The 57,671-nt window shown below is 69.2% G+C and carries 38 protein-coding genes and 2 pseudogenes; 18 read left to right on the top strand and 22 right to left on the bottom strand.

Annotated features, from left to right (window positions below):
* Positions 1–78: 78 nt before the first annotated feature.
* Positions 79–1,830 (bottom strand): CocE/NonD family hydrolase, encoded by a 1,752-nt coding sequence (locus tag ACH4S7_RS14105; protein ID WP_398521420.1) that lies wholly within the window; start codon positions 1,828–1,830, stop codon positions 79–81.
* Between the two features lie 55 nt (positions 1,831–1,885).
* The gene (locus ACH4S7_RS14100) at positions 1,886–2,593 is read right to left on the bottom strand and encodes an SDR family NAD(P)-dependent oxidoreductase (protein ID WP_398521419.1); all 708 of its coding nucleotides are present in this window, start codon (positions 2,591–2,593) and stop codon (positions 1,886–1,888) included.
* Between the two features lie 99 nt (positions 2,594–2,692).
* On the opposite strand from ACH4S7_RS14100, the gene ACH4S7_RS14095 reads away from it, so the two are divergent.
* Complete coding sequence (locus ACH4S7_RS14095) at positions 2,693–3,352, top strand: TetR/AcrR family transcriptional regulator (RefSeq protein ID WP_398521418.1); 660 nt, start codon at positions 2,693–2,695, stop codon at positions 3,350–3,352.
* Between the two features lie 20 nt (positions 3,353–3,372).
* On the opposite strand, the gene ACH4S7_RS14090 is transcribed toward ACH4S7_RS14095, so the two are convergent.
* The 3 genes from ACH4S7_RS14090 to ACH4S7_RS14080 form a co-directional block, all read right to left on the bottom strand.
* On the bottom strand, positions 3,373–4,716 hold the full coding sequence (locus ACH4S7_RS14090) for a cytochrome P450 (protein WP_398521417.1): 1,344 nt from the start codon (positions 4,714–4,716) through the stop codon (positions 3,373–3,375).
* A gap of 66 nt (positions 4,717–4,782) precedes the next feature.
* Positions 4,783–6,156 carry a cytochrome P450 gene (locus tag ACH4S7_RS14085; protein WP_398521416.1) on the bottom strand — a complete coding sequence of 458 codons (1,374 nt, stop codon included), beginning with the start codon at positions 6,154–6,156 and terminating at the stop codon, positions 4,783–4,785.
* A complete protein-coding gene (locus tag ACH4S7_RS14080) occupies positions 6,153–7,133 on the bottom strand; it encodes a pentalenene synthase (RefSeq protein ID WP_398521415.1) in 981 nt (326 codons plus the stop codon). The genes ACH4S7_RS14085 and ACH4S7_RS14080 overlap by 4 nt, the downstream gene beginning before the upstream one ends.
* Positions 7,134–7,530: 397 nt before the next feature.
* On the opposite strand from ACH4S7_RS14080, the gene ACH4S7_RS14075 reads away from it, so the two are divergent.
* Entirely contained in the window at positions 7,531–8,568 is a 1,038-nt protein-coding gene (locus ACH4S7_RS14075; RefSeq protein WP_398521414.1) for an AraC family transcriptional regulator, read from the top strand.
* Between the two features lie 265 nt (positions 8,569–8,833).
* Here the strand turns inward: ACH4S7_RS14075 and ACH4S7_RS14070 are convergent, their stop codons facing one another.
* Complete coding sequence (locus ACH4S7_RS14070) at positions 8,834–10,267, bottom strand: aldehyde dehydrogenase family protein (RefSeq protein WP_398521413.1); 1,434 nt, start codon at positions 10,265–10,267, stop codon at positions 8,834–8,836.
* A gap of 110 nt (positions 10,268–10,377) precedes the next feature.
* On the opposite strand from ACH4S7_RS14070, the gene ACH4S7_RS14065 reads away from it, so the two are divergent.
* On the top strand, positions 10,378–11,298 hold the full coding sequence (locus tag ACH4S7_RS14065) for a helix-turn-helix transcriptional regulator (RefSeq protein WP_398521412.1): 921 nt from the start codon (positions 10,378–10,380) through the stop codon (positions 11,296–11,298).
* 792 nt (positions 11,299–12,090) lie between these two features.
* Here the strand turns inward: ACH4S7_RS14065 and ACH4S7_RS14060 are convergent.
* Entirely contained in the window at positions 12,091–13,011 is a 921-nt protein-coding gene (locus tag ACH4S7_RS14060) for a hypothetical protein (RefSeq protein ID WP_398521411.1), read from the bottom strand.
* A gap of 1,525 nt (positions 13,012–14,536) precedes the next feature.
* On the opposite strand from ACH4S7_RS14060, the gene ACH4S7_RS14055 reads away from it, so the two are divergent.
* Complete coding sequence (locus ACH4S7_RS14055) at positions 14,537–14,791, top strand: hypothetical protein (RefSeq protein WP_398521410.1); 255 nt, start codon at positions 14,537–14,539, stop codon at positions 14,789–14,791.
* Positions 14,792–14,976: 185 nt separating this feature from the next.
* On the opposite strand, the gene ACH4S7_RS14050 is transcribed toward ACH4S7_RS14055, so the two are convergent.
* Positions 14,977–15,813, bottom strand: coding sequence for an alpha/beta fold hydrolase (locus tag ACH4S7_RS14050; RefSeq protein WP_398521409.1), 837 nt, complete (start codon positions 15,811–15,813; stop codon positions 14,977–14,979).
* Positions 15,814–16,945: 1,132 nt separating this feature from the next.
* Here ACH4S7_RS14050 and ACH4S7_RS14045 point away from each other — a divergent pair.
* Positions 16,946–17,572, top strand: coding sequence for a hypothetical protein (locus ACH4S7_RS14045; protein WP_398521408.1), 627 nt, complete (start codon positions 16,946–16,948; stop codon positions 17,570–17,572).
* Positions 17,573–18,729: 1,157 nt separating this feature from the next.
* Here ACH4S7_RS14045 and ACH4S7_RS14040 read toward each other — a convergent pair.
* The 4 genes and pseudogenes from ACH4S7_RS14040 to ACH4S7_RS14025 form a co-directional block, all read right to left on the bottom strand.
* Positions 18,730–19,277: pseudogene (locus ACH4S7_RS14040) on the bottom strand (DM13 domain-containing protein).
* Positions 19,278–19,799: 522 nt separating this feature from the next.
* Complete coding sequence (locus ACH4S7_RS14035; protein ID WP_398521407.1) at positions 19,800–20,060, bottom strand: hypothetical protein; 261 nt, start codon at positions 20,058–20,060, stop codon at positions 19,800–19,802.
* Entirely contained in the window at positions 20,057–21,385 is a 1,329-nt protein-coding gene (gene nhaA, locus ACH4S7_RS14030; protein ID WP_398521406.1) for a Na+/H+ antiporter NhaA, read from the bottom strand. Before nhaA ends, ACH4S7_RS14035 begins: the two co-directional genes overlap by 4 nt.
* A gap of 209 nt (positions 21,386–21,594) precedes the next feature.
* Positions 21,595–22,068, bottom strand: coding sequence for a GbsR/MarR family transcriptional regulator (locus tag ACH4S7_RS14025; protein WP_398521405.1), 474 nt, complete (start codon positions 22,066–22,068; stop codon positions 21,595–21,597).
* Between the two features lie 93 nt (positions 22,069–22,161).
* On the opposite strand from ACH4S7_RS14025, the gene ACH4S7_RS14020 reads away from it, so the two are divergent.
* The 4 genes from ACH4S7_RS14020 (at position 22,162) to ACH4S7_RS14005 (ending at position 26,221) form a co-directional block, all read left to right on the top strand.
* Positions 22,162–23,130, top strand: coding sequence for an ABC transporter ATP-binding protein (locus ACH4S7_RS14020; RefSeq protein WP_398521404.1), 969 nt, complete (start codon positions 22,162–22,164; stop codon positions 23,128–23,130).
* Positions 23,127–23,897 (top strand): ABC transporter permease subunit, encoded by a 771-nt coding sequence (locus tag ACH4S7_RS14015; RefSeq protein WP_398521403.1) that lies wholly within the window; start codon positions 23,127–23,129, stop codon positions 23,895–23,897. The genes ACH4S7_RS14020 and ACH4S7_RS14015 overlap by 4 nt, the downstream gene beginning before the upstream one ends.
* Positions 23,898–24,416: 519 nt before the next feature.
* Complete coding sequence (locus ACH4S7_RS14010) at positions 24,417–25,688, top strand: molybdopterin-dependent oxidoreductase (RefSeq protein ID WP_398521871.1); 1,272 nt, start codon at positions 24,417–24,419, stop codon at positions 25,686–25,688.
* Entirely contained in the window at positions 25,685–26,221 is a 537-nt protein-coding gene (locus tag ACH4S7_RS14005; protein WP_398521402.1) for a hypothetical protein, read from the top strand. The genes ACH4S7_RS14010 and ACH4S7_RS14005 overlap by 4 nt, the downstream gene beginning before the upstream one ends.
* 18 nt (positions 26,222–26,239) lie before the next feature.
* On the opposite strand, the gene ACH4S7_RS14000 is transcribed toward ACH4S7_RS14005, so the two are convergent.
* From ACH4S7_RS14000 to ACH4S7_RS13980, 5 genes are all read right to left on the bottom strand, one after another.
* Complete coding sequence (locus ACH4S7_RS14000; RefSeq protein WP_398521401.1) at positions 26,240–26,884, bottom strand: class I SAM-dependent methyltransferase; 645 nt, start codon at positions 26,882–26,884, stop codon at positions 26,240–26,242.
* Positions 26,885–27,037: 153 nt separating this feature from the next.
* A complete protein-coding gene (locus ACH4S7_RS13995) occupies positions 27,038–28,498 on the bottom strand; it encodes a glycosyltransferase 87 family protein (RefSeq protein WP_398521400.1) in 1,461 nt (486 codons plus the stop codon).
* Between the two features lie 94 nt (positions 28,499–28,592).
* Complete coding sequence (locus ACH4S7_RS13990) at positions 28,593–29,231, bottom strand: DUF2064 domain-containing protein (protein WP_398521399.1); 639 nt, start codon at positions 29,229–29,231, stop codon at positions 28,593–28,595.
* On the bottom strand, positions 29,228–29,929 hold the full coding sequence (locus ACH4S7_RS13985; RefSeq protein ID WP_398521398.1) for a glycosyltransferase family 2 protein: 702 nt from the start codon (positions 29,927–29,929) through the stop codon (positions 29,228–29,230). The genes ACH4S7_RS13990 and ACH4S7_RS13985 overlap by 4 nt, the downstream gene beginning before the upstream one ends.
* A 35-nt stretch (positions 29,930–29,964) precedes the next feature.
* On the bottom strand, positions 29,965–31,044 hold the full coding sequence (locus ACH4S7_RS13980) for an NAD-dependent epimerase/dehydratase family protein (RefSeq protein WP_398521397.1): 1,080 nt from the start codon (positions 31,042–31,044) through the stop codon (positions 29,965–29,967).
* A 419-nt stretch (positions 31,045–31,463) separates the two neighbouring features.
* Here ACH4S7_RS13980 and ACH4S7_RS13975 point away from each other — a divergent pair.
* The 3 genes and pseudogenes from ACH4S7_RS13975 to ACH4S7_RS13965 form a co-directional block, all read left to right on the top strand.
* A pseudogene (locus ACH4S7_RS13975) lies at positions 31,464–31,625 on the top strand (transporter); the annotation flags it as partial.
* Positions 31,626–32,772: 1,147 nt separating this feature from the next.
* Entirely contained in the window at positions 32,773–35,994 is a 3,222-nt protein-coding gene (locus tag ACH4S7_RS13970) for a hypothetical protein (RefSeq protein ID WP_398521396.1), read from the top strand.
* A gap of 344 nt (positions 35,995–36,338) precedes the next feature.
* On the top strand, positions 36,339–36,872 hold the full coding sequence (locus ACH4S7_RS13965) for a sortase domain-bontaining protein (RefSeq protein WP_398521395.1): 534 nt from the start codon (positions 36,339–36,341) through the stop codon (positions 36,870–36,872).
* A gap of 44 nt (positions 36,873–36,916) precedes the next feature.
* On the opposite strand, the gene ACH4S7_RS13960 is transcribed toward ACH4S7_RS13965, so the two are convergent.
* The 5 genes from ACH4S7_RS13960 to ACH4S7_RS13940 all read right to left on the bottom strand — a co-directional run bounded on the left by ACH4S7_RS13960 (position 36,917) and on the right by ACH4S7_RS13940 (position 43,372).
* On the bottom strand, positions 36,917–37,465 hold the full coding sequence (locus ACH4S7_RS13960) for a L,D-transpeptidase family protein (protein ID WP_398521394.1): 549 nt from the start codon (positions 37,463–37,465) through the stop codon (positions 36,917–36,919).
* 454 nt (positions 37,466–37,919) lie between these two features.
* A complete protein-coding gene (locus tag ACH4S7_RS13955; protein ID WP_398521393.1) occupies positions 37,920–38,654 on the bottom strand; it encodes a hypothetical protein in 735 nt (244 codons plus the stop codon).
* Between the two features lie 96 nt (positions 38,655–38,750).
* Complete coding sequence (locus ACH4S7_RS13950) at positions 38,751–39,200, bottom strand: hypothetical protein (RefSeq protein ID WP_398521392.1); 450 nt, start codon at positions 39,198–39,200, stop codon at positions 38,751–38,753.
* Positions 39,201–39,803: 603 nt separating this feature from the next.
* Positions 39,804–40,916 (bottom strand): Rieske 2Fe-2S domain-containing protein, encoded by a 1,113-nt coding sequence (locus ACH4S7_RS13945; RefSeq protein ID WP_398521391.1) that lies wholly within the window; start codon positions 40,914–40,916, stop codon positions 39,804–39,806.
* Between the two features lie 1,070 nt (positions 40,917–41,986).
* Positions 41,987–43,372: a tol-pal system YbgF family protein gene (locus tag ACH4S7_RS13940; RefSeq protein WP_398521390.1), complete on the bottom strand. Its 1,386-nt coding sequence runs from the start codon at positions 43,370–43,372 to the stop codon at positions 41,987–41,989.
* Between the two features lie 360 nt (positions 43,373–43,732).
* Here ACH4S7_RS13940 and ACH4S7_RS13935 point away from each other — a divergent pair, with 360 nt between their 5' ends.
* The 6 genes from ACH4S7_RS13935 to ACH4S7_RS13910 form a co-directional block, all read left to right on the top strand.
* A complete protein-coding gene (locus ACH4S7_RS13935; protein ID WP_398521389.1) occupies positions 43,733–44,191 on the top strand; it encodes a nuclear transport factor 2 family protein in 459 nt (152 codons plus the stop codon).
* Positions 44,192–44,579: 388 nt separating this feature from the next.
* On the top strand, positions 44,580–46,466 hold the full coding sequence (locus ACH4S7_RS13930; RefSeq protein ID WP_398521388.1) for a thiamine pyrophosphate-dependent enzyme: 1,887 nt from the start codon (positions 44,580–44,582) through the stop codon (positions 46,464–46,466).
* Between the two features lie 13 nt (positions 46,467–46,479).
* On the top strand, positions 46,480–54,051 hold the full coding sequence (locus tag ACH4S7_RS13925; protein ID WP_398521387.1) for an SDR family NAD(P)-dependent oxidoreductase: 7,572 nt from the start codon (positions 46,480–46,482) through the stop codon (positions 54,049–54,051).
* 82 nt (positions 54,052–54,133) lie between these two features.
* Positions 54,134–55,396, top strand: a complete 1,263-nt coding sequence (locus ACH4S7_RS13920) for a cytochrome P450 (protein WP_398521386.1) — start codon at positions 54,134–54,136, stop codon at positions 55,394–55,396.
* A gap of 113 nt (positions 55,397–55,509) precedes the next feature.
* Entirely contained in the window at positions 55,510–56,079 is a 570-nt protein-coding gene (locus tag ACH4S7_RS13915; protein WP_398521385.1) for a carboxymuconolactone decarboxylase family protein, read from the top strand.
* A partial coding sequence (locus ACH4S7_RS13910) for a type I polyketide synthase (protein ID WP_398521384.1) occupies positions 56,063–57,671 on the top strand: 1,609 nt, incomplete at its 3' end. The genes ACH4S7_RS13915 and ACH4S7_RS13910, both read left to right, overlap by 17 nt.

Here is a 57,671-nt window from a genome sequence, read left to right as displayed (position 1 = left end):
TTGAAGGAAACGGCCGCAGGTGAGCACGGGCGACGAGCACGGCCGACAAGCACCGGCCGCCGTCTTGATGGTGTGGCTTCACCGGGCCGTGGTCTCGCGGGTGATGACGGGAAGGGTGATTCTGCTGGGGTGTCCCGGCCCGCGGTGGATTCTGTTCACGGCGGTGGACATCTGCGTGTCGTTCTCCGTGGCGATGACGCCTCCGGTGTTGGAGTTGCGGTCGTAGCGGGGGAAGTTGCTGCTGGAGACTTCGACCAGGATGCGGTGGCCCGGCAGGAACACGTTCGCCGTAGCGATCAGGTCCACGGTGATCTCATGGACGGTGCCCGGTTCCATCGGCTCGGGGGTGTCGAGCGAGTCGCGGTAGCGCATGCGCTGGATGCCGTCGCAGAGGTTGATCGCCCGGCCGTCGGGATGGACGTCGACCAGTTTCACGGTGAAGTCCGTGTCGGGTGCCGAGGAGGAGACGAAGAGGGTCGCCGACACCGGTCCGGTCACTTCCATCGGGGTGTCCAGGGTGGCGCTGGTGAAGCAGAGGACGTCGTCCCGGTTCTCGACGGGGCGCTGGTCCACGGGCCCGGCGGAGCCGGTGGGCCGCATGAGCGAGCCGCCCAGGGTCGGGGCCGGTCTGCGGGGGTCGTAGAGGTAGGTGTCGGTGTAGTCGTCCGCAGGGGCTTTCAGGGTCAGTGTGCCGGTCCCGGAAGAGGTGTTGGCGGGTCCCGGGCCGTCGAGATGGTAGGGGGTGTACCGGGTGTCGGGCAGGGGCCAGTCCTCCTCGTCGCGCCATCGGTCCGTGCCCATGACGAAGATCCGGACTGGTGCCAGGTTGTCGAGTGCTTCCTGTCTGCCCCGGAGCCAGCGGTCGAAGAATGCGAGATGCGCGCCGGTCATGTCCGCCGCGTCGGCTGATGCTGTGAAGCCGAAGCTCCGGTCGGGGAAGACCCCGGTGGTGGAGGAGTGGGTCCATGGCCCCATGATCAGCCGTTGTCCGGTGCGGGCCTCGGGTGAGCCTCCGTGGCGTTTCATCTCCGTGTACGCCCGGAGGGTCTCCCCGGCGAAGGGGTCGTACCAGCCGCCGATGTTCAGGGCGGGGACGGTGATTGATCCGGCCTTGTCCAGGGCGGACAGCTCCCGCCAGGTCGCATCCCGGCCGGGGTGTCCCATCGCCTGGCCGAAGATCCACGGTTGGCGCGCGGCCAGGGCGGGATGGGCGGTCAGCGGGGTGATGGACGCTTGGGCGGTGAGGTCGTCGAACGCCGATCCGATTGCGGCAGGTTCGGCCGGATCGCCCGTGCCGCCGGCCAGGTCCCGCAGGGCGTCGTTCGCGCTCATGATCGTGGCGAACATCAGGACGGTGTCGAGGGAGAGGGCGCCGCCCGGTGAGTAGTACGGGGCGCGGTACAGATCCGCAGAGGCGATCGACGGTGCGATGGCCTTGAGGCCGGGAATGCCGGTCGCGGCGGTCTGCCACTGCGTCATCCCCAGGTAGGAGACGCCCCAGGTGCCGACCGTGCCGTCGCACCACTCCTGCCGGGCGAGCCAGGCCACCGCGTCCGCGCCGTCGCCGCCCTCGTGGACATGGGGTGTGTAGCGGCCCTCCGAGCCGAAGGTGCCCCGGCACTCCTGGAGCACCACCGCGTATCCCGCCTCCACCAGCCGGAAGATGTTCGGCGAGGTGAAGCCGTAGTTGGCGAGTTGGTGTTTGCCGTAGGGGTTGCGGACCAGCAGCGCCGGTACGGGGGTATCGGTCTCCGGCAGCCAGATGTCGGTGGCGAGCTGTGTGCCGTCGCGCATGGGTACGGGTGTGCCGACGGTGACGCGATACGTCATGACGTAACCCTTCGAAGTCGTCTGGTGCGGCCAGCGGTGGGCATGCCGTGGAGTGTCAGGGGGCCGGGTGGACGATCTCGATCCGGTCCCGCTGGGTGACGAGGTTCCAGACGAGGTCGGCCAGCTCGTCCGGGTCGACCGTCGGCAGGTCGATGGCGAGTCTCATGTCGCCCGAGTGCAGTGCCCGGTGGGCTTCGCTGCGCTCGATCACCGCACGGACGGCCAGGCCGCCGACGTGGACTCCGCGGTCCGCGACTTCGCCGTGGAGCGCATGGAGGTAGTTGCGGAGTGCGGCGAGGACGGGTACGGGGCCGGACAGGCCGGCCGCGGGGGTTACCACGGAGGATCCGTAGCCGAACAGGAGGGCGCCGTCGCCGCGCTCCAGCATGCCCGGGAGCAGCGTGTGCGCGAGTTCTACGGGGCTGAGCAGGTAGAGGTCGAGCCATGCGCGCAGGACGGCCGCGTCCACATCGGCGGCGGGGATCAGGGTCGCGGGGACGAACGGCGCGTACACGGCCACGTCGATGTGCCCGAAGCGGGCTTCGATGGCGGCGACCAGCTCCGGGATGTTCTCCGTGCGCCGTAGATCCGCCGGGAACGCCGCCGCCTCGACGCCGTCGGCCGCGAGGAGGGCGGCCAGCCCGTCGAGCGGATCACGGCGGCGGGCCACAAGCGCGACCCGGTATCCCTCCCGGCCGAAGCGACGGGCGACCGAGGCTCCCATTCCACTCCCCGCACCGAACACGGCCACGGTTGTGCGCATGACTCCGCCCTCCACCCATCACAGATTGAGGCAGTACCTCAAGTTGTGATTCCACCGTACCGCTAACCTGAGAGGTGTCGTCAAGTTAATGGAGGTGTCATGCCGGACCGCCCCGCCCCCGCCCTGCGCGCGGACGCCCGCCGCAACCTGGAGAAACTCAAGGCCGCCGCCGCCGAGGTGTTCCGGGAGCAGGGTCTGAGCGCGCCGCTGGAGGAGGTCGCCCAGCGCGCGGGGGTCAGCATCGGGACGCTCTACAACCGTTTCGGTGGCCGGCAGGAACTGATCGACGCGGTGGTGCCCGAGCTCGCCGGGGCCAAGCTCGGCGAAGCCATGCGGCGCGCGGGAGCACAGCCCACTCCGTGGTCGCGCTTCGCCGTCTACATCGAGGAGATGTGCGCGCTCCAGGCCGCCGACACCGCACTCAACGACATCATCGCCCGCTCCTACCAGGACGCCGCCGAACTCACCGCGATCTGCGCGGAGTCGGTGGTCTACGGCACCCGGCTCCTCGCCGAGGCCCAGGCCGACGGCTCACTGCGCCCCGACCTCACCGCCGACGACGTATTCGTGGTGTTCTGGCTCAACTCCCGGCTGACCCGCACCACCGCCGCGACAGCACCCGACGCCTGGCGCCGTCATATCGCCTTCCTGCTGGACGGCCTGCGCACCCCCGCCGCCACCTCACTGCCGGCCGGCCCCGAGACCGTGACAGCCTCCCTGCCCACACTGCTCGGAGGCGGCCCGCCACGGCGGAGGTGACGACTCGCCGCCGGTCCGGGTCATGCATGGACGGCCCGCTGAACGCGCATGCGGGTGGGTGGGGCCATGAGCAGGGTCCCGATCAGGGGGCGGTCGGTGACCGGGCCCGCGTGCTCCAGGTGCCAGCTGCTGAGGACGGCGGCCACGGCGATCGTGGCCTCGGTGATGCCGAAGACGTCGCCGATGCATTTGCGGCGGCCGGCTCCGAAACCGAAGAATGCCTGGCGCTGTGCGGGTGTGACCTGCTCGGGGCTCCAGCGGTCGGGGACGAAGGCTTCCGGGTCCGGGAAGAGTTCCGGGTCGCGGTGCAGCGCATAGGGGCTGTAGAACACATCGGAGCCGGCGGGGATGTGGCCTTCGCTCCAGTGGACGTCGGCGGTGGTGGATCTGCTGACGATCCAGCCGGCCGGGTACAGGCGCACGGTCTCGGTGATGACCTGCTGGGTGTAGGGCAGGTCGTGGAGGTCGCTGTGGCCGGGCGGGCGTCCGCCGAGTGTCCCGGTGATCTCCGCCAGGAGTTCCTGGCGGATGTGGGGGTGGCTGTCGAGCAGGCGCAGCAGCCAGACGAGGGTGGCGGCGGTGGTCTCCACCCCGCCCATGAGGATGGTGACGACCTGGTCGTAGATTGCCTGCTGGGGGTCGTCCTCCTCCTCGCAGGCGGTGATCACCATGGAGAGCAGATCCCCGTAGTCGCTCGTCGTCGCGCGGTAGTGGGAGACGACCTGGTCGAGGACGTGGCGGGTGAGCCGCATCTGCCGGTCGAACCGCCGGTTGACCGGCAGCGGGATCCGGGGGAAGAGGCTGCCCGGGATCACCATGCGCCAGTACAGGCCGCGCAGGATCTCGGGGAGGGCGCGGGCGATCTGTGCTGCCGCGGGTCTGGCCTCCACGGCCGAGATCAGGGTCCGTGAGGTGACCTTGGCGGTGATCCGGTGCATCTCCTCGTTGAGGCTGATGACCTGTCCGGGTTGCCAGGAGCCGGTGACCTCCGCGACGCACTCCTGCATGATCCCGGTGTACCGCGAGAGCTGGGTGGAGTGGAACGCGGGCTGCATCAGGGGACGCTGGCGGGCGTGGTCGGCGGCCGGGCAGGTGGCGAGGCCGTTGCCGAGGAAGAGGCGCGACTTCTCGATGAGCGGTCCGCCCTTGTCGAAGAGCCTCTGGTCGGCGAGGTGGAGCCGGCGCACCAGGTGCGGCCGTGTCACCACATATGCGGGCCGGTTCCCCAGCCGGATACGGACGACGGGGCCATGGTCGCGCAGGTGGTGGAAGAAGGCCAGCGGATCGGGTGCGAGCCGGGGCACGTGCCCCAGGAGCGGCCATGCCCCGGGGACGATGGGGGACGGGGATACGGACGTTTCCATGCGGTCCTCGCGGAGTGGTCGGACGGTACGCGGGCGTGACCACTGAGGCCGGCCCGCGGTACGGGCTCAGGCGGCACCGGGTCCGGTGGTTCGCGCGCGTGGGGTGATCGTCAGATGGTGGGGGCGGACGGTGGTGCTGGCGACGGGCTTCACCGGACGGATGCGGTGGGGGTGCAGGTCCCAGCGGGCGGCGATCTCGGCGACGGTGAGGAGCATCGCCGTCCAGGAGAAGTTCTCGCCGAGGCACTGCCGGCTGCCGAGGCCGAAGGGGAGATAGGACGAGCGGGAAACGGTGGGGGCGTCCGGGAGCCAGCGGTCGGGGTCGAAGCGCTGGGGGTCCGGGAAGACTGCCGGGTCGTGGTGGACGATGTACTGGCTGTAGGCGACATTGGCGTGCGCGGGAATCAGGTAACCGCCGAGGTCGACCGGTGCGGTGGTCCAGCGGGTGAAGAGATAGCCCGGCCCGTGGTGGCGCATCACCTCCGTCAGCACACAGCGGGTGTACTCCAGGGACGCCAGATCGGCGGGGCCGGGCGGCCGGCCGCCGCACACCGTGTCCACCTCGCTCCGCACCCGCCGCTGGATGTCCGGGTTCCGGCTGATCTCGTGCAGCGCCCACGCGAGGGCGGTTCCCGGCGCCTCGCCGGTGGTGCCCAGCATGGTGACGGCCTCGTCCGCGATCTGGGCGTCGGTCATCCCCGCACCCGTGTCGGGGTCCCGGGCCGCCAGCATGGCCCGGAAGACCCCGCCCGCCGCCTCCGGGCTCTGCCGTCCTTCGCGGATGAGAGAGTCGATGATCCCCCGCAGCCGGGCCAGGGCCCGGTCGAATTCACGGTTGGCGGTGACCATGACCCGGTTCGCCCAGGACGGTGCGACCGTCTTGCGCATGACCCCTTTCATCAGGGTCCGCAGCAGCCGGTAGAACTCCTCTTCCCTCGGCGCCGGGAGCGTGGGACCGAACAGGGTGGTTAGGAACGCGGCCACCATGACCCGGTCCATCTCGGCGGCGGCCTCGAACGGAATACCCTCCCGCCAGCCGGAGACCCGCCCCCGGACGGCATCCCGCATCACGTCGGTATGGGCCGCGATGTACGACCGGTTGAACAACGGCTGGAGAATGCGCCGTTGACGCCGGTGCCCGTCACCGTTGATGGTGCCGACTCCGCTCCCGAAGATCAGCGCGAGATTGTCGCCCATGCGGCCTCCGGTCTCGAAGTGCCGGGATTCGGAGGTGAGCACTCGGCGCGTCAGTTCGGGATCGGTGACCATATACATGGGCAACGTGCCGATGTTGATACGGACGACGCCTCCGTATGAACGGAGGGAGTCCAGGAATTCCAGGGTGTGACGCCACAGGTGATAGGCGTGCCCCAGGGCCGGGAGATTTCCCGGTGCCACGGGAATCAGACGCGTTGATTCCTGTGCGGTGGGCGACGTCATGATGCGGTCTCCTGCTCGCGGGGGGTGTACTCGGTCGCATAGCGGCCGGATCGTTCGGCCCAGTCGTAGTCGCCCCGCATGACGGATCGCAGAGCGTCGGCGTAGCGGTCGACCGATGCACGCTGCGCCCCGGCAAGGCGGTAGCTGTCGCACAGGCCGGGCAGTCCGGCTTCCAGAACCAGGAACCGCTCCGTGCGGGAGCGGATCATCCGGCGCATCTCCTCGACTGCCTCGGCACGCGTGCACCGTCGCCGCTGTTCCAGGATGAGCAGCAGATTGTGGATCTCCCCGCGGGCCTCCTCCTTCTCCACGGAGCAGAGGTCGTTGTGGATGGTGTCCACCTCGGCCGCGATGTGCCGCATGGCGGTCAGCCGACCGTCCGCGTACACATGCTCGGGCACCTCGAAGCGGCCGAGCCGTTCGGCCAGATCCACCGTCGGATAGACGCCGATGGTCTCCCGGCGCAGCAGCAGATGCTCCTCGACCGTGGGCATGAGGCCGCGCTGCCGGTGACGCGCCTCGATGACATATCCGGAGAGATAGGTGCGCCAGTGTTCTGTGGCGCGATGGCGCCACTGCGGGGACATGCCGTCGCAGCTCCGCCGCCACAGATCGGAGAACGCCCGAACCACGGGGGCGTCGGAGGGTGCCGCCGGGCGTCCAAGGACCCGGGCGACGCTCTCCACGAGTGCCCGCGCCCGGGTAGGGTCCTCACCCTCCGGACCATCGAACATGTCGTCGAACAGGAAGAACCAGCTCATCAGGTCGACACCGAGATCGAGGTCGTTGCCGACCGCGTCGGGATAGAACCGTGCCGCCAGCTCCGCGTAGCGGGCACCCGTATGCCTTCTGGCGGCCTCCTCGCTGTGCAGGAGGCCGTGCGACCGGGGCCAGTGAAGGTGCCGTTCCCGCGCGCGGTCGACATCACGACTGATCCGGCGCGGGAATGGAATATGAAGATCGATACCTCTGGGCACGGCCTCTTCCTCGCAGAATGATCAGGGTCGATGCGCTCCGGGCGGACTCCCCCGGACTCTCCCTCACGGAAGAGCCGTTTCGGACCCGCTTCCCGACGTCCGTACCAGAGGCCGGCTCTGTGCGATTCGGCCCGAAAGCCGGGGAGAGGGTTTCTCTCTGGAGGCTCGACCGCCAGGACCACTCCATGTTCCGGCGTATCCGTGCCATGGGGTCATGAGGTCCGGAATCAACAGGGCATGGGAATCGAATGCATGTGTGTTATGCGTACAAATGAGTGGGGAATTCTTCGTGCAATGCACCGCTTACTGGTTGCGGAACGGGACTTGTCCAGGATGCGCCGGACAGCGCCTGCGGTACATGCTTGCCCGTCCCACTAAGTTGCGCGAGAGTCCCTTCATGGGCGCACCGCCGTATCTGGGATCGACCAATCCCGACCCACTCACCCACACCCTCAATGTCACCAGTGCGCGCTGCGTACTCGCTCGTGGTCTCACCGCCGGCGGAGACTGGGCCCTGCGGTTTCCGGCCCCCGGCAGACTCAAGGTGCACGCCGTGCTGCGCGGCGTCACCTGGCTGACGGTCGATGGCGACGAGCGACCCGTGTTGCTGAAGTCGGGGGATGTGGTGGCCTTCGGCGGAGGTCTGCCCTACGTCCTGGCCGCCGATCCGTCCGTGCCCCCGCAGGACGCACTGGCACTGCTCGGAACCTCCCCCCACCTCTTCGCCCACGCCGGAGACGAGGGCATCACCGACATGGTGTCGATCGGAGCCCACTTCGAACTGAATACCGCAGGAGAGGACTTGTTGCTCCAGGTGCTGCCCCCGGTGATTCACCTGCCCCGGGACGGCGAGGAGGCACCGACGCTGTGCTGGCTCCTCGAACAGGTGCTGCGCGAGATGAGCTCCGACCGCCCGGGCAGCGGCCACGTGACCGAATACCTCTCCCACATGGTCTTCGCCCACGTCCTGCGCGCCTACCTCGCCCGGAACGAGTCCTGTCCCCCCGGCTGGCTCCGGGCCCTCGCCGACGAACGCATCGCCCCGGCCCTGCACCTGATGCACACCGATCCCGCCCGGCCCTGGCAGCTCTCCGAACTCGCCCGGGCAGCCGCCATGTCACGCAGCGCCTTCGCCAGAGCCTTCACCTCCGTGGCGGGTGTACCACCGCTCACCTACCTCCACCAATGGCGCATGCGCCTGGCCGAACACACCCTGCTCCATGAAGACACACCGGTCTCGGAGCTGGCACTCTCCCTCGGCTACGCCTCCGAGAGCGCCTTCAGCCACGCCTTCAAACGGGAGAACGGAGTCGCCCCCAAGCGCTACCGGGACACCGCCCGTGTGCCACGGGACCGCGACGAAGTCGAACGAGCGGTGGCCGCCGCCTTCAGAAAGGTGTGCCAACCCGGCGGGGAACACTCCGCCGGCCGATGAAACCCCCATCGGCCGCCGCAGGGCCGTACGGCCCTGCAGAGATGAGCGCTCCTCCCGGCACTTCGGGCAAGAGGCGTCCGGGCCCTTCCCGGCCGAAGGGGGCGGTGGCGACCCGCTGGAGGTGCGCGGGATCGCGGGGCTGCCATCGAGCGGGACCAGGACAACGAGACCTCAAGACCGGGTAATCGTCTCCACGCCTGCTGCTCGGTGTCCTGCCGAGACCGTGAGGGATGCCCGCGCCGGTTGTGTTCTCGCCGAAGTGGGACTACCGCCGCCGGATCGTGATGGTCTGCGGCAGCGTGTAATCCAGCAGCCCCTCCTGGCCGCCTTCGGTTCCCAGGCCGGACTGCTTGTGCCCGCCGAAGGTGACATGCGGGGAAAGGTGCTGGACCTCATTGATCCACACCGTGCCGGCCCGTAGCCGCCGCCCGACCGTCGCTGCTGCCTCGGCGTCCGCCGACCAGACCGAAGCGCCCAAGCCGTACTCGCCGGTGTTGGCCCGCGCGACAGCGTCCTCGACGTCGTCGAACCTCAGCAACGGCAGCACCGGTCCGAACTGCTCCTCCCGCACGATGCGCGCGTCGTCCGGCGGGTTGTCGACGAGCGTCAGTGGTACGAGATAGCCGGGCCCGTCCGCAGGGACTCCGCCGAGGAGGAAATCGTGGCCTGCCTGCCGGGAGTCGCGCAGCAGGTCCACCACACGGTCGTACTGACGGCGGTTCTGGACCGGGCCGAGCCGGACGCCCGGCTCGGTGCCGTCGCCGACGGTGACGGAGGCGGCATAAGAGGCCAAGGCCCGCTTCAGCGGCCCGTGGACGTCCCGGTGGATGTAGAGACGCTTGATGGCCACGCACACCTGGCCCGAGTTGGCGAACGCGCCCCAGAACAGCTTCGCGGCGACATCGTCCACATCGACGTCCGGGAGCAGGATCGCCGGATCGTTGCCGCCCAGCTCCAGCGTCACCCGCTTCAGACGCGGCGCCGCGCCGGCCATGACCCGGCGGCCGGTCGGCGTCGAGCCGGTGTAGCTGATCATGTCGATGCCGGGGTGGGAGGTGATGCGCGGTCCGAGGCCGTCCTCGCCCGAGACGACGTTCAGTACGCCGGGCGGCAGCACACCGCGCAGGAGCTCGCCCACCTTGAGGGAGGTCAGCGGGGTGAACGGGGACGGCTTCCAGACCACGGTGCACCCGGCCAGCAGCGCTGGGCCGATCTTGAACGCCGCGTTCCCGATCGGGTAGTTCCACGGCACGATTGCGCCGACGACACCCACCGGCACGTGCCGGGTGGTCGAGAGCCGGTCGGGGCTGTCCTCGTTCACGGTCTCCGGCAGCGTCAGGGCGGCGGTGTCACGCAGCCACCAGCAGAAGCCCCTGATCTCGCCCGCGGCGTCGGCCAGGGGCTTGCCCTGCTCGGCCGTCAACAGCCGGGCCAGGGGCTCGACACGGGTTTCGACGGCGTCGGCGACCGCCAGCAGGGCCTCGCGGCGCATGTCGAACGAGGTCGCCGACCAGGCCGGGAGGGCGTTGCGGGCGGCCGAGACGGCCTGGTCGAGCTGCTCGTCGGAGCAGGACGGGGCGTGGGCGACGACGGATTCGTCGATCGGGTTGACGACCGGGTAGATCGGCGGCGCGGCCACGGCCGCGCCGCCGATGGTGAGGGTGAAGCCGGTGGATTCCAGTTCGGGGATCGCGTTCATGACGTGCACTGTCGCCCCTTCCGGGCAGGGGAGGAAGGCCGGTCCTTCCCAGGTGTACGGCACCCAGGAAGACGGCCCCCGACCGGGCCGGGGCGACGTACTCTGCCCGGATGAGCGGTAACCATCTGGGAGAGTTCCTGCGCGCCCGCCGTTCCCTGCTCCAGCCCGACGATGTCGGGCTGGCCGCCACCCGTGCGCGGCGGGTCGCCGGACTGCGCCGCGAGGAGGTGGCCGTCCTGGCCGGCGTCAGCGCCGACTACTACGAACGGCTGGAGCAGGGCCGGGAGAGACACCCGTCGGGCCAGGTGATCGACGCCATCGCCCGCGCGCTACGGCTGGAGGACGACGCCCACCGGCACGCCTACCGCCTGGCCGGCCTGACCCCGAACACCGAACCGCGCCCCGGTCCCCCTGATCAGGACCGTGTCGGCCCCGGCCTGACGCGGCTGATGGACGCCTTCCCCACCGCCGTCGCCTGCATCGTCAACCGGCGGCTGGACGTCCTCGCCTCCAACGCCCTCGCCGACGCGCTGCTGGCACCGCTGGCCGACCGCCACAGCATGGTCCGTACCCTGTTCCGCGACCCGTCCGCCCGGGAGCTGTTTGCCGACTGGCATGCGGTCGCCCGTGACACGGTCGAGGCGCTGCGGCTGGCCGCCGGGCACGACCAGCACGATCCCGAGATCACCACCCTGGTTGTCGAACTCCTCGCCGAAAGCCAGGAATTCGCGGCTCTCTGGCGCGACCACCGGGTCAGTGGACTGGGAAGCAAGACCAAGGTGTTCAACCACCCGGACGTGGGGCGGATCACCCTCGCCTACCAGGCATTCGAGGTCCAGGCAACACCAGGACAGTATCTGCTGGCCGGAACCGCAGAACCAGGGAGCGCGGACGCCGACTCACTCGCCCTGCTCGGATCCCGCCACACCGGAGGTCGGCCACGGCAGCGCCCGACCACACGGCCCACCACGACCAAGACGGTGCCAGGCGCAAAGGCAGCGCCCGTCGATCTCGACAGCCGACTTGCCTGACGAATCGCCCAGCACGCCGACGACCGCAAAGACGAGCGCGCCGCACTACTTCCTCTCCCGACCCGCGCCGTTCACTGCGCGAGCGGGCCAAGGCCCCGGGCATCGCAGGAGTGCGCTGCGGCTCGCTCACCGGCGCGCTGTTGTCCGGTGCGGGCGAGTGGCGACCTCGGCCGGACAACAGCGCGCCCTCACCACAAGAACGGCTGGATCAGCGACAGGCCACCATTACGTGCAGACGTCTCGGCCCGGCCGCGACGCGCTCATTGCCGCCGGAAGAGACCAGTCAGGACTGTGACCTGCTGCGGTTCCTGGGGTCAGGTTGCTGACCTGCGTAAATGACCTTTCGACTGTTTCACGCCCATGCCTGTTGATGCAGCCGGAAGTCCCAGAAAAGTCCCAGAGAAATCCCACCGCCCACAGTCACTCATGCAGTGTTCTCCCGGGACGACCTCGCCGACGTGTTCCTACTCGGCGATGCACTCGCGGGGGCGCCCAGCTGATCATCGGCGGCCGAGTCGTCGTGAGACACCGGGCGGCCAGGTGTCGGGAACCATCGAGGGCAACCCCCTGAAAGCCATACCCGGTGTCTCGTGATCTCTGGACCTTGGGACTGGCCCGTCCAACCCACCAGCAACGTAGGACCCCCTGATCGGGCGCCCCGCGCGGGCACGGACTGCGGCCCGGACCGCGGTGGCGCGGCCGGCTCTCGGGTCGGCTGCGCCTCCGGGGTTGCCCGGTGGAGAACCTCCCGGGTGACGGTCGCGCGGGGCAGGGTGCGGGGTGCGGGGTGGGCTATGGGCAGGTGGCCAGGAGGATGGAGATGACGGTGCAGGTGGCGCTGTCGGTGTCGTTGGCCGGGTTGGGGTCCGCCGGGGTGGAGGCGGTGCGTGTCCCGGTGATGGTGACGTGGCCCAGGGAGAGCAGGTGCAGGGGCAGGCGGAAGGATTTGGCCGCGCTGGTTCCGTTGGCGATGGCTCCGTAGGTGCAGGTCACGGTGCCGGTGGCGGTGGTGCATCCGGTCGGCAGGCCGGTGGCGGAGGCGCCGGGTGGCAGGGTGGCGGTGACGGTGGCGGAGGTGACCGCGCCGGGGCCGGTGTTGTGCGCGGTCAGGGTGTAGGTGAGGTAGGGGGTCAGGATGCCCAGGTGGGGCTGTGCGGTCACGTCGACGGCGAGGTCGGCGGCGGGCGGCGGCGCGGAGGTGACGGTGATGGGTGTCTCGTACACGGTGGGGTCGCTGGCGGTGTCGCCGTAGAGCTGGTGGCCCAGGACGAAGGTACCGGCCGGGGTTGCGGGGTTGACCCGGAGGGTGAGCGTTCCGTCGAACGCGGCGCCCTCCGTCAGGTCGCCCAGCGGTACGCGCTGGGCGATGCCGAAGGCACTGGTGCAGGGGGCGGTGTTGCCCGTGCACGATTCGATGGTCGTGAAATCAGGGAGCGGGCCGAGGGTGGAGGAGCCGGCGTAGAAGTTCTCACCGGCGCTGGCGATGTCGAAGTCCGCGAGGCCGTTGAAGGTGATGGTGAAGGTGTCGCCGGCGGCGACGGTGGTGGAGGAGACGCTGATGTTGGAGACGGCGTGGGCGGCCTGGGGAACGGCCAGTACCGCTCCGGCCGCCAGGGCCAGGGTCGCCAGCCCGGACAGCACCCGTCGGCGCATCCGGCGCAGCGGACCCCGTCCCGCAGGTGGCACGGGTATCGGGGTGGTGTTCGAGGACATGAAGGTCCCCCTTCACTCGGTTGCGCGCCTGCCGCGGGCGGGACCCGGCGGACCCCGACAGCCGGCGGCGGTGCGGTCACGCTCGTACAGGCGCGGCTTGCCCGGCGGGGTCACCGACCACCCGGAACACGGCTGCGCATCGCTCACGGTCACGGACGGAGCCCGGCCCGCGGCGATCTCGCCAGACTGACAGCAGACCGGCGGCTCTCCAACAGGGAATTCACAATTGATCGGATTAGGTTGCTTACCGACCGCGTGACGCCCATGTCTGGCAGGCCACCTGGCCCGTGGGGCCGGTGTTTCGAATCCTGGCGGGTCAGGAGCCGATTCACGATCCGGAAACAGGTACCTGTCTGACCGGCCGTTGCCCGCCATGCATGGATACGGGGTCGAACTAGCGCACGCGTGCATGGTTGGGCGAGGCGCGGTTGGGGCGGTACTCGATGTCGCCAGCCACGCGCACACCGAGCGGAACGGCCTCGGTATAGGGCATCAGACCACCGAACCGGGTATGACACGCCGTTCAGCAATCCAGGTCTCCACATCGCGGGCGCTGTACAGGACGACACGCCCACGCGCGGGAGCGTACGGGGGCCTTGGTGGGGCTACGCGGTCCGCCAACGATGGAGAGTCGACGGGGCGACGCGGAGAAGGCGGGTGAGTTCCCCGGTCGAGTACCAGGCACCGCACAGCTGCACGTCCGGCTCGCTGTCGGGGGATTTGCCGAATGGAGTCGACCGGGAGGTCGTGAAGTCCTGAGGAGAGGGCTGAACGGGGGCACTGGATCGGCCGGGTGCTGGTCCGGGAATGGTCCGGAACTTGTCCCAGGCTGGCTTCGCCGGGGACGCCCTTGAGGGCGAACCGCACGGCGAGGTCGAGGCCAGTGCGGACGGAGGTGCCCGGGAGCCAGGAGACGAGGCCACCTGTCGAGATGGTCGCCGATGTTGAAGAACTTCACAGCGCCTGTAGCCATCGGCGTAACCCTTCCCTGCATCCACATGGCCATCGCGGCCGTAACGCCCCAGTTGGAGCGCGGCACGCCACCGATGATCCAGCCACCCTCCACCCCGGGGGCCCGAATCGTCCGATCCGAGCGGAAACGCCACTGCCAGAGGCCAAGTTGGCCGGAAAACCCCTCTTTCGTCGCGGACCCGCCCAAGGATCTCTCATCCGTGAGGGTAGGTGCTGATCGGCACGAGGCCCACGGCCCTCCGTTCGCGCCAAACCGTTGACGGGAAGTCCCGGCATCTACGTTGTGCCGTATTGATCCGGCAGTGGCTGCACTTTGCCGTCAGTACATGCGGTCTCTCTGCTGCCGGATCGATACAGCAACCCTAAGGCTTTCACCCGCTCACACCTGGATCGGAGCAGCGGGGCACAGGCACCCGTGGCCTGCCGGCCGACTTCCATCGTTCCCGTCGACTATGTCTCCGCAGTGACCAGGTCAGAGGAGTGGTTCCGCGGCGGCCTCGGGCAGCCCGTACAACGTGTACAAGCTGGACCGGGCCACCAACACCACCGCGGCATGGCGACGACGACCATCTCCCGCGACTACCGCGCGCTGCGCACCGGGTTCGCCGGCGCGTACATCGCCAACAAGGGCTACGACCTCGCCCGAGCCCAGGCAGCGGTGCACACCGGCGATGCCGACCTGGCCGCCTTCCACGCGCCGTTCATCGCCAACCCGGACCTGGTCCGCCGCCACCGGGAGAACCTGCCGCTGGCCGCGGCCGACCCCGCCACGTTCTACAGCGCCGGGGAAGCTGGCTACACGGACTAACCGTTCCACCAGGGCGATGCAGCCCAGACCCGCGCCCTCGCGACCGGGGCCGACGTCCAGCAGGTGGCCGGGTCCGCACGCTGATCAGCCACCTGGATGCTTCCTGACACTCAGTCCGGTCCCGCCTCATCGTCTTTGTCCGCAGCCTCCGCCGGGTCCCGAAGGGGCCGGAGGCGTGGTGACCTCTACGTCCTGGGTGTGAGGAGGTCGGCGAGGTGGTCGGGGCGTTCTTCCACGATGAGGTGGCCTGTGTCATCGACTGTGTGGAGGACTGCGTCGAATCGTGTGCGGACTGCGCGTGCCAGTCGGGTGGGTGGGAGGAAGGCGTCGCGTGCCCCGGAGATGAACACGCACGGTTCCGGCGACGACGGGGGGACGGTGGACGGCGCGCCACTTGACCGGGTGTGGCGTGCGACGAGGGTCATCCATTCCACAAGGGCTTCGCGGGGTTGCCCGGCTCCGGGTGCCATCATGGCGCGCAGGAGGCGTCTGCTGCGGTCGGGGGTGGGGCGTAGATACCAGGCGGCCGATGTTGCCAGCAGTCGGGGAGTGACCCGGAGTCGTGTCATTCCGGCGGGGGAGACTAGTACGCGTGCGCCGATGAGGGGTGAGCGGCCGGAGAGGGCGATTGCGGCTCCGAAGGAGTGTCCCATGACGGTGACCGGTGTCTCGTGCAGTTCGTGGATCGCCTCGTCCAGCCAGGTTCCGTACCAGGACATGGCACCTCGCGATATGTCGCGCCCGTCCGTGCTGAGTCCGGGCTGGCCGGGGACGTCGAGCAGGGTGACCGAGTGGCCTGCCGACACCAGGGCGGTGGCCAGGGGAAGCGAGGCCGCCGCGTTGAAGTTGGTTCCGGGGACGAACACGACCGGCTTGCCCGATCCCGCTGTCACCGCGTGCGTGGAGGCGCCGTGCGCCGTCACGGTGGCGCGCTGGTGCGGTACGGGCCAGGCGTCGAGTTGTCCGGCGCACCACCGTCTGATCCGGTCGCGGCCGACGGCGCTGCGGTAGAGGCTGTTCATCGGCCGAGTATCCCCGTACCCGGCGGCGGTGTGACCGGGTGCGCGCGTAGGGGGTTCGTCAAGATCGCACCGGTGGATGACCGGTGCGGGGCGGCGTCACCGCTGCACTGGCGGCGTGAGCGCTGCCGCCAGGAGTTCTCGTGTGCAGGGATGCCGGGGGGGAGCCGAGGCCCTGTTTCGCTTCCCGTACTCGCCCTCGGTGCCCTGGCGGAGCTCCTGCCGCTCGGCGGGGGCGCCAGTCTGTTGCCTCGGCCGGGACATGGCTACGATCACACCAGGTGAGCCGGGAAGCCTGGTCGGCGTGATAGTCCGCCGTTTCCTCCTGGAGTCCCCATGGCCAGGGTGTGCCCCGCTGAACATCCTCAGCGTCTCCTGTCGGTGTCCACCGGTTGTCCGGGGCATCCGCCTGTTCTGGAGTCTCGGGCGCTATGTTCCGGCGCGCCCGAGCGGGGCGTGAGTTGAACCCGAGCGTGAGAAGCCGACTCCCGTATGTGCTGGCGGGCACTGGTATGGCGCTGTGTATCGCCGGGGCGGCCATGTATGTACTCCCGGGCCCCGGTCTGCTGGTGTTCTGTCTCGGAGCGGTGCTTCTCGGGAGCTCTTTGGTAGCCATGCCCCTCGGTCGCGGTCGATGAGGGGCGCGGGGCGGACTGGTCGGCTACTGGACCGTGGCCGGTGCCTTGGGCTGGTGTGTCTGCTCTGGTGCTGCCTCGGGCTGTCCTACGTGACCACGACCCTCCTGGACGTCTCGGGGGTACCGGTCGCGGTACCTGCCTTGTTCGTGTTGGCGGGTACTGGATTGCGCCGGCACCGCCTTCGTCTCGGCGCGCTGGTCACCGCTGCGGCTGTGGGGGTGATCGTGCCCTCTGCTACGACCGATCTCCTTCGGTCTCTTGTCGACGCGACGGCTGCGGACGCTCTTGCCTGCGCCTTGGCCGCCGTGCCCGCTGATGCGGTCCTCGCTGCCCTCTCCCGGATGAATGCACCGTATGCGCAACGGAGTTGAAGTGGGTCAAGAGGACACGCCATGGGCGGCTGAGGAACAGGGAGCCGCGGATTGTTCGGAGGAGGGCCGTCCCATGCCGTTCGGCAGGACCGGTCCACTCACGCAAGCAACGGAGGGGGAGCAGAGGTGGCGGGGAAGCGTCAGCAGCGGCACCGCGCGGAGCGTAGGGAGCAGCGCGTGCGGGTGGAACGGCTCGCGGCGACGCTGTCCGCGCCGTCCGCACCGGTCGTCCGGGGGGCGACCTGGCGTGGTCGGACGGCGGCGATCGCTGCGGCCATGCTGTTCGTGGTCACCGTCGAACGGCCGGCGGGGGCGAGTGTGCTGCATCCGCGGCCCGGTGATCTCTTCCTCGCGGTGTGGATGTCCCTTTTCGTCGCCTGGCTGTTGTGCCGGCTCGCACTGTGGCGGGTGATCGCTGACCGCGAGGGTGTGTACCTCCGCAGGCTCTGGTCGGTGAAGCTCCTTCCCTGGCAGCTGATCAGCCGGGTCGAGCTGCGACGGGACGGGCAGCTCGATTTCATCGGGGGTGGGCCGGACTTGGCTGGAGGGTTCTTCGCTCCGCCGTGGCTGACCCGCATCACCCGCAGGACCGGAACCGGAAACGCGGCGGCCGACACCCTGACTGCCATGGCCCGCCACAGCCACCTCCGCCCCACCGCCCAGGTGGACCGACGTGGGCGGGGACAGGGATACGTCCGCTGGGTGATTCCTCTGGCGGTGGTCCTGTACGCGGCGACGGAACTGCTCCGCTGACTCTGCTCCCCGAGCACGGCACCACTACCGATCGATTCCAGGAGAACGTGTGTGAACACCACCCTGGACTGGACGATTCTCACCGTTTTCACGCTGCTCCTGCTGCCTTGGGGAACGGCGCCGGTCGCGGGCTGGAATCCGCCGCGGCAGCGTCTGCGGCGAGGTCCGTCCGGCTGCTCGGCGCGGCGGTGCCGACCCCTTGTACGTGAGCGTGCCGGCGTTCAGCCTGTCGCGGCCGGCACCCACGGGGCGGGCTCGCTACCGACGGCGCGTGTGGTGGACCGGACTGGCTCTGCTGGCGGCCTACTTCGTCTACTCACCGTCTACGTGAGAGAAAGGTCCGAGTCTGTTCCCGGTAGCCCTCGCTGACCGGTCAGGGCAGTCGGTGACAGGGAAACACCCTCGCGCGACGACCGTGTGAGACCGAGTTCGCGGCATGGCTCGGATGCGCTTCCGGCTATGCCTCTTCGCGCTCGCCTCCCAGCCGGGTGAACACATATGAAGCAACCAGCGGAACCATGCGCAAACAGACAGCAGGGCACAGGACGTGACATCGCACACGGTCCTCTACACACTCCCCAGGCTCCTGACGGCGATTCTGCTCATTATGGCAAAGGTCCGCGAGCGGATATCAAGGAAGCATCTCCCGGATGATCCCACCCACTGGCCCGTCGAGATTCGATGGGCCTGGGCGAGTGTGGTCGCGGTTGGATGTTCGACAGGGGCGGCGATCGGAGAAATGGGCAGCCCTGAAATCGATGCGCCTGTGGACCGTCGTCTGCATACCCTGGGCTCTGCTCCCGTACATCTCACTCGCACGACTCATGGGGAGATCGCCTGAAGCAGCCGCGACCTTGACGCTGTTGGTCCTCACCGCTCTCGCGTCCTTCCACCTCGTGAGCGGCGTCGCGTGAATATGGCCCTCGTCGTCCTTACCGACTCTGCCCGTCCCGCCCGTCTCCCTGCGTTCTCGCGCCGGAGGAGTGCAGGCGGTGTGGCAAAGCCATGCAGCACGGTATGTCGGGAACACACGCAGGGCTTTCCGTCAGCAGTGCTTCTCCTGGGCCGATCGGCAACATGGGCACAGGGCGACTGAATTGCAACGGGAGATTCCGCCGAATGCCCGGCTTCGGCGACGTGGGAGACGCCGGGCCGTGTCAGACGGCGGCCAGTTCGGCGGCACCGAAGGAGACGTTGAAGCGATCGCACCAAATACTTACGCTGCTGTACGTGCCCAGGTCGGCCCCGGCGGGCAGCACGTAGTTCTGGCTTCCCCTGTTGCCCTTGAGTTTGCCCAGGCTGAGGTGGGCGCCGTCGTCGAAGACGTGCCAACCGGCCCTGCCCGGCTTGACCGGAGCGTCGGTGATCCACACCTTCAGGTCCGGGCCGTTGCTGGTGTCGAGGTTCTCCAGGCGGAGCACGCGGGAGCCGTCCGAGAGCCGGACGATCTTCACTCGGCCGGTGGTCCTGTGTTCGTGGGTGATGAATTCGCCCGACGCCAGGGTGGACGGGCCTGCGGGAGCTTCGGGCCCGCCGGAGGTCACCGGCCTCGCCGGTGCCGCCGTGTTGGTGGAGGGCGCGGTGCCGGGCAGTGCTTCATTCACGCTCTCGTCGGTCCAGAGCTTCCACGGCTGGAACAGATACAGCCCACGGCGGCGACTGTCAGACAGATCGCCAGCACTCCGAGGACCGGCTTCTTTCGCATGACATCCGCTACCCGGCCCATCCTTGCCTCCCTTGAGTTCCGCCGCTGAGAGCCGTTCCTGCCGTACGAGGCCCGCCGTCACTGCAGACGCGACACGGCACCCGTCCGCCATGCCCCCCACATCGGGGGTGGCAGCCAGAGGCCGCCGCGCCGCTCTCCGTGACTGTCAGGAGGCTATCGCGCGGCAGCGAGCGATGGCTTGGGCCACTGGGGAAGTCCTGCGGTCGGCGGCGCGGGCCGGGCGGCGAGCCCCCGGCCCGTGAGAGACCGGCTGGAGGTTCGTGCGGTCATCTGCGTCCTTGCTGAACGGCGACAGGGAAGACGGCTCCCGATGTACCGCCGGAGTTCACGGTCAGCAACCCGTCGCTCTCCGTAGTAGAGATGGGGGTGGCAGGCGCCTCCGGATGGTTGGGGTTGACCGGCTTGACCGTACCTTTTCGGCACCTTTTCGGTGTGTCGCTCGACCACAAGATGGTGCGGCTGTGTGTGCCGCCGGTCCCGGCGTGCCGCAGCGGCCTACGTTCAGACGCGTGGTGCGGCGATGAGCGCGACAAGCAAGCCGGTGAGCACGGCCCATGCCGCCGAGGCGGCACCCAGAAAATGCCAGCCGACGGCACCGGCCACAAGGCTGGCCGCGGCTCCGGCGAAGAGAGCTCGGCGGCTCTGAAGGAACGCCCACTGCTCCCGGGCAGTGCCGGGGCGGCGCAGTTCGGTGACGGCCGTGCGGATGGCGAGGGCGCCGAGCACGACGGCCGGGCCCAGCAGCCATGCCTCTCCGTTCACCGGCCCTCCTGCGGGGGCGGGTTGCCGTCCGGACTCGTGGTGGGGGTCTTCTGGTAGATGTCGGGGATGCCGTCGGCGTCGGCGTCGACGGTCTCTTCCTCGTACAGGCGCCGGTAGATGGTGTTGCGGCGGCGCAGGAGGAGTGCGGCCAGTATGCCGGCGAGGAGGGAGGCGACGAGGACGGCCGCTTTGACGTGCTCACCGGTCTCGGTGCCGGGGAAGGCGAGTTCGCTGATGAGGAGGGAGACGGTGAATCCGATTCCGGCGAGGGAGGCGAGGCCGAGGACGTCGGCCCAGGCGAGGTCGGGGTTGAGCTGGGCGCGGGTGAAGCGGGCGGCCAGGTAGGTGCCCAGGAATATGCCGAGCGTCTTGCCGACGATCAGTCCGATGACGACGCCGAGCGGCTCGGGGGTGGTGAAAACCTTCCCCAGGGCGCTGCCGGAGACGCTGACCCCGGCGGCGAAGAGGGCGAACAGAGGGACGGCGATCCCGGCGGAGATGGGGTGCAGCAGATGCACGGTGCGGGCTGCGGGGGAGGATTCCTCGTCCCGGTCGCGGGTGGTGCGCAGGATGAGTCCCATGGCGATGCCGACGACGGTGGCGTGTACGCCGCTGTTGTAGGCGAGGGCCCAGATCGTCAGGCCGAGGGGTACGTACCACCACCAGCCGCGGATGCGCAGGCGCTGGAGGAGATAGAAGAGGACGAGTCCGGCGAACATCCCGCCGAGGGCGGCGAAGTTCATGTCGCTGCTGAAGAAGACCGCGATGATCAGGATCGCGCCGAGGTCGTCCACGACGGCGAGGGTGAGGAGGAACGCGCGCAGGGCGGCGGGCAGATGGGTGCTCAGGATCGCCAGGACCGCGAGGGCGAACGCGATGTCGGTCGCCATCGGCACCGCCCAGCCGTCCAGGGAACCGCCCCCGGCGGTGGCGACGGCCGCATACAGGGCGGCGGGTACGGCCATCCCGCACAGGGCCGCGATCACCGGCAGCGCGGCGGTGGCGGGGGTGCGCAGCTCGCCGACGACGAACTCGCGTTTCAACTCGATGCCCGCGACGAGGAAGAAGATGGCCAGCAGGCCGTCGGCGGTCCAGTGCCCCACCGACAGGTCCAGACCGAGGGCCGGTATCCCGAAGTGGGAGTCGCGTATCTGCTCGTACGCCCCGCTCCACGGGCTGTTCGCCCACACCAGCGCCGCGACGGCAGCCGCCAGCAGCACCAGTCCGCCCACCGTCTCCGTGCGCAGCGCCTGCGCGACGGCCTGCCGCTCGGGCAGCGGCAGCAGACCCAGGAACGGGGCACGCTCTCGTGGAGCACGGGGCACGGCGAACCCTCCGGGGTGATCGGCACACGGGCACAGAGCCCCTACTCGCCGACCAGGCTTCCCGGCACACCCCGCATCGTCTTGACGCGTCTTTAACACCGTACCCACCCAGGTCCCCGCTGGCCATCGGGCACCGTCGCTCCCGGACACGGGAGGCCCGTGGCCGTCGGGTTGGGGAGAGCCAGGTCGGGAGTGGTGTGTGGTGCGGTTCAGTCGTGTTGTGCGTCGTATCGTTCGCGCCAGGTGGTGATCAGCGCGGTCATTTCCTGCTGCATGAAGGCGTAGAAGTCGCGCATCTCGTCGAGGCGGTGTCCGGCGGTGCTGTCGGGGCCCGCTGCGGCGATGCCCTCGGCTGCGGCGTCCCGCATGACGCCGAGCAGGGTGTTCTGGTCGCCCATGAGGGTGGCCCAGGCGTGCTTGCGGAAGCGGTAGTGGTCCCGGCGGCTTCCCGGCGCGGGGACGCGTTCGACGATACCGGTCGGGATCAGCTGCTTGACCGCGCCGGAGACCGCTCCCGAGCTGATCTTGAGCTCGTCGCAGAGGTCGCCTGCGGTCATGGACTCCCGCGGACTGAAGAGGAGTGCCGTCATCACGCGGGCTGTGGTCTTCTGCATACCGCCCTGCGACAGGGTCAGCGCGAGCCTTTCCGCCGTCTCGCGCAGCCGGTCGTCCGCGTCGTTCATCCATGCCTCCCCGGTGTCTGGATCCAAGCCTACTAAAAAATCTTAACGATCAGAGTATTCAGAGAACTCTGAAAGTTCGCTACGTTCCTCGGCATGGAGAACGCGATGGAGCTCCGTGAGCTCACCAAGACCTACGGCACCCGCCGGGGCCTGGCCAGCCTGAACCTGGACGTGCGTCCGGGCGAGGTCTTCGGCTACCTCGGCCCCAACGGCGCGGGCAAGTCCACCACCATCCGCCTGCTCCTCGACCTGATCAGGCCCACCGGCGGGAGCGCCCGCGTCCTCGGCCTGGACCCGCGCACCGACGGCGTCGAACTGCGCCGCAGGACCGGTTACCTGGCCGGGGACTTCGTCTGCGACGGAAAGCAGACGGTCCGCGGTCTGCTGCGTTTCCTCGCCGACTTGCGCGGCGGCGTCCCGTACGACCGGATCGACGACCTGGCCGAGCGCCTCGGCCTCGACCAGAGCACCCGGATCAAGAAGCTCTCCAAGGGCAACCGGCAGAAACTCGGACTCGTGCAGGCGTTCATGCACACACCCGACCTGCTCGTCCTGGACGAACCCACCTCCGGTCTCGATCCGCTGGTCCAGCAGACCTTCCTCGCCCTGGTCACCGAGGCGGCGGCGGCCGGGCAGACCGTCTTCATGTCCAGCCACATCATGAGCGAGGTCGACGCCGTCGCCGACCGCGTCGGCATCATCCGCGACGGGCAACTCGTCGCCCTCGACACCGTCGCCAACCTGCGCGCCGGCAGCGTCCGCGACATCGAGGCCACCTTCCACACCCCGGTGCCCGCCACCGCCTTCGAATGCATCCCCGGCGGCAGCGGCCTCCGCCTCGACGCGGCCGGTACCACACTCACCGGACAGCTCACCGGCAGCCCGGACGCCCTGATCAAAGCCCTCGCACAGCACCAGGTCACCAGCTTCCGCGCGACCGAACCACCTCTCGAAGACCTCTTCCACACCTTCTACACCCCAGCCGACGCAGAAGCCTCCCGCGCGCAGTCCGACTCCGGTGCTCCCGAACCGGTGAATGCCCCTGGAAGGACGACCCTGTGAGCGCCACCGTCTTTGTCCGGCACCTCGCCGACAGCCGCCGCGGCCTGGCGGGCTGGGCCGTCGGCACCGCCCTGACCGCCATGGCCTACGCCGGCACCTACCCCTCCCAGCGGGCCAACACCGACAGCATTCCCCAGGCACTCCGCGACGGCCTCCACATCGACGCGACGGCCGCCGGATACCTCAATGCCAGCGTCTTCGGAATCCTCCTCCCCCTCCTCGCCATGATCTACGGAGTGACCACCGGTACCCGTGCCCTCGCCGGCGACGAGGAATCCGGACGACTCGACCTCCTCCTCGCCCACCCCCTCACCCGCACCCGCCTCGCCCTCGAACGCTTCGCCGCCCTCGCCACCGGCGCCTTCGCCATCGCCGGCCTCGTCTGGCTCGGCCTGCTCACCGTCCGCACCAGCGCCGAACTCACCACCGTCACCCCCACCGAACTCCTCGCCCAGTGCCTCAACCTCGCGCTCCTGGCCGTCTTCTTCGGCGCCCTGGCACTCGGCCTCGGAGCCGCTCTCGGCCGCCGGACCACCGTCCTGGTCGCCACCGCGGTCACCGGCGTGATCGCGTACATGGCCGGCACCTTCGCCACCCAACTCGGCGCCGACTGGCTCACCGCTCTCTCCCCGTTCCACTACTACATCGGCGGCGAACCCCTGCGAAACGGATTCCAGTGGGGCGACGCGACGGTCCTCGCCCTCGCCTCGGCTGCACTCGTCGCGGCAGGGCTCCATCGCTTCAACCGCCGCGGCATCGACACCTGACACGCACAGCTTCCCTTCCCGTCGTCGGCCACCTGCCTGCCGCTGTGCACCTTGTTGGCCATCAGCCGGGGGAGCGGACGGGTGACATCGGCGGCGGATGACGGGGCACGCCTTACTGCCTGACCTTGGGCAGCCCACTCATGCGGCAGCGTGGGGCCGGGTGTCGGCGTCGCGTCGCCGTCGGGCTGGTGGAGAAAAGAAGGGGCATCGGTGGACAGCAGTGAGGAGGGGAAGGAGCCCTCGGAGTCGGAATCCAGGCCCCCAAGGCAGGATGCATCGTCGGGCGAGGAGCCGACTTCCGACGATGGCGGCGGGGCACTCCCGGAAGGCCGGCGTCCCGCCGAACGACCGGACGGAACGACCGCCCGAATCGGCAGCCGCGGAACCGCCGTCCCCGCCTCGGCACGGCAGGAACCGGCCGTGCGACAAGGAGTGCCATCGGGCGAGGCGGATCGCTTCGAGCAAACAGGTGCCTCGTCCCGGAAGCCGGCCGACGAGACTCCAGGCGGCCGATGGCGACTGAGGTCGCGGTTCGCGCCCGCCGCGGGGCCGCCGCCGGGTCCGGCGCGTTCGGAGTTTTGGCGCAGTCCTCTGCGGGGGCCGTGGCTGACGGCCGTGTTCGGGCTGATTCTGCTCTTCGGTGTGACCGTCCTGTTCGTGACCGGGCTGCTGTCGTACGCCTCCTACAACCCGGACCTGGCCCGGATCAACGACGAGACACCCGACAAGGGGCCGCTCGGCTTCTACCTGTTCCCCTGGCCGACCTCGCCGTACTGGATCTACCGGGTGACCCAGGGCATCCACGTCACCCTGGGGATCGTGCTCGTGCCGGTGTTGCTGGCGAAGCTGTGGTCCGTCATTCCGCTGCTGTTCTCCTGGCCGCCGGTGCGCTCGCTCAGCCACGCGGTGGAGCGGCTGTCGCTGCTCCTTCTGGTAGGCGGCGCTCTGTTCGAGTTCGCCACCGGCATCCTCAACGCGCAGCTCCACTACATTTTCCCGGGTTCGTTCTACACGCTTCACTTCTATGGCGCGTGGGTGTTCATCGGCGCGTTTGTGGTCCATGTGGTCTTCCGGCTGCCCAGAGCGCTGCGTGCGGTACGCGCCCGCGGGGCGGGCTCCGCCGCCGACGTGGACCGGTCCGCCGCACTGATCGCGCCTCGTCCGGCGCCGCCGACCATCTCCCGCCGCGGCGCCGTGGCGATGGTGGGCGCGGGGTCCGGGGTGCTGCTGGTGGTCACGGTGGGGCAGAGCGTGGGCGGCTGGTTCCGCAGGACGGCGGTGCTCGCCCCGCACGGCCGGGACCCGGGGACGGGACCGAACGGGTTTCAGATCAACAAGACGGCGGCCTCCCTCGGTATCCGCGTCGGCGACACGGGTCCGGCCTGGCGGCTCACCGTGCACGGCGGCGGTCGCCGGACCGTGCTCACCCTCGACCAACTGCGAGCCCTGCCCCAGCACGAATCCGCGCTCCCGATCGCCTGCGTGGAGGGCTGGTCGACCACGGATCAACTGTGGCGAGGAGTACGGCTGGCCGATCTGGCCGCGCTGGTCGGACTGGGGACGGACCCGCCACAGGTCCTGGTGGAGTCGGTCCAGCGCGGAGGCGCGTTCGCCTCGGCCGTCCTGCGGGACAACCAGGTCCGCGACCCCCGCTCCCTGCTGGCCCTGCGCGTCAACGGGGCCGTTCTCTCACCCGACCACGGATACCCGGCCAGGATCATCGTCCCCGGCGCGCCCGGGGTCCACAACACCAAATGGGTCACCCGCGTCACCTTCGGCGAGCCGGTATGAGCGCCTTCCGCGACCGCTACGGGGCCTCCCCGCTGCATCTGCTGCTCGTTCTCGCGTCTTTCGCCCTGGCCCTGTACGCGGGGGTGCGGCTGCTCCGGGGCGACACACTGGGCGTACTGATCTGGTTCGCCGGAGCCGCCCTCATCCACGATCTGCTCTTCCTGCCCGCCTACTCCGTCACCGATCGGCTGGCACAGCGCCTGTGCGGGCCACGCCCCGGCCGGCCCGTGCCGGAAGGCGGCGGGTCCGTGCCGGAAAGCGACGGGTCCGACGCCCCCTCGGCGGACACGGCCCCGGGCCGCCGCGTGGGCGTCAACCATCTGCGGGTGCCCGTCTTCCTCTCGGGACTGCTGCTGCTCGTCTGGTGGCCACTGATCCTGCGCCGGGTGCCCCACTACACGGCCGTGACAGGGCTGCCGGCCGATGTGTTCCTCGGCCGGTGGCTGCTGATCACCGCAGGTCTGTTCGCCGTGTCGGCGATTTGCCTGCTGATCCGGCTGCGGCGGTCGGGCCGGTCGACGCATCCGGAGTGATCCGTGCCCGGCACGCGCTCAGGGCAGGGCCGCCAGGGCGGAGAAGTGACGTCCACGGGATGTCGTCCAGTGGTCCATGTCCGTCCACCCGGCGGTGAGCGCGTACCGTATCAGCGCCCGGCGCCCGACACGGGCCCAGGGGAACGCTGCGCCCCGCCTCCCGAGGCCGTCGTCGATGTGGACATGGTGCCGGGCGTCGATGTGGTCGGTGGCGGTCTCGACGAGCAGGAGACCACCGGGGCGGACCAGTTGACGAGCCCGTTCGAGGAGCGCGGACGGGACGCCGCCGATCCCGATGTTCCCGTCGATCAGCAGGGCGGTGCCCCATCGCCCCTCGCCGGGAAGTGCGTCGAAGACCGAACCGAGACGGGCACTGCCCCCGCGCCTGAGCGTTGAGGCGACGGCTGAAGCGCAGACATCGACGCCCAGGGCGCGGTGGCCACGCAAGGTCAGCGCCTCCACGAGCCGACCGGCGCCGCAGCCGATGTCCAGCACCGGCCCCTCGCAACGCTGCAGGACAGCCAGGTCACATGAGTCCGCCTGGCCACACCAACGGTCGAGCTCCAGAGGCAGCAGCCAGCCGTTCGCGCCGCGCAGGCACAGTCGGCCCCGGCCGGCCAGCAGCGCGGAACCGTAGGCGGAGCCCGTCCAGGGATCTGTCACGGCAGCCCCCGCGCCAGCGGGCAGCGGGTCTGCCGGGGCCGTGCGACACACCGTGTGGAAGAGGCTGGAGGGCTCATCATGGCCAGTGTGCGCACCGGCAGGCGGATCGGCGAAGCCAACTGCGCTGTTCGGGTGGGCCCTGGATATCGGCGCTCAGGACTCGGAGCCTTCACCCGTCCGGCTGCATGGGCCGGGTGCACCGGTCGGTTCCGAAGCCATGGACATCGCTGCGGCTCGGTGCCTGCCCCGGAACTCCCCGCCCGTACCGGAGCGGCGTACCGCCCAGCCCACGAGTACCGCGCACGCCGCGATCGCATAGGCGGTGGTGCCCACCGCGTACCCGTCGTCGAACGCCGGGGCCAGAACGTACTTGGCCGCACCCGCCAGCGCGACCGTCAGCCACTCCCAGCGACCGTCGAGAGCCACCAGCGCGACGATGAGGAGCGCGTACCAGGAGTAGCCCGGCGTCAACAGCAGAAAGACGGTACCGGTGACCAGCAGGGCACCGCTCCACGGCCGCTCCGGATCACCACCCCACACCACCCACCCCACCACGGAGACCAGCACAACCACCAGGACGGGCAGCGCCCAGTCGTCCGGCAGCACCAGACGCAGCAGTGCGAACCGGTTCTTGGCGGAGGACGTGTCGTCGTACCCCTCCTCGGCCGCATAGCCGCCGAGATAGCCGAGCACCGACTCCCGGGACACCAGTGCGTACGGCAGATAGACCAGCGCGGTCACCCCGGCGGCGGGCAACAGGACAGCCGCCGCGTCCCGGACCCGCCGCACCCCGCTCAGCGCACCCGGAACCACCACCACGGGCAGCAACTTGGTCGCCACGGCGCCGCCCAGCAACGCACCGCCCCAGCTTCGGTGCCGGACAACGACACCGAGCGCCACGACGGAGAGCAGCGCGCCCAGCACATCGGCGTGCGCGTTGTTGACCGCCTCGATCGGGACCGCCGGACACCACGCCCAGTACGCGGCCCACCGGACATCACCACGCCGTCGCAGCACGAGGAGCAGGGCGGCCGTGGTCCCGATCGAGATCAGCGCCCCGCCCACCTGGAGCGGCTTGTGGCGGGAACCGTCCGGCGAGACCGAGTGGACCAGCAGGAAGTACGCCTCGGCGACGGGCGGATAAATGGTGTGCACTCCGGGCCGGTTGATCCGCGTGCAGTGGACCTGACCGCTGGGACCCGGGATACGTGTCATGTCGGGCTCGGCGCACGCGGTGCCGGAAGGGAAGAGCCAGCCGTCGCGCAGGGAGACCAGCGCCGGATCGCGAGGCGGGTGATCGTACGGGGAGACACCGGCGGCCTGCACCCGGCCGTCCCATGCGTAACGGAACATGTCGGTGCTCGTACGGGGCGCGGCCGTCAAGCCGGTGGCCGCCACCGCGATGCCGCCGAGGAGCACCACGGCTGCCGTCCGCCGGACGGGGACCAGGCGGAGCGACCACACCGCACCGGCGAAGAGCACCCAGCACGCCGCGTACCACCGGAACAGCCCGGCCGGATCGCGGTGGTAGCCGTCGTGGCGGACGGTCAGGACCAGGACGGCGACGAGTGCGGAGAGGAACAGAGCGGTACGGGCGATCCGTGGACCGATCACCGGGCCTGCCCTCGCGGGAGGGACCCCCGGCCGGCCGAGCCCGGCTCCCCGGCCGGCGCGCACGGCGGTACGCTTCCACCGGCCCGGGTCCCTTTCAGGGGGCGTCACCTCCGGTGAGCGGCAGGCCGGCCAGCGCCTTGGCGAATCGGGTGTGCGGTGCCTCGGCGGCCACCGCGATCGCGTCCTCCGCGGTGTCGACATCACGGACGACCCGCAGATCACGCACGGTGAGACCGGCGTCGACCAGCCGTTTTCGCTGCAACGCGCCCGTGTCCGGCCGGGACATCGGCACCCCGCGCACCAACTCGGGCTCCGGTACGGCGAACCCCAGCGCCCAGAATCCGCCGTCGGTAGCAGGTCCGAACCACGCGTCACACCCCTGCCAGGCGTCCCTCGCGAGCGCGGGGGCGAGCAGACCCGGGGTGACCTGCGGGGTGTCCATCCCGATCAGCACGGCCGGTCCGGCACAGAGCGCGAAGGCGGCGGCCAGCCGGACGTCCAGCGACCCGGCGCACTGGGACACCACCTCGAAACCGTCCGGGAGCCACCCGCCGGCTGCCCCGTCAAGGACGAGGACCCGCCGCCGTACGGGGGCGTCCGCCACGGCCGCTAGCGAGTCGGTGAGCGCCGCCTCGGCGAGGAGGGCCGCCTGGCCCGGGGAGTAGGGCGGGGTGAGCCGGGTCTTCACTCGGCCCGGAACAGGTGCCTTGGCGATCACCAGGAGCGTGGTCACGGGACCTCCCCGCCGTTGGGCAACGGTGGTGGCAGGGCGAGCACCGCCCGCATGTCCCGCACCGCCTGCCACGTACCCCGCCAGGTACCGGTGACCTTCGACTTCCCTGCCCTGGGGAGATAGGGCACATCCATCTCCCGCACCCGCCAGCCCGCGTCCGCGGCGCGGACCACCATCTCCAGCGGATAACCACTGCGCCGGTCGGTCAGTCCCAGACCGAGCAGAGCCTCCCGGCGCGCGGCGCGCATGGGCCCGAGATCGTGCAGCCGGAGCCCGGTCCGATTGCGTACCATCCGGGAGAGCGCCAGATTCCCCACCCGGGCGTGCGCGGGCCAGACACCCGGGCCGGCCGGGCGCCGTCGCCCGAGCACCAGCTCGGCTCGCTCCAGTGTCACCTCGCGAACCAGCGCGGGCAGCAGCCCCGGATCGAGGGAGGCGTCGCAGTCGCAGAAGCAGACAATGCCGGCGGTGGCGGCTTTCAGCCCCCCGTGGCAAGCGGCGCCGAAACCCCGCCGAGACTCGTGGACCACGGTCGCACCATGGGCCTCGGCAATCCAGGCGGAACCGTCCGACGAACCGTTGTCGACGACAACGGCCCGCCAGTGCGGCGGGATGCGCGCCAGCACCCAGGGCAGCGCGGCGGCTTCATTCAGACAGGGAAGGACGACATCCACCGCCGCGGGGCTGGGCTCGGTCACTCACCCACCCTAAGAACCCATGAAGGCCATTCCCGTCATTTCACCCATGAATCTTGTGGTGTCCCGCCGCTCGGTTCCCGAAGACCGCTGTGCGCGAACTCCGTCATCCCCTCCGCGAACCCGACCCGAGCCCGCCAGCCCAGCTCTTCGGTCAGCCTGCGCGAGGAAGCGGTGATGTGCCGGACATCGCCCAACCGGAACTCCCCGGTGACCACTGGCTCCGGGCCGCCGTGCGCACGGGCCAGAGCACATGCCATCTCCCCGACGGTGTGCGGCTCACCGCTGCCGGTGTTGTAGACGGACAGCGCCCCCGGCTCCCGGCCGGACACCGCCTCCAGCGCGACCGCACCCGCGGCGGCGACATCCCGTACATGAACGAAATCCCGCCGCTGCCCGCCGTCCTCGAAAACCCGCGGCGCCTCACCTCGGGCCAGCGCCGAACGGAAGAACGACGCCACCCCCGCGTAGGGAGTGTCCCGGGGCATCCCGGGCCCGTACACATTGTGGTACCGCAGTGAGACTGCTTGTCCTCCGGTCGCCCGAGCCCATGCCGCGGCCAGATGCTCCTGGGCCAATTTGGTTGTCGCGTACACATTCCGCGGATCGACCGGCGCGTCCTCGCCCACCAGTCCGGGAGCCAGTTCCGTGCCGCAGCTCGGACAGCGGGGCTCGAAGCGGCCCGCCGCCAGGTCCGCCTCTGCGCGCGGACCGGGCCGGATCCGTCCGTGCCGGGGGCAGTCGTACCGCCCCTCCCCATACACCACCATCGAACCCGCGAGCACGAGGTTGGGGACGCCCGCCTCCTCCATCGCCGCCAGCAGCATCGCTGTACCGAGAACGTTGCAGCCCACATACTCCGGCGCGTCGGAGAACCCCGTGCCCAGCCCCACCATGGCCGCCTGATGACTCACCGCGTCCACACCGCGCAACGCCTCGGCCAAGGCGATCCGATCCCGCACATCCGCATGGACCAGCTCCGCACCCGCCGACGGGGACGCCCCGTGCGCCGACGGCAACAGGGCATCCAGCACAGCCGCCTCATGACCACGGTCGGCCAGCTCCGCCACGATGTGCGAGCCGATGAAACCCGCGCCTCCGGTGACCAGTACACGCATACCGAGGACTCTATGTCGCGGTGTCGCGGACGCACCGCAGGCGGCACGGTGTCCCCAGGCCCTGTATCGACCGCCCTGCAACGGATCGCGATCTGACCTGGCCCCGGGTACTCGGGCAACCTGTCGGCCTCCGGGCTCCAGCCCAACGGCGACGCTGGTGTGCCCGCTGTGACGATCGACGACGGCATGGACGCCGGCCTGGCCGCATGCACTCAAGATCAGCTCGATGCCTGGCGTACCACAGTGATGGCGTACATGTTCGAAGTGCGCTGAGTGGAGCAGGTGCTTGGAAGTAACCCCACTCGTTCAATCTTGATACGTCTCTGACCTGCATCAACGCGTCCCGATGGCCCCTTTGTAGAAGGTGCCGTTCCACGCATTTTCCACAGTCTCGGAATGATGGATGCGCAGGTTCGAGGTTGGGTGTGACGGAGGTTGCGCCGCGTCTGGCTGAGGCCGAGGCGGATGTGCAGGACCTTGTCGAGGCCCACATGGAGACGATGCTGGGGGTGCGGTTCCTGGCGAGCGAGTACAGCACTGGGCCGGTTCACAAGGGGAGGATCGACTCGCTCGGCCTCGACTTGTCGTGTCGTGGCTCGCGTTTCCTTCGGACGAGGCGGACACGGCGTGGCGGTGGAGTAATCGATAGTCCAGGGGGTCCCCGCTTTCGTGAACCGGGGACCCGCTGTTACGTTCCCCCGCCCTGCCCTCGGGGTCTCTCGGCGCTGTTGGAGACCGACCGCTTTCGACCGGGCGGATTGTGTATCGGCCGGTCATCGGCGGTCTCCGGGCTGCCCGGCAAGGTCTCCCGGCCTTGGTGGCGGCTCATTGGCCTGGGTGGCTCGGAAGGAGGGGAGGGCGACTTTGGCGAGCTGGACGCCGTCGCTTTGCGGGCGGATGGCTCCGAGGCGTGCAGAGCAGATCTGGGTGTGCCGTGGTCGTCCCAGGTGAACAGGTAGGGCTTGCGGTCCACGGGGCGGGCGTCCGCTGTGGCGCTGTCCATGGCCGCACGTGGGTGTCGGCGGCTGCGGGGAGGGGGTTGGAAGCGGAGGAGGCGGCCCGACCCGGTCTGCCGTCCACAGCCCACCCCATGGATATGGATGCCTCCGCGGGATTCCGTGAAACTGAACCGCACCGTCATGGGACGGGACTCAGGCCGGCCCCGTCACCAGCGTGCTGCCGGCTCACCTGACTGCTCTTGTCCCTGGAGGCCGGGAGGGGGGCTGGGAGCCTGTTGCGGGATTGCTGTTGTGTCAGAGCTCCCTCTCCGAGCAGAAGTTCCTTGTGCGGCTGCCCGGCTTTGGACAGCGAGTCCGTTGGCGAGGCACTCGGGGCAGGGGGCTCGGAGCTGCCGTGTCCCTGTCCTGGCCGCTTGCATGCGCCCGGACTCGGCTGATGGTGATCATCTGCCGGCTTCACCGGGCAGTGTCTTGCACCAGAGCCGCCGCAGTGATCGGCCTGGGACGATGCCGGCCGTCTCGGCTGGTCACGGTTGTGGCTTCCTCGCGCGGTCGGCTTTCAGCGGCACAGGCGGACCGCGGCGACGGAAGGAGCCGGCCTCTGAGGAGGGTCTCGCGCGTAGGGCAAATGGCCGGTCGGGCAGAACGACACGAATCCATGAGTGCCCTAAATGTGCCTAGAGGATCATTATCTATCTGAATAGGTGTCATGTGAGGCTCGTGGGGTGTGTCCGCTTTCCGGTCCCGGACACAGAAACGGAGAAACGCTGTGACGATCAGCCTTCGAGGAAGGCCCCCCGGGGCCCTGTCGGTTCGCAGCCCCGGCCGGCTGCTGCTGGTGCTCGGTGTTCTGGCCCAGCTGGGAACCGCGGCCCTCGGGTCGACCGCAGTGGCAGCCGCCCCCGAGCCGAAGACGGCACCGGCCGTATCGGCGCGGGTGCCGGCGGCGTGTCTGCCGGGGTTCGGTTATGTGCTGTCGGGTGGTGACGGTTCGGTCCAGGAGGTGAATCTGAGCACGGGTGTCCGTTCCGCGATCGGCACCTTCACGGGGATCGCCCCGAACCTGAACGCGATGGACATCTCCCCGGGCGGGCTGTCGGCGTGGGCGCTGTCGCCCCCGGCGGCCTCGGGCAGTCCGTACAACGTGTACCGGCTGGACCTGGCGACCAACACCACCCAGGCGTTCCCGGGTGTGGTGCAGCCACCCGGGGTGGGTGCCATCCTGCGGGGGGCGATCAACCCAGTCAACGGCTGGTACTACTACTCCGGCTCGCTGAACTCGTCCTCGGCTCAGGCGATCTACGCCTTCGACACGGTCAACAATGTCAGCGTCGGCCAGGTGGGCACGCTGAACTACCCCACCGGTGGCGGGTCGGGCGACATGGCCTTCGACAGCGCCGGAAACCTGTACATGCTGATCTCCGGCGGCACCACCAGTGTCCTGGTCCGGATCAATCAGACCCTGCCGACCACAGCGGTGAACATGCTGCTGACCGGGAGTCTGCTCTCCACCCTCCCGCCCTCCGCGAGCGGGACCGCGTACGGCGGTGTGATGTTCGGGGCAGACGGTTACCTCTACGTCACCGTGAACGAGGGCGCGGCCGGCGTACTGAGCAAGATCGACCCCAACACCGGGGCGCTCGTCTCCTCGGTGAACATGTCGGTTCCGGGAGGCACGCCCTCCGGGGTCGCGGACGCCGGGAACTGCTCCTTCACTGGCTCGCTGACCGCGCAGAAGAACATCGTGGGCCGGGTCAACCCGGGTGACCAGTTCCAGGTGTCGGTCACCGGGAACGGCATCGGCTCGGGCAACATCGGCACCACCACCGGTACGGACACCGGTTTGCAGACCGCCGTCGGCGAGACCACCACCGTCCCCGCCGTCGTCGGTCAGACCTACACCTTCACCGAGACGGGTGCGGGCGGCACGAATCTGGCCGACTACACCACCACGTACTCGTGTGTGGACACCGCCCACAACAACGCGCCGATTGCCTCCGGCAACGGCACCTCCGTCCAGGTGACCCAGCCCGCGTCCCCTGACGCGAACGGTGTCCAGACCACCTGTACCTTCACCAACTTCCCCGGTGCTGCCACCGACCTCGCCCTGGCCAAGACGGCGGCCCCAGCCGCCTACAGTCCGAGCCAACCGCTTACCTACACGATCACGGTGACCAACAACGGCCCCAGGGACTCAACCGGCTACACGGTCATGGACACCCTTCCGGCTGCCCTGGTCAACCCGTCCACGTCGACCCCCGGCTGCACCATCACCGCCGGAGTCCTCAACTGCACCGGCGCCGCGCTCGCCAACGGAGCCGCCACCACGATCACGGTCACCGGCACGGCCGGCCCGGGCACCACGCCCATCACCAACACGGCCACGGTCACGGGCGACGACCCCGACCCCAACCCGAACAACAACACCGACACCACCACGACACCTCCGGCCTCGGTCGACCTCGCGGTCACCAAGACCGGCCCCGCCATGGTCGACGTGAACGGGAACGTCTCCTACACGATCACGGTCACCAACAACGGCCCGAACGACTCCACCGGGTGGACCCTGACCGACCCCATCCCGGCAGGTCTGAACGGCGCCGCCACCACCACGGTCGGCTGCACCGTCGCGGGCGGCAACCTCACCTGCACCGGCGGACCGCTCGCCAACGGCGCCAGCACCAACATCACCCTCACCGGCACCGCAGCTCCGGGTACCACCACCATCGTGAACACGGCCACCGTGGACGGCGACGACCCGGACCCGAACCCGAACAACAACACCTCCACGACGACGACGAACGTCACCCCCGAGGCTGACCTCGCGGTCGACAAGTCGGGCCCGGCCACGGTGGCCGCGGGCGGCGCCGTCTCGTACACCATCACCGTCACCAACAACGGTCCGAGCGCGTCAACGGGCTGGACCCTGACCGACCCGATTCCGGCAGGTCTGACGAACGCCGCCACGACCACGGCCGGCTGCACGGTCGCGGGCGGCAACCTGACCTGTGACGGCGGCCCCCTCGCCAACGGCGCGAGTTTCAACATCGCGCTGACCGGTAACGCCGCACCCGGCGCCACGACCATCGTGAACACGGCGACGGTCACCGGTGACGACCCCGACCCCAACCCGAACAACAACCAGGACACCACCACCACGAACGTCGGCCGCAGCGTCGACCTCTCCGTGGCCAAGACCGGACCCGCCACCGTCACCCTCGGCGGCGAGATCACCTACACCATCGTCATCACCAACAACGGACCGGGCGCCTCGTCCGGCTGGACCCTCACCGACAGCATCCCCGCCCAGCTCACCGGGGCATCGACGCAGAGCCCGGGCTGCGGCATCGGAGCCTCCACCCTCACCTGCACCGGCGGCCCCCTTGCCAACGGCGCCAGCGTCACCATCACGGTGACCGGCACCGCCGCCGCGAACGCCACCACCCTCACCAACACGGCGACCGTCAAGGGCGACGACCCCGACCCCACCCCCGGCAACAACACCAGCACCACCACCACCAAAATCTCCAAACTGGAGATCACCAAGAAGCAGAACGGTCCCGCGACCGTCAAGGCCGGCGAGGAGGTCGAGTACACGATCACGGTGAAGAACACCGGGACTGCCGCCTACACCGAGGCGAACCCGGCGACCTTCAGCGACGACCTCACCGAACTCCTCGACGACGCCCGCTACAACAACGACGCCACCGCCACCCGCGGCGACGTCTCCTACAGCGAGCCCGTCCTGGAATGGTCCGGCGCACTCGCCCTCGGACAGACCGCGACCATCACCTTCTCCCTCACCACCAACGCCCGCCCGTTCGGTGACCTCAAGCTCGACAACACCGTGGCCTCCGACACCCCCGGCAGCAACTGCCCCGCAGGCGGCAGTGAAGCCCCCGGCAAAACCGACGCCCGCTGCACGACTAAGGGCAAGGTAGATGTCAAGGACAAGGACAAGGACCGCCCCCGCGCGGCCCTTACTTCCTGACTTCTGACGCACATGGCCCGGGACACCCGCGAGTGGGTGTCCCGGGCCATCGTCATGTTCCTGCCCGACGGGAAAATGGTTTGGGTACCCGGGATGTCACGACCGAGACGTGCGTATCACTCGCATAGTGTCCGCTTTGTTATGTCTGTCGAGTTGCACCGCTGAGTGCTTCCGGAGCCATCCATGCGCGTGATGTCCTTGGTCGGCCTCGCTCCCTGATCAGTCCAGCAGCCGCTGGACTGATCGCCCTGGTTCTCAGTACCGGTGCTGTCGGCTGTGATGCCGGGACCGGTCCCTTCGACGACGGGCGGGCCGGGGCACCTGCGGCCGCGGAGGCCCGGCCGGTGAAGCTGCGGATCGCCTCCGCCGGCGTCGACGCGGCACCGGTGCCTGACCTGAAGCCCGTCAAGCGAGGGGCCGTTCCGCTGCCTCCTGCGGACCGTGCGTCCCGGGTCGGCTGGCACTCCGGCACGGTGGCCCCGGGAGAGAAGGGGGTGGCAGTCCTCGCCGGGCGCATCCACGCGGACGGCCGTGCGGGCCTGCTGAGGAACGTCGCCAGGACCCGGGTCGGCGACAAGATCGTGGTGGAGCGGGCGGACGGGGAACGGGTGACGTTCGTCATCGGTCGCATCCAGGAGCTGAGCGAGCCCGCCCCCGACCCCGCCGCCCTCAAGAGCTCCCCCAGCCAAAAGGACAAGGACAAGGACAAGGACAAGGGCAGGGCTCGTGAACTGCGCGTCATCGCCCTCGGCCCGCCGCCCGCCAAGGTCATCAAGGACCCAGAGGGGGAGGAGAACGAGGAGACCGAGAGCGATGGAAAGAGGAAGGTGAAGCGGGCGAGTCACGGGCTGGTGCTGAGCGCGACGGCCGCCCGCTGACCGGATGCCCATCCTCCGGACGTGGCGCCGGGTGCCGTCCTGTGTCAGTCGCCGGTGCGCCGGCCCCAGACGTAGACATCGTCACCCAGCCGCAGCCCGCTCCACAGCGCCTTCGCGTCCTCGTAGCGGAGGTTGACACAGCCGTGGGAGCCGGGGTCCTCCCAGATGTTGCGGTAACTGCCGTGCAGCGCCTGGCCGCCGTCGAAGAACTGGGCGAACGGCATCGGCCCCTCGTACAGCGTCGACCAGAACTCCTTCTGCCGGTCGAATATCGTGTGCCACCCCGTACGGGTCGGAAAGTCCGGCGACCCGGTACGCGCCGGAACCGGCCGGAAGATGATCCGCCCGGCGTTCTCCACCCACAGGATCTGCCGGTTCATGTCTACACACACCACCACCCCTGATGTGTCCGGGCACCCGGCGATCCCGTCCCCGTCGGCCACCGCCCGCTCCCACAGCACCGCGCGGTACGTGTACAGGCCCGCGTACCCCTGGTCGGGAAGGATCCCGAGCTCCCGCTGGAACTCCCGGATCGCCGCACAGTCCCCCGCGGACTGGACACCGTCCACCACCAGCCCCAGATGCTCCTCCACCTCCTCCTGATACGGCCCGGTCGACGCCGTGCACGCCACCGCACCCAGGGGCCGCGCAGGCGCCGACCCCCTGGGTGAGCCGACATCCAGCACTCGGGAGACTTGGCCGGACCAGGACTGCGGTCTGTCATCGGTTTGCCGCGCCACCGAGCCGGCGGCCCAGGCGGGGAAGCACGCCAGCATCACCAGGCCGACCGCCCCGGCCAGCCCTGGCAGACTGACTGCCCCTATTCGGAACCTGGCCATCGATACGCTCCTCGACTCCCGGACCCGGCCGTCCCCGTGTTCGGGAGTGGCCAGGCATCATCAGACAGCCATAGACACGGACAGCCGTACGGCAAACCGACACGTCGCCACCTCACCCCAGTACCGCGGGGTATCCATCCATGCAGCCCAGATGCTCGGCGGACCGGGGCACGTCGGCGCCGGAATCCGGAGTGCTGTACCGGCCCTGTCAGCGCTTTCGGACTGCAGTCGGGCGCCGGGAGGCGGCGATTGAATGGCTGCGGTGGATGACCAGGCGGCCGGCGGCTATGCCGTCGTGGATCCTCTGCGCCTCCTGGGAGACCTCGCGGATCTCGTCGCGGGCCAGCCAGGGCATGGGGTAGTCCGCCCAGGTCCACTCGGTGTCGATGTCGTCCTGCAGGCCGGGGGTGATCTCCAGGGCGGCCCTGGCGGACCGGAGAGCGGTCGCCGCCTGCTGAGCGTGGTGGGGTTCCTCGCGGTCGATCCGGTCCAGGACCATGGTCACCAGGTTCAGGGCGACCTGAACGGCCTTCTTGCTGTTGCCCGCGCCGAGGTAGGTCTGCACCGCTTCTTCAAGGTGCCCTGCGCGCGTCAGGAGATCTCCGAACAGCTCGAGCGCAAGCAGTTCCTCCTGCCAGCCGCCTGACAGGCGTGCCTCCCAAAGGAAGCGCCGGGTGGCGCCGAAGGCTTCGGCCGTATTGCCGTCGTGTGCTCCGTTGTAGGCGGACAGGGCGGCATCGTGAGTGCCGGCCAGTAGCCGCTTTCTGGACGGGAGGGCGCTGGTGATCAGGTGGAGACCGTTCAGCTCCAGGAGTCCACGGTCCCAGTCGGACCGCTGAGCTGCGCGCAGGGCGTAGCGGGCATCGCCGTAGTAGGTGTCCTCGCTGCTCGCCAGGACCGATTGCCTCCAGAGGTTCTCGGCTCGCTCAACGACGTCGCTCACCTCTGCGACGCCCGCCAGCTCACGAAGGCGGGTCAGCAGAGTGGGCGTTTCGTCATCGACATCGGCGACGACGGAGTGGGGCGGGGCATGATCGTACTAGTTGTCCACGACGGCCTGCTCCAGGACGAGGCAGCACAACAGACCTGCATCTGGTTCACGCGCCGCGACGAGCTCCTCAAGGGCCGGAATCGTGTCTGAGAGTCGAGTGCCGCGCCCGTACCAGTCGGCGATAGCAGAAAGCACGGCGTACTTCGCCTGCGCTGCGCCGCCGATTTCGACAGCGAGATCACCAAAATCGCGCTCGGGGAAGCGAGAGTCGGTCGAGCCGGAGTGAATCTTCTTCACCGCGAGATCGGCAAGAATGGCGAAGCTTGCCTGTGCTTCACCTGCGGCCCGGGCCGCACTGGCCTGACGCCGACGCATCTGCTCCGCATGGCCGGGGAAGTTACTGTCCGCCAGATGCCGGGACATGGTCTCGTACAGGTGAGCCGACTGGGCCGGAGCCGAGTCTTCCATCCGGGCTGCGTCTGCCTCCATCGCCTCCAAGTGAAGAACGGCAAGGGGACCCTCGACCAATCCCAGCGGGAGAGGTGCCGATACATCCGCTGACTTGGGAGTGAATCCGCACCATGCCCCGGCCCAGGGCCCACCGAACACAGCGGCCACCAGGAACGGAGCATCCCGCAGTTTGCGGCCGAGTTCCTCGGCACCCCAGACCTCGATCTCCAGATCGCCCGTGTAGTGTCCTGCAAGGTATTGGCGGCCTGCACGGTTGCCGTGTCACGATCCAGCTCTGCTGATGTCACCACGACGAAGCGATAAGGCGCGAACGGTCTGGGCTTCCGGTTCTCACCTCTGAGACGCGGTTCCCCCGCGTACTCCACGACTGCGGACTTCAATAGCTTTGGTGTGAGCACCTTGTAGCGCTTGACCTGGTACAGCGACCTCTTACCATCACGGTGTCGCTCAACCACGTCCAAGCCGTACTGCTTCTGTCCCCGGCGACCGAAGAATTGGACACCGCTGTTGTCCTGCCGACTGACAACTTCGGCCACCAGCCGCTCAAATACCTCCGGGCTCAATTGGTCCAGGGGCAGCAGAGAAGGATCGAGGAGAGGAGGATCCAGCCGCGTGACGACCGCGCGGACCTCAGGTCTCCGTCGTCACCTGCGGCAGGATGTCCCGGGGCGGCGGGGCCGGAGACGTGGCCGGGGCGGCTTCGGCCACGTCTCCGGCAGCGTCCACTGCCACGGGCGGATAGAACTGGCGGGACCAGAGCCGGAAGGGTCCGATGGGTCCGTCCTCCTGGTTGAGCTTGGGATGATGCAGGAAGCGCCGGTGGTTCCAGATGTACAGGTCGATGGTGGTGTCCTTGACGCCGGCCCGGAGCGCGGCACGGCTGACGGCACGCGCGCCGAGGCGTCGCAGCGGCCCGGGCAGCCATCGGGGCCCGTCGAGGGAAGAAACGTTGACCAAGGTGAACCGGAAGCGGCCGGATTCGGTGGGCGTGCACAGAGACCAGGCGAGGATACGCAGGCCGTAGCGCGCCAGGTCGAATTCGCCGTAGTAGGCGCCGACACCGATGCCCCGCATTTTCACGTCCTGTTCGGTGGTGCCCAGCAGGGGGAACTTGCGGAGCAGCCGGAGGCTCACATCGAAGAAGGGGCTGCCAGGCACGAATTTTGTGACCGGGTCCTGGACGCCGAGGCCGTGAAGCTCGACGATGTGCCCGTAGTCGATCCCGTTCTCCACCACGTCCTGTGCCTGGCCCGCCAGTTCGATCGAGCGGCTCACGGGCGCGTGCCCACCGGGGATGCCCATGTCCGGCAGCTCCCACAGGGGCGGTTCACCGGCGTGATGGCGCCAGACCCAGACCATGCCGGAGATCTCCCGGACGGGAAGCGTGTCCAGCCTGGCCTTGGGCGGCGATCCATAGGGGGTCCGCGCACACTCGCCGTTCGTGGCGAAGCCGAAGCGGTGGAAGGGGCACACCAGATACTCGCCCTCGACGGCGCCGCCGACACCCAGATGCGCACCCATGTGCGGACAGTACGGACGGGTGGCGCAGAGCGTGCCGCGTCGGGTGCGGTAGATGACGACCTCCTCCCCAGCGAAGGGCAGGGTGCGGACGGATCCCGGTGTCCACTCGCGAGACATGCCCAGATAGAACCAGCCGTTGGGGAAGGGCAGCGCCGCCGGCAGCTCGTCATGAGTGCGGACCGGCTTCCCGATGAAGCGGCGTGTGCGATTCCGCAAACGCATCTCAGCCTCCGTATCGAGGCCCCTTATCGTGGATTCGCCCTTGTCCGGCTGCCGAGGGAGGGGGGCTCGCGGAGACCGCGAGCCGATGCCCGGGGCAGCGGAGGAGGTAAGGCCCTCCGACCATTCGACACCCGTCGGCTTCTCCTGTGAACAGGTGCGACGTGGTGGATGCGTGCACGTGTTGAACGCTTGCGCTCTTGTGAAGGAACTTCGGCCCGTGGGACGCCGGGCCGCCGTCGGACGGTGACGATGAGCTTGCCCCGGGGGGTGCCCCCGCCTCAGGTGGCGGATGGCTGCGGGTGCCTTGGCGAGGGTGTAGGCGCGGTCGACGACCGGGGTGATCCGGCCCTTCTCGGTGAGGGCCTTCGTCAGGTGCTGATGCGACGACGAGTGATGCACCGAGCCCGATCGGCCCGCTCAGATGTCGCGCAAGAGACCAGCCAGCGCGGTGACCTGCCACGATGAGGGGTCTTTGGCTGCTGACCTGCGCGAATGGTCTTTCACTTGATTCATGCTCGCACCGGCTGATGAAGTCGGAAGTCCCAGATGACTCCCGCGGCTGATGGACGTCCTTCCTGAGCTACTCGACGTTGAGCAGCGCGGCAGGGCCGGGGCTCTGCTCTGGAGGTCTACCCTTGATTCTCCGCAGCAATGGGCCGCGCACTTCCGCTCGCGCGGAGACCCGTCTGCTGGCCTATCTGGATGTGCCTCAGCCTCGCCGTGTCGCGTCCGCCCGCCACATCAACGCCACAGACCTACCCACGGCCGAACGGCGGTACGCTACGCGATCGTTGTCGCCCGCGCCTTCGACCAGTGGAACGAACCCGAACGGCTGCTGCCGCGCCCTGCTGGCCGCCGAGCAGGCCGCCCCTCAAGAAGTCCGCCGCCACGCGGTACGCATCTATCACAGGTGGTCAAGATACTCGCTACCTTTTCGCTCTCGCCGGGGTGGCTGAACGCCGCTTGGGGACTATGAGCGGTCGCCGCTGTGGCGATAGCAGTATTGTGGGTGTCTTTGCTGGCTCGACCTGGGTGGCGAGTTGAACCCACGAGATGATCGCCACGGGGCCTCATGGGTTTTCTGGAGAGCGAGTGATGACAGTTTGGGCGTGTTCCAGGAGTGCGGTGGCGTGACGTTGGTGGGGGAAGCGTCCGGCGGCGTGGAGGAGACGGATATGGGCCCGGTCGGCTCGGTGGGATCGGATGCGGGGGTAGACATTGAGGAAGATGTGCCAGTGGTGGCAGGCCACCTCCAAGTGGCCAAGGCGGAGGTGCGTTTCGGCTAGGCGGGCCTGGGTGAGCGCATGAGGGGTACGTTGGGTGGAGTTGCGGTTGCGGGCGGCGTCGGAGAGGGACGCTAGAGCCCCGGGCCAATCGCCCAGAGCTGAGAGGGTTTGGGCACGCTGGTACTCCAGGCCGGGGCGTGGGTAGTTGGTGAACGGACCGGACGGATTGCTGTCGGCTTGTTCGTGCCAGTATTCAGCGTCGATCAGGGTGGCTCGGGCGGAGCGCGAGTGGTGTTGGTGGGCTTGGGTGAGGGCGTGTTGGGCGAGGAGGAAGGCGCGGGCGGCGGGATCGATGCTGGGTCCGGCGGCCTCGAGAGCGGCGTGGGCAAAGCGGTGGGCGGTGGTGGGGTGTCCAAGAGTCAAGGACTGCAGACTGATGGAACGTAGGGTGATGGCGTACTGGCGGCGGTCGTCTGCCTGGCGGGCGAGGGCCAGGGCGATGGTGTAGTAGCGCTGGGCCAGGCCAGGGTGACCAGCATCGATGGTCATATCGGCCAGTATGTGAGTGAGTTGGGATGCGGTGGTGAGAAGTTCGCGGTGGGCGTGTGGTGGTGCGGGGGCGGCCAGAATGCTGGCGACGTCGTCGGCGAGATAGATCACCAGTGAGGTGCGGGCGTGTGCGCCGCCGTACCGCACGGCCAGATCCAAGAAGAGTCGGCCCATCTCTTGCAGGAGCTCAGCGGGAGCGCTGGTGACCTCCGCTCCGGGGTCGATAGGTGTGCGCAGTTGGTCCGAGGTAGAGGGCCATGCCGGCACGGCGAGGCCGGTCGGGCTGAAAATGCTGCGTTTGAGGTGGGCGCGGTTGGTGGGGTCTGCGTCTTGGCGGCACAGGTCGATCATGCGATGGACAACATCCCTCGCATCGGAATCCGTTGCCCTTGGGCGCAGCTCGGTGAACGCAGCCGTCGCTCGTCGTGTCGGGACCAGGCCGGTGTCCTCCGGGGTGACTGCCCGCCCGATGCGGCGGGTCAGGGCTGCGGCCACCAGTTCCGGGACGGGAGGTCGCGGGCGGGAGCCGGACAACCAGTGGGCCACTGAAGTGCGGTCGTATCCAAGACGCAGCCCCTGCGCCGCTCCCAAGGTCACTACCGCCCGGGCGAGTTCTGTGCCCTTCCATTCCGCTTCGCCCAGTAACGCGACCAACCGGTCGTTCGGTTGCTGGCGTGCCATGAGTCCCTCCGCAACGGCCGGTCTGGGGATTCACAAACGCGCAAGCGTTCAACGCGTGCATGGATTCAGGGCTCCACGCCTCTTCCGCCAGGACGCGAGTGGCGCTGTTGTAGATATATTCCCGCCCGGTACCGCCGGTCAATAGGAGACGGTGACCGACTGGCACTCCGCGTGGGTGGCGTCCTATCACTCTGTGTCAAGTCTTTCGACGGAGATTGCGATGACCATGAGTAGCCCATCCGCTGCCAGTCCTGGACAGCACGCTGTGCCCCGTTGCCGACGTTCGAGGCAAGGAACCATCTCACGCCACCGGCGGCCTGGCCCGCGCCGATGCCGTACCCACCTGGCGGGCGGTCAGTGATGCCGGAACATGCTCCGCAGAACCCTGCGGTGGAGGCGGAACTCGTCACCCGGCTGATCGCGGCCATCAACGCCCAAGACGCGCAGGGCGCCGCCGCCTTCTACGCGGAGGGCTTCATCTTCGAGGACATCGCCCTGGGATTGTGTGTACGAGACCACCGTGTCTACTCCACAACACTCGATGCCTGGCTCGCGGCTGTTCCCGACACCTGGTCAGAGGCGCGGACCCTGGTCGCGTGCCCCGGCAGCGCGGCGGCCACCTGGGTGGTCACCGGCACTCTCGCCACCGTGTTCCCGGGGCTCCCCGAAGGGTTCGTGGTCGGCAGCAAGATCAAGGTCCGGGGTGCTTCCGTCTTCACATTCGGGCCGGATATGAAGATCACCCGACATGAGGACTACTACAGCCTGGACGCGCAGGTATTGCAGACGGACAGCGGCACCACAGGTGGCGGGGCATGAACGTCCACCGTCCCGCGGACATCCGCACGCAAGGTTGCCTCGCGCCCGGAAGCGGCGATGTGTCCAGGCATGCGCGCTGCTGCGATGGAGTCGGCGGCCAAGGACTCGCCGGGCAGCGGACCCTCCCCTCCGCGCCGAGGCGGTGCGCCTTGGCCGCGCCGGGTGGACGCCCGCCCGGGCAGGCCGCCGACTGCCCGGCTCTAGGGCTTCATGCCCGACCCGCCAGGCGTCCGCGCGCTTGGGCAGTCGCCTTCGTCCACGTCATCCAGGCGGAGTGGGCGATACACGGTCACGGTCTCCCGCGAGCAGAGAAGGCACTCTGATGGTCGACAGCCACGCCGCCGTAGCCAGCCCGGACCCGGTATCCGGGCTCGCCGAGGGGCGTGCCATGAGTTGGCTCCGTACCATGCTGGTGTCAAGGGAGTTCGACCGGCGAGCGGCACTGGCCTACCGCCAGGGGCAGATCGGATACCACTTCTCTGGTTCTGGCCATGAGTCGCTGGCGGTGCTCGCGTGGCACCTGGGGCCGGACGACATCATCGCTCCGCACTACCGTGACCGGGCGCTCGCACTGGCCCGCGGGATGACCCTGGCCGACATGGCGGCGGACCTGTTCGCCACCGCGGCATCCGCATCGGTTGGCCGCAACATGACGAGCCACTTCTCGTACCGCCCACTGAACATCTTCTCCATCGCCGCCCCGGTGGCGAGCAACTGTTTGCCTGCCGCCGGACTCGCCTGGGCCGCCCTGCTGCGCGGTCGGGACGATGTGGTGGTGTGCTTGCTTGGCGAGGCGTCCACGCGGCAGGGCGAGTTCTATGAAGCGCTCGCCTTCGCCGTGGAGAAGCGGCTTCCGCTGGTCTTCGTGGTGGAGGACAACGCCTATGGAATCAGCACCCGTACCGCCTCCGGCACCGCACGGGGGCTGTCGCTGTTGACGGGGGAGTCGGTTCCGGACGCGGCGGACCCCGCGGTATTGGATCGCGCGGCCAAGGAGGCCATCCAACGGGCCCGGGACGGTGGCGGGCCGGTGGTGCTGTGGTGCGAGATGGACAGGCTGGATTCCCACTCGTCCTTCGACGACCAGCGGGTCTACCGCAGTTCTGAGGAACTGGCCCGGATGCGCGACCCGATCACCATCCTGAGCCGTCGTCTGCTGGACGAGGGTGTGCTGGACGAGGACGAGCTTCGTCGGCTTTGTGAGGACATCGCCGAAGAGGTGTTGGAGGCGTTCGAGTCGGCCGCCCGCGCGCCCCGGCCCGACCCGGCAGAGGTGCTCACCCAGCTCTACGCCCCACCGGTACCGCTCCCCGCCGTGGCACCCGGAGAGCGCCCCGCGACCATGGCCGTAGCTGTCACCGCCTCGCTCGCCGAGGCACTGAAGGACTCCGACACCCTTCTCTTCGGCGAGGACATCGCCGCACCCAAAGGCGGTGTCTTCTCCCTCACCAAGAACCTCGGCCACCCGGACCGGGTGGTCAACTCCCCGCTGGCCGAGGCCACCATCGTCGGAGTCGGCGTCGGACTGGCCGCGGCAGGGCTACGACCCGTGGTGGAACTCCAGTTCATCGACTTCGCCGGCATTGCGTGGAACCAGATCACCAGCCAGCTCGCCACCCTGCGCTGGCGCACCGCAGGCGCCTGGACCTGTCCGCTGATCCTGTACGCACCGTCCGGGGCCTATGTGCCGGGCGGCGGTATCTGGCACAGCCAGAGCCTGGAAAGCAGTCTCACCCAGACCCCCGGACTGCGCGTCGCGATGCCCTACACCCCCGCAGAGACCACCGCGGCCTTCCGTACCGCACGCTCGGGCGCCGACCCCACCGTGATCCTGCTGCCGAAGCACCTGCTGCGGCGCCGCATTCCCGACTCGTCCGCGCCCCCCTCCCGGCGTAACGCCCATGTCTCCGTCGTCGCGTGGGGCAACTGTCGCGAACTCGCCCAGGAAGCCGCCGACCGACTGGCCGACGCCCAGGTGTACGTCGACGTGGTGGGGCTGTGCTGGCTCGACCCGCTGGACCTCGGCCCGCTGCGGCAGTCCCTGACCCGCACCGGGCGGCTGGTCGTGGTGCAGGAGGCGGTACCGGCCAGCAGTTTCGGCGCCTGGCTCGTCTCGGCTCTGGTCACCGATCCCGACTCCTTCTACCAACTGCTCGCCCCTCCGCGCCTGGTGTCCAGACAGTCGGTGCACATCCCCTACGACACCGGGCTGGAAGCGCATGTCATGCCTTCGACCGATGACATCGTCACGGCCGTGCACGCCACTCTGACCTGACCAGGAGCACTCCATGCGTCATGTGCTGGTAGTACCGCACCTCGGCGAGAGCATCGTCGAGGTCACCGTGCTGCGCCTGCTCAAGCAGACTGGTGAACGGGTCGAGCGGGACGAGCCCCTGTACGAGGTCGAGACCGTCAAGGCGACGATGGAGATCGAGTCGCCGGCGACCGGCCGCGTCAGCACCTGGCTGGTGGCGGAAGGCGACACCGTGCCGCCCGGCACCGAGATCGCCCATCTCGAACTCACCGACCCCGTGGACCCCCCGCCACGGGACGGTGAAGACACTGATCCGACAGATCAAACAGCTGGCCCGATCCATCACACCGACCGCGAAGGCCGACCCGCACCCCGCGCCAACGGACCCGCCACGGCGAGAGTCGCACCCCGACTCCGCGCACTCGCCCGGGAGTTAGGCATCAGCGACGCTCGGATCGATGCGTTGGCCACCGAGCACGGCCCCCCTCGCACCGCCCAAGACATCGACTCCTGGGTTACGCCCGCGCGGTGGACCGATCACCCCATCTCCCCGGCGAGGCAGCAACTCAACCAGGCCATGGAAGACTCAGCGGCCCGCACCGTGCCCGCGCTCGTCGCCACTACCCTCGATCAGAACACCCTGCGCCGCGCCACCGACGCCCTGCACCACCAGAGCGGGGAACCGCTCTTCGCGACCGAGTTCACCGCACTGGCCCACCTCGCCGCCCGCACCACCGCGGACCACCCGGCCCTGCGCACCCGCCGGCTGGGCAACGACTCCTTGCGGACGTTTGGGCACCTGAGTCTGGGCATCGCCGTCGGCGACGGAAAAGACCTGTTCTCCGCCGTGGTCCCCCAGGCGGACCAGCTGACCTTTACCTCGTTCGTGGCCGAGTACCAGAACGGTGTGGAGAACGCCCGCCACGGCGGCGCGGGGGCGGACGGCCAGGTCACACTGAACATCTCCCACCTCGATGTGCCAAGTGCCCACTACGCGGTGCCGGTAGTGGTGGCCCCTGCCGTGGCCACGCTCTTCCTCGGCACCCCTGACACACGCGGGGAGCGGCAGTTGGCACTGGCCTTCGACCATCTGGCTCTCAACGGCGAGCAGGCCGCCCGCTATCTCCAGGACCTGCGCTCAGCGGTCGACCGGCTCGCGAGGGCCGTTACCGAGCCGCTGGCCGCGGCTGAGCCCACGTCCACCGGCGATCTCGTCGAGCGGATCGCCACGCGAGTCGCCGCGATCACCGGCAGCCCCGTCGCCCCCAAGCTGCCGCTCGGCCGACAGGGCCTCAGCTCCGCGGGAGCCGTACGGCTCTCGGCCGAGCTGAGCGCCGAACACGGTGTGACACTGTCCCCTATGGTGGTGTGGCGCCATCCCACTGTTCTCGCTCTGGCCGCACACATCGCCGGGACCACCACGACGAGCGGCCCCCTGGCTCTGGACACCCACACTCGTGATGATGAAGCGATCGCTGTCATCGGCATCGGCTGTCGCTTCCCCGCCGGTGTCACCAGCCCAGAGGAGCTCTGGCAACTGCTGATCGACGCGACGGACGCCACCGGGGAGATGCCCCTCGATCGAGGCTGGGACCTGGAAGCCCTTCGGGAAAGAGTCTCCGCGCGCCGTGGTGGGTTCCTGGACGACATCGCGGGGTTCGATGCCGCGTTCTTCGCCATCTCGCCCAGGGAGGCAGAGGCGATGGAGCCCCAGCAGCGATTGCTGCTCGCCACCGCGTGGGAGTCGATCGAACGCGCCCGGATCGTCCCCGCATCGCTGGCCGGCACCCGCACCGGGGTGTTCGCCGGGATGATGCCCAGCGACTACGCGCACCACCACCGGTCCGAGCCCAGCGCCCACCTGCAATCCGGGGTGATGCCCAGCATCGCCTCCGGCCGTATCGCCTACACCCTGGGCCTGGCGGGCCCGGCCATCAGTGTGGACACCGCGTGCTCCTCCTCACTGACCGCGGTGCACCTCGCCTGCCGCTCCCTACGGGCCGGGGAGTGCGACCTCGCTCTGGCCGGTGGTGCCACCGCATTGGCCACCCCGGCCGATCTCATCGGGTTCGGCGATCAGGGGGCGCTCGCGGCGGACGGCCGCTGCAAGCCCTTCGCCGACGGCGCCGACGGCATCGGTGTCGCCGAGGGCGCCGGAATGCTCACCCTCCAGCGGCTCGGCGACGCACAGGCAGCCGGCCGGCCCGTCCTCGCCGTCATCCGCGGCTCCGCTCTCAACCAGGACGGTGCCACCAACACGCTCACCGCACCCAGCGGCCTCGCGCAGGAACGCGTCATCATCGACGCCCTCGCCGATGCCGCGCTGACACCCGCAGACGTCGACGCGGTGGAGGCGCACGGCACCGGCACCTCGCTGGGCGATCCCATCGAGGTCGAAGCCCTGATGGCCGCCTATGGGGGAGAGCGCACCAGGGGGCCGCTGCTCCTCGGCTCGATCAAGTCGAACCTCGGTCATACCCAGGCAACTGCCGGCGTCGCCGGCCTCATCAAGGGCGTCCTGGCCCTCCAGCACGAGATGCTGCCTCCCACCTTGCATGCCGAACGGCCCACCCCGCTCATCACCTGGGACGACCGCGTCCAGTTGGTCACGCGGGCGCAGCCATGGCCAGCGGGAGAACGCCCGCGTCGGATCGGTGTCTCCTCCTTCGGTGCCAGCGGCACCAACGCCCATCTGATCCTGCAGGAGGCCCCGGCCGGAACACACCCTGAGGTGGGGCGTCGCGAGGACACTCCCACAGGTCGGCTCGCCCCCCTCGTCTGGCCGCTCTCGGCCCGCTCTCCCGAGGCGCTGTGTGACACCGCTGCGCGGCTGGCCCGCCACGTCGAAGGACACCCCGCACTCCCGCTCGCCGACGTCGGGCACTCCCTGGCAACCACGCGTACCCACCATCCCTATCGGGCCGCCATCGCACTCGGACCTGAACAGGACCGGGACACCGCCCTCGCAGCCCTCCACGCGCTCGCCTCCGGCGAGGAGCACCCCTCGGTCTTCGCCACCGCACGGCCGGCCACCGGCTCGGATCGGCGTCTGGTGTGGGTGTTTCCCGGGCACGGTGCGCAGCGGGTGGGTATGGGGGTGGAGTTGTACGGTTCGGAGCCGGTGTTTCGGCAGCATCTGGATGCCTGTGCCAGGGCTCTGGCGCCGTGGGTGGCGTGGGATCTCCTTGCGGTACTGCGGCAGGACGCGGGTGCTCCGGACTTGGCGGAGTTGGGTGTGGTCCAGCCGGCGTTGTGGGCGGTGATGGTGTCGTTGGCACGGTTGTGGGAGTCGTACGGCATCGTCCCCGACGCGGTGATCGGCCATTCCCAGGGCGAGGTCGCCGCCGCTCATATCGCCGGCGCCCTCACGCTGGAGGACGCGGCCCGGATCGTAGCCTTGCGCTCACGGACCATGGACACCCTGATGGGTACCGGAGGAGGGACCGCGTTCCTCACGCTCGGTGAGGCCGAGGCGGTCGCGCTGGTGGAGTCCTATGAGGGGCGGTTGTCCCTCGCGGTCGTGAACGGCCCCGCTTCCACTGTGGTCTCCGGCGAGGACGAGGCCCTGGCGGAGCTCCGTACCCACTGCGCTGAGCAGGGCATTCCCGTCCGGGTGCGGACAGGGACGATAGCAGTGCACGGGCCCATGATGGACGGGCTGCGCCAGCAGATCCTGAGCGAGCTCGCCCCGGTGAGCCCACGGCCGACTCGCTACGCCTTCCACTCCACTGTTGATGGCTACCCCCATGACACGGCGCTGAGCGGAGAACAACTGGATGCGGAGTACTGGTGGCACAGTGTCCGCCGCGTCGTCCGCTTCCAGGACACCGTCCACGCGCTCCTGGACGCAGGGCACAGCACCTACCTTGAAGTGAGCCCCCGTCCCACCCTTCTCCCGGCGCTCCAGCACATCCTGGATACGGTCGACCCGTCTGTCGGGTCACCTCCACCGCTCGCCTGCGGCACCCTGGGACGGAAGCATCCCGACCGGGCGACACTGCCGCTGCTCTACTGCCACGGTCACCTTCCCGACTGGTCCGCCGTGCACCCCGGGGCGCAGAGCGTGGACCTGCCGACCTACGCTTTCCGCCCCGAGCACCATTGGTTGACCGCAGGCCCCGGTGACCTAGAGGTTCCGCCGGGTGCCACTGCCACTGGCCATCCACTGCTGGGCACGGCGTTGGAATGGGCAGGTCGGGAGAGCACCATCCTCGTCGGACAGATCTCCTGCACCAAACTCCCCTGGTTGGCCGACCACGCCGTGCAGGGCGTCCCGCTGCTCCCCGCGGCGGCCGTTACCGAGGTCGTTCTCCACGCCGGCCACCTCATCGGCCTTCCGTGGATCACCGAACTCGTCCTCCAGCGAACGCTGTTCCTCGACCGGGCGCAGGAGGTCCAACTCACCGTGGAGCACACGACCGGCGAATTCACCCTGTACGCCCGGTCGAAGGGACCCACGAATGACGAGCCCTGGCAGCTCTGCGCCAGCGGTGAGTTGACCACCGCGGTGCGGGACAACACACCCCGGTGGAGTCGCCCGGACAGCGCCCGACACCGCGATGCGCAGGAGTGCTACGCCGAGCTGGCGGAGGCCGGGTACGTCTACGGGCCGACCTTCAGCGGCATCACCGCACTCTGGCGGGACAACGACACCATCTACGCGCAGGCAAAGCTGCCAGCGGGCCTCGACGCCAAAGGCTTCGGAATCCACCCCGCCCTGCTGGACGCCGCCCTTCAACCACTGCTGCTCGGTACCGTTACCGGTGGTGGAGTGCGGCTGCCGTTCACCCTCTCCGGGGTGACCCTGCACGCCACCGGGTCCACCACCCTGGACATCCGTATCCGTCCCATCGGCGCGGACGCTTGGCGCGTGGAGACCTACGATCCGGCCGGCGCCCCCGTCCTCACGGTGGACTCCGTTACCACCCGCCCCTACCAGCCCGCCGTCGAGCAGCGGCATCCGACCGTACGCCGCGATCTGCTCCAACTGTCCTGGACCCCGCAGAAGGGGGTGATCCCAGAAGGGACAGCGGACGATGTCCTGTACTGGACCGCGCCCGAGGCGGAGGGCGACATACTCACCCGCACCCGCGAACTCCTCCACCAGGCACTGTCGTTCCTCCAGGAATGGCTCGCCGATGCAGCGCAGGAGCACACCCGACTCCTCGTGATCACCCGGCAGGCCGTCGCCACCCATCCCGGGGAACCCGTCGACCCTGCCGGAGCGGCGCTGTGGGGGCTGGTGCGCAGTGCCCAGTCCGAGCACCCCGGACGCGTTGTCCTGCTCGACCATGACGGGTCCGCCTCGCACGCGCCCGTCCCGGAGGCGGTACGCGCCGCACTCACCGCCCAGGTGCCCCAAGTGGCATGGCGCGATGGAGTGGCGCATCTGCCCGCACTCCGGTCTCGTACCGAAGGGACCGGGCTCGACGATTGGCGCGAGGGGACCGGTTGGCGGATGGACACCACCGGTGCCACGCACACTGTCGACGACCTGACGTACCAGGCGGAGCCGGAGCGGCCCTTGAGCGGGTGGCAGGTGCGGCTGCGGGTGCGGGCGGCGGGACTGAACTCCTCCGATGTCGCGATCTGTCTCGGGCGGTTGCACAACAGTCACGGGTTCGGTGTGGAGGCCGTCGGCACGGTCATCGAGACCGGCTCCGATGTCACTCGGCAGCGGCAGGGTGACCGCGTCATGGGGCTGGTGCCACGCGCCTTCGCACCGACCACCGTCGCGGACGAGCGACTGCTCATACCCGTCCCGGAGGGCTGGAGCGATCTGGAGGCCGCGGTCGCGACGGTGAGTTATGGCACGGCGTACCACGCCCTGGTGACCCTCGCGGAGGTCAGCCCTGGGCAACGTGTGCTGATCCATACGGGAACTGGCGGCGAAGGACACGCGGCGATCCGCCTCGCACAACATCTGGGCGCCGAGGTGTACGCGACCGCACCGCCTGCCGGGGGGACCGTCCTAGAGAGCCTCGGGGTCCCGGCTGAGCGCATCGCAGGTCCCCACGGGCTCGAATTCGAGAGCACCTTCCGCGACGCCATCGGGGGCGCCGGTATGGATGCCGTACTGAGCGCGGTGGAGAACGAGCTCACTGACACCTCACTGCGGCTGCTGGCCCCGGGCGGCCACTTCGTCGAGCTGGGGAGGTCCGATCTGCGCGATCCCGACGAGGTCGCCGTCGCGCACCCCGGCGTTGACTACCGCTCCTTCTCCTTCACCTCCCTCGGTATCCCGCAGCTGCAATCCACTCTCAGCGCGCTGGCAGAGCTGTTCACCTCCGGGGCACTGACACCTCTGCCCACCACCGGCTATGACATCCGCCAGACAGCCGAAGCGCTTCGGCTGATGAGCGACGCGCGGCACACGACCAGGCTGGCACTCACACTGCCCACCCGGATCGACCCCCAGGGCACCGTGCTGATCACCGGAGGCACCGGAACCCTCGCCGGCATCGCGGCACGACAACTCGCCGCGCACCATCCCGGCATCCGCCTCCTCCTGGTCTCCCGACAAGGCGCAGACGCTCCCGGAGTGAGCTCCCTCACCGCCGAGTTGACCGACCGCGGCGCGGATGTGGTGGTCATGGCCCGTGACCTCACCGCGCCTGATGCCGTCCGCAACCTTGTCGAGGAGATCGGCACGGAGCGCCCCCTCACCGCGGTACTCCACACTGCGGCGCAACTCGCGGACGCCCCGATCACCGTTCTTACCCCGGAACAGATGGATCGGGTGCTGGCGGTGAAGGCCGGAGTCGCCTGGCAGTTGCACCAGGCCACCGCGGATCTCGATCTGGCCGCGTTCGTCCTGTACTCCAGCGTCGCCGGCGTGTTCGGTCTTCCCGGGCAGGGAAACTATGCCGCCGCCAACGTCTTCCTGGACGCGCTGGCCCACCACCGCCATCTGCTCGGGTTGCCCGCGACCTCACTCGCTTGGGGCCTATGGGAGCCGGCGTCGGCGGGCACACACCTGACGGACGCCGACCGTGCCCGGCTGGAGCGGGCTGGATTCGCACCGATCGCGGCCGACCACGGTGGCGCCCTGCTCGACCACGCACTCGCGCAGGGCGCCGCCGCGCTCGTCCCCGCACCGCTCACCCGGGCCGTGCGCACCGGGCTGACCGACGAGGTCCATCCGCTGCTGCACCACCTGATCCGGCCGGCCCGGCGCACCGCCACCGTCCCAGGGGCAGGAGACGGCAGTGGCTCGCTGGTGACGCGTTTGGCGGCGGTTGCTCCGGAGCGGCGGTCTGACCAGGTTCTGGGCCTCCTCCGAGGCCACGCCGCCACCATCTTGGGGCGCTCCGCCCCCCACGACATCGACCCCGAAGCATCCTTCCGCGTCCTGGGCTTCGATTCGCTCACCGCACTGGAGTTGCGCAATGCCCTTGCTCGCAGCACCGGCATCCGACTCTCGCCAACGCTGATCTTCGACCACCCCACACCACAAGCACTCAGCGCGTACCTGCTTTCCGAACTCATCCCGACGGAACAGCAGGAAGCGGAGGCGCCCCACGGGAGCGACCGATCACCCGCACCGGACCTCTTCGACAACGCAACCACCGATGAACTCATCAACCTGGCGCTCGGCAACGAGTAATACCGCCCGCTCCCTCCGGCCGAGAAGCCCTCTCCCTTCACAGCGCCCTCCTTCCGCTACCCCTCACCTCGCAGAGGCCGCCATGACCCAGCTCCCTCCCTTTCCCACCACCACCGCCCACGGGCGGCGCGCCATCGACCTCCGCACCTTCGGCGATGCTCTCCACCGCGACCCGTATTCCGTCTACGCCCGGTTGCTGGCCGAGGGCCCGATCCACTGGGCCGTCCAGCCCGACTCCACCCCCACGTGGTTGATCCTCGGCTACGAGGAGGTCAAGGAGGCCCTCTCGCACCCCGATCTTTCCAGCGACCCTGCCAACGCCACCCCCGCCTGGCGCACCCGCTACCTCCTCTCGGCGGACACCACCCAATTGCCCCAGGGCCGCATCCTGCTGACCTCGGACCCGCCCGACCACACCCGCCTGCGCAAACCGATCGCGCAGGCGTTCACCGCCCGTCGCTCCCGTGACATGCGCCCCATGGTGGAAGAGGCCACCAAGCGTCTGGTCGATGCTCTGCCCGACACCGCGCCCTTCGACGCCGTGGAAGACTTCGCCGCACCACTGGCCCTCACGGTGATCTGCAACATCCTCGGCATCAACGAGGCCGATCAGGCGCGCCTGCGCACCTGGACACACCTCATCACCTTCGCCACCGATGTCAAGGAAGCCTTCGCCGCCCGCCATCAGTTGATTCCCTACGCCGACCAGTTGGTCGCCGACAAACGCACGTGTCCGGGCACCGACCTCCTGAGCGCCCTCCTGGGGTGTGCGGACGCAGACCTGCTCTCCGCCAGTGAACTGCGCGCCACGGTCATCGCCCTGTTCGGGGGTGGCCACGAGACCAGTATCGGTCTGCTCTCCAACGCCCTCCTGTGCCTGCTGACCCACCCCGACCAGCTCGCCCTACTGCGCGCCGACCCCGCACTGATCGACCAGGCCATCGATGAGACCCTGCGCTACCTACCGCCTGTCCTCAACACCAAACAGCGGTTCGCCCAACGCGACGTCGTCATCGGGGACACTGCCATCCCCGGCGACGGCACTCAGGTCATCATCGGGCTCATCAGCGCCCTCCACGACCCCCGTCAATTCCCGGACCCCCATACCTTCGACCTGCGCCGCCCGGCCGGTGAACGGCTGCCTTTCGGACACGGCATCCACTTCTGCCCGGGCTGGGCACTGGCCCGGCTGGAAGCCGCTGTCTCCCTGCCCGCCCTCCTCACCCGCTTCCCGGACCTGACCCTGGCCGTCGATCCGACCGACCTCGTCTGGAACCCCGGCCCCATCCGCACCCTGAGCAGCCTTCCGCTTCTCTCCCAGCCCCCGTCGAGCCCGCTCCTGTGAGCAGACAGGTGCCCTGCCCGCCCGCAGGGACCGGAAAGCAGCCGGCCATGACCGACCGCAGCAATGAGTTCCGCCGCTTTGGACCCGTACCCATGACATGGGCCCGGTGAGCCATGACGACCGTCCGCATCCCACCGCTGGCCCCCGCACACCACCCGACCGAGGTCCGCGAGTTGCTTGCCTCGATCCCCTATCCGCCTGCGCGCACCGGGAACGGGAACACCACGGTCGCCCAGCACCCCGCGTTGTTTATCGCCTCCTTCCCCTTCTCGGGCGTCCTGTTGTTCAGCGGGGTGCTTCCGGCCCGGGACCGTGAACTGGTGATCCTGCGCACCGCCCATCTGGCGGACTCGACCTATGTGCTCACCCACCACAGGGGTTTCGGTCTCCGAGCGGGCCTCACCGAGACCGAGGTCGCGCGTACCGCGGCCGGGCCGGAAGCCGAGGGCTGGAGTCCGCATGACGCGGCTCTGCTCACCGCGGCCGACGAGCTCCATCGGCTGGCCGTCATCAGCGATGACACCTGGAACCAGCTGGCGGCCCGCTATGACACACCACAGCTGATCGAGGTCACCGTGCTGGCGGGCTACTACCGTATGTGGTCAGCAGCCCTCAACAGCTTTGGCACCGCCCCTGACCCCGACCCTGCCGCCGAGGAGGGTTCCGGTGTCGATATCCGATGACCGGGTGGCCCGGGCGCTACGGGCCGCCCTGCGCGAGAACGTTCGGCTGAAAGGCATCAACGGGGCGATCCGGGAACCGATTGCGGTCGTGTCCATGGGGTGCCGATTCCCTGGTGAGATCAGTACCCCCGTCGATCTGTGGCAGCTGCTCGACGACGGCCTGGACACCGCAGGGTCCTTGCCCCAGGACCGCGACTGGGATCTGACCGTCTGGGGGGAGTCGACCGCCCATGCCATGGGCAGCCCGCAGAATCTCGGCGTCCACAGTCTGGCGGACGCCTCGGGGTTCGACGCGGCCTTCTTCGAGATCTCCCCGCGGGAGGCCGCCGCGATGGACCCGCAGCAGAGGATTCTGCTGGAGGTCGCCTGGGAGACCCTGGAGCGCGCCGGCATCGCCCCCGACCGCCTCAAGGGGACCGCCACCGGAGTCTTCACCGGCATCTTCAGTTCTCTGTACGGCAGCGGAGCCGAGTTGCGCGAGGACGGTTCTCCCGCCGAGGGGTACGGTCTCACCGGAACCACCACCAGTGTCGCCTCGGGTCGCATCGCCTACACCCTGGGGCTCCAGGGGCCCGCCGTCAGTGTGGACACGGCCTGTTCCTCCTCACTGACCGCGATCCACCTGGCCTGCCAGGCACTCCGCACAGGCGACTGCGATCTGGCCCTCGCCGGCGGTGTCTCGGTCCTGTCCACACCCGAGATGCTGCTCGGGCTCCTCTCGCTCGGCGCGGTGGCTCCCGACGGCCGCTGCAAGGCGTTCGGTGCCGACGCCGACGGCATGGGCCTCTCCGAGGGGGTCGGTCTGGTGCTGTTGGAACGGCTCGCCGACGCCCGCCGCAACGGCCATCCGGTGCTGGCGGTGATCCGCGGCTCCGCAGTCAACCAGGACGGTGCCTCCAACGGCCTGACCGCGCCCAACGGACCTGCTCAGCGGAGCGTCATCCGTGCCGCGCTACGTAACGCCGGACTGGAACCAGATGACATCGACGCGGTGGAGGCGCACGGCACCGGTACCTCGCTGGGCGACCCCATCGAAGCCCAGGCCCTGACAGCGGTCTACGGAGTGGACCGCGATAGGCCCCTCCATCTGGGCTCCATCAAGTCCAACTTCGGTCACACCGGTGCCGCGGCGGGCGTCGCGGGGATGATGAAGTTGGTCCTGGCACTCCAGCACCAACGCCTGCCTCGAACGCTGCACGCCGACAGACCGAGTCCGCACATCGACTGGGACACCACATGTCTGCGACTGTTGACCTGGCCCGTTGACTGGCCGCTCCGCAGGGAGCGCATCCGACGAGCTGCGGTCTCCTCCTTCGGGATCTCCGGCACCAATGTCCATCTCGTGCTCGAAGAAGCGCCTGGCCATCTGCCGATACCGGTGGCAGCGCACACCGGGCCGCTGCTGTTTCCCCTCTCAGCGAGGACCCCGGCCGCACTGCGCACACAAGCAGACAACCTGCACCGACTGGTCACCGAAGCTCCCGACCTCAACCTCAGCGACCTGGCTTTCTCGTTGGCTGGGGGGCGTGCTCATTTGGGGCATCGTGCGGCTATCACTGCGGGGACGCGTCAGGAGCTTGTGGAGCGGCTTG

The organism is Streptomyces sp. NPDC020965 (assembly GCF_044333555.1).
Lineage (GTDB): Bacteria > Actinomycetota > Actinomycetes > Streptomycetales > Streptomycetaceae > Streptomyces.
Note: the sequence above shows the minus strand (reverse complement) of the source record. Positions and strands in the feature narration are given on the sequence as shown.

What these genes read in the sequence shown, in the direction of transcription:
- ACH4S7_RS13940 (WP_398521390.1), bottom strand. Translation starts at nt 43,372, where the DNA reads ATGGCACGCCAGCAACCGAACGACCGGTTGGTCGCGTTACTGGGCGAA.
- ACH4S7_RS14100 (WP_398521419.1), bottom strand. Translation starts at nt 2,593, where the DNA reads ATGCGCACAACCGTGGCCGTGTTCGGTGCGGGGAGTGGAATGGGAGCC.
- ACH4S7_RS13935 (WP_398521389.1), top strand. Translation starts at nt 43,733, where the DNA reads ATGCCGGAACATGCTCCGCAGAACCCTGCGGTGGAGGCGGAACTCGTC.
- ACH4S7_RS13945 (WP_398521391.1), bottom strand. Translation starts at nt 40,916, where the DNA reads ATGCGTTTGCGGAATCGCACACGCCGCTTCATCGGGAAGCCGGTCCGC.
- ACH4S7_RS14085 (WP_398521416.1), bottom strand. Translation starts at nt 6,156, where the DNA reads ATGACGTCGCCCACCGCACAGGAATCAACGCGTCTGATTCCCGTGGCA.
- ACH4S7_RS13915 (WP_398521385.1), top strand. Translation starts at nt 55,510, where the DNA reads ATGACGACCGTCCGCATCCCACCGCTGGCCCCCGCACACCACCCGACC.
- ACH4S7_RS14020 (WP_398521404.1), top strand. Translation starts at nt 22,162, where the DNA reads ATGGAGAACGCGATGGAGCTCCGTGAGCTCACCAAGACCTACGGCACC.
- ACH4S7_RS14005 (WP_398521402.1), top strand. Translation starts at nt 25,685, where the DNA reads ATGAGCGCCTTCCGCGACCGCTACGGGGCCTCCCCGCTGCATCTGCTG.
- ACH4S7_RS13930 (WP_398521388.1), top strand. Translation starts at nt 44,580, where the DNA reads ATGAGTTGGCTCCGTACCATGCTGGTGTCAAGGGAGTTCGACCGGCGA.
- ACH4S7_RS14070 (WP_398521413.1), bottom strand. Translation starts at nt 10,267, where the DNA reads ATGAACGCGATCCCCGAACTGGAATCCACCGGCTTCACCCTCACCATC.
- ACH4S7_RS13980 (WP_398521397.1), bottom strand. Translation starts at nt 31,044, where the DNA reads ATGCGTGTACTGGTCACCGGAGGCGCGGGTTTCATCGGCTCGCACATC.
- ACH4S7_RS14075 (WP_398521414.1), top strand. Translation starts at nt 7,531, where the DNA reads ATGGGCGCACCGCCGTATCTGGGATCGACCAATCCCGACCCACTCACC.
- ACH4S7_RS13925 (WP_398521387.1), top strand. Translation starts at nt 46,480, where the DNA reads ATGCGTCATGTGCTGGTAGTACCGCACCTCGGCGAGAGCATCGTCGAG.
- ACH4S7_RS14025 (WP_398521405.1), bottom strand. Translation starts at nt 22,068, where the DNA reads ATGAACGACGCGGACGACCGGCTGCGCGAGACGGCGGAAAGGCTCGCG.
- ACH4S7_RS14050 (WP_398521409.1), bottom strand. Translation starts at nt 15,813, where the DNA reads ATGAACAGCCTCTACCGCAGCGCCGTCGGCCGCGACCGGATCAGACGG.
- ACH4S7_RS14090 (WP_398521417.1), bottom strand. Translation starts at nt 4,716, where the DNA reads ATGGAAACGTCCGTATCCCCGTCCCCCATCGTCCCCGGGGCATGGCCG.
- ACH4S7_RS14105 (WP_398521420.1), bottom strand. Translation starts at nt 1,830, where the DNA reads ATGACGTATCGCGTCACCGTCGGCACACCCGTACCCATGCGCGACGGC.
- ACH4S7_RS14065 (WP_398521412.1), top strand. Translation starts at nt 10,378, where the DNA reads ATGAGCGGTAACCATCTGGGAGAGTTCCTGCGCGCCCGCCGTTCCCTG.
- ACH4S7_RS14055 (WP_398521410.1), top strand. Translation starts at nt 14,537, where the DNA reads ATGGCGACGACGACCATCTCCCGCGACTACCGCGCGCTGCGCACCGGG.
- ACH4S7_RS14060 (WP_398521411.1), bottom strand. Translation starts at nt 13,011, where the DNA reads ATGTCCTCGAACACCACCCCGATACCCGTGCCACCTGCGGGACGGGGT.
- ACH4S7_RS13920 (WP_398521386.1), top strand. Translation starts at nt 54,134, where the DNA reads ATGACCCAGCTCCCTCCCTTTCCCACCACCACCGCCCACGGGCGGCGC.
- ACH4S7_RS14095 (WP_398521418.1), top strand. Translation starts at nt 2,693, where the DNA reads ATGCCGGACCGCCCCGCCCCCGCCCTGCGCGCGGACGCCCGCCGCAAC.